This is a genomic window from Kitasatospora sp. NPDC051984 (genome assembly GCF_044593455.1).
In the GTDB taxonomy this organism is placed as follows: Bacteria; Actinomycetota; Actinomycetes; order Streptomycetales; family Streptomycetaceae; genus Kitasatospora.
Genome location: NZ_JBIUCB010000001.1, coordinates 663,428 through 721,098 on the forward strand (window position 1 = coordinate 663,428; position 57,671 = coordinate 721,098).

49 protein-coding genes and 1 tRNA gene (2 of these 50 running past the window's edge) are annotated in these 57,671 nt (G+C 71.4%); 35 read left to right on the plus strand and 15 right to left on the minus strand.

Features of this window, described 5'->3' with window-relative positions; translation table 11 throughout:
- The 3 genes from ACIHEI_RS03045 to ACIHEI_RS03055 all read right to left on the minus strand — a co-directional run.
- Positions 1–3,497, minus strand: partial view of a multifunctional oxoglutarate decarboxylase/oxoglutarate dehydrogenase thiamine pyrophosphate-binding subunit/dihydrolipoyllysine-residue succinyltransferase subunit gene (locus ACIHEI_RS03045; RefSeq protein WP_396605383.1) — the 5' portion only. Its footprint begins 259 nt before the window's first position; the window shows 3,497 of its 3,756 coding nt (coding positions 1–3,497); the start codon lies at positions 3,495–3,497; its stop codon lies off the left edge, out of view.
- 289 nt (positions 3,498–3,786) lie between these two features.
- On the minus strand, positions 3,787–4,926 hold the full coding sequence (locus tag ACIHEI_RS03050) for an ATP-binding protein (protein WP_387637380.1): 1,140 nt from the start codon (positions 4,924–4,926) through the stop codon (positions 3,787–3,789).
- A gap of 78 nt (positions 4,927–5,004) precedes the next feature.
- Positions 5,005–5,739: a response regulator transcription factor gene (locus tag ACIHEI_RS03055; RefSeq protein WP_014138042.1), complete on the minus strand. Its 735-nt coding sequence runs from the start codon at positions 5,737–5,739 to the stop codon at positions 5,005–5,007.
- A gap of 359 nt (positions 5,740–6,098) precedes the next feature.
- Between ACIHEI_RS03055 and ACIHEI_RS03060 the strand changes: the two genes are divergently transcribed.
- The 3 genes from ACIHEI_RS03060 to ACIHEI_RS03070 all read left to right on the plus strand — a co-directional run bounded on the left by ACIHEI_RS03060 (position 6,099) and on the right by ACIHEI_RS03070 (position 9,897).
- Positions 6,099–6,794, plus strand: coding sequence for a rhomboid-like protein (locus ACIHEI_RS03060; protein WP_396605384.1), 696 nt, complete (start codon positions 6,099–6,101; stop codon positions 6,792–6,794).
- 109 nt (positions 6,795–6,903) lie between these two features.
- Positions 6,904–9,297 carry an endopeptidase La gene (gene lon, locus ACIHEI_RS03065; protein WP_396605385.1) on the plus strand — a complete coding sequence of 798 codons (2,394 nt, stop codon included), beginning with the start codon at positions 6,904–6,906 and terminating at the stop codon, positions 9,295–9,297.
- A 78-nt stretch (positions 9,298–9,375) separates the two neighbouring features.
- Positions 9,376–9,897: a GtrA family protein gene (locus ACIHEI_RS03070; RefSeq protein ID WP_392950635.1), complete on the plus strand. Its 522-nt coding sequence runs from the start codon at positions 9,376–9,378 to the stop codon at positions 9,895–9,897.
- Between the two features lie 25 nt (positions 9,898–9,922).
- On the opposite strand, the gene ACIHEI_RS03075 is transcribed toward ACIHEI_RS03070, so the two are convergent.
- Positions 9,923–10,957: a DUF3533 domain-containing protein gene (locus tag ACIHEI_RS03075; protein ID WP_396605386.1), complete on the minus strand. Its 1,035-nt coding sequence runs from the start codon at positions 10,955–10,957 to the stop codon at positions 9,923–9,925.
- A gap of 107 nt (positions 10,958–11,064) precedes the next feature.
- Here ACIHEI_RS03075 and ACIHEI_RS03080 point away from each other — a divergent pair, with 107 nt between their 5' ends.
- Positions 11,065–11,529 carry a MarR family winged helix-turn-helix transcriptional regulator gene (locus ACIHEI_RS03080; protein ID WP_392950640.1) on the plus strand — a complete coding sequence of 155 codons (465 nt, stop codon included), beginning with the start codon at positions 11,065–11,067 and terminating at the stop codon, positions 11,527–11,529.
- A gap of 116 nt (positions 11,530–11,645) precedes the next feature.
- On the plus strand, positions 11,646–13,223 hold the full coding sequence (locus tag ACIHEI_RS03085) for an MDR family MFS transporter (protein ID WP_387865504.1): 1,578 nt from the start codon (positions 11,646–11,648) through the stop codon (positions 13,221–13,223).
- Positions 13,224–13,286: 63 nt separating this feature from the next.
- Here the strand turns inward: ACIHEI_RS03085 and ACIHEI_RS03090 are convergent, their stop codons facing one another.
- Together ACIHEI_RS03090 and ACIHEI_RS03095 are read right to left on the minus strand one after the other, a co-directional pair.
- Positions 13,287–13,514, minus strand: coding sequence for a hypothetical protein (locus ACIHEI_RS03090; RefSeq protein ID WP_387865501.1), 228 nt, complete (start codon positions 13,512–13,514; stop codon positions 13,287–13,289).
- 14 nt (positions 13,515–13,528) lie between these two features.
- Positions 13,529–14,689, minus strand: coding sequence for an anion permease (locus ACIHEI_RS03095; protein WP_392950646.1), 1,161 nt, complete (start codon positions 14,687–14,689; stop codon positions 13,529–13,531).
- 319 nt (positions 14,690–15,008) lie between these two features.
- Between ACIHEI_RS03095 and ACIHEI_RS03100 the strand changes: the two genes are divergently transcribed.
- The gene (locus ACIHEI_RS03100) at positions 15,009–16,427 is read left to right on the plus strand and encodes an NlpC/P60 family protein (protein ID WP_396605387.1); all 1,419 of its coding nucleotides are present in this window, start codon (positions 15,009–15,011) and stop codon (positions 16,425–16,427) included.
- Positions 16,428–16,475: 48 nt separating this feature from the next.
- Here the strand turns inward: ACIHEI_RS03100 and ACIHEI_RS03105 are convergent, their stop codons facing one another.
- From ACIHEI_RS03105 to ACIHEI_RS03130, 6 genes are all read right to left on the minus strand, one after another.
- Entirely contained in the window at positions 16,476–18,752 is a 2,277-nt protein-coding gene (locus tag ACIHEI_RS03105; RefSeq protein ID WP_396605388.1) for an FdhF/YdeP family oxidoreductase, read from the minus strand.
- Positions 18,753–18,834: 82 nt separating this feature from the next.
- Positions 18,835–19,683: an STM4011 family radical SAM protein gene (locus tag ACIHEI_RS03110; protein ID WP_396605389.1), complete on the minus strand. Its 849-nt coding sequence runs from the start codon at positions 19,681–19,683 to the stop codon at positions 18,835–18,837.
- A complete protein-coding gene (locus ACIHEI_RS03115) occupies positions 19,680–21,014 on the minus strand; it encodes an STM4012 family radical SAM protein (protein WP_396605390.1) in 1,335 nt (444 codons plus the stop codon). The genes ACIHEI_RS03110 and ACIHEI_RS03115 overlap by 4 nt, the downstream gene beginning before the upstream one ends.
- Positions 21,011–21,832, minus strand: a complete 822-nt coding sequence (locus ACIHEI_RS03120; protein ID WP_396605391.1) for an STM4013/SEN3800 family hydrolase — start codon at positions 21,830–21,832, stop codon at positions 21,011–21,013. The genes ACIHEI_RS03115 and ACIHEI_RS03120 overlap by 4 nt, the downstream gene beginning before the upstream one ends.
- Before the next feature lie 37 nt (positions 21,833–21,869).
- Positions 21,870–23,090: an STM4014 family protein gene (locus tag ACIHEI_RS03125; protein WP_396605392.1), complete on the minus strand. Its 1,221-nt coding sequence runs from the start codon at positions 23,088–23,090 to the stop codon at positions 21,870–21,872.
- Positions 23,091–23,104: 14 nt separating this feature from the next.
- Complete coding sequence (locus tag ACIHEI_RS03130; RefSeq protein ID WP_396605393.1) at positions 23,105–24,058, minus strand: STM4015 family protein; 954 nt, start codon at positions 24,056–24,058, stop codon at positions 23,105–23,107.
- A gap of 165 nt (positions 24,059–24,223) precedes the next feature.
- Between ACIHEI_RS03130 and ACIHEI_RS03135 the strand changes: the two genes are divergently transcribed.
- Positions 24,224–24,550 carry a hypothetical protein gene (locus ACIHEI_RS03135; RefSeq protein WP_396605394.1) on the plus strand — a complete coding sequence of 109 codons (327 nt, stop codon included), beginning with the start codon at positions 24,224–24,226 and terminating at the stop codon, positions 24,548–24,550.
- 29 nt (positions 24,551–24,579) lie between these two features.
- Positions 24,580–25,686: a DUF6745 domain-containing protein gene (locus ACIHEI_RS03140; protein WP_396605395.1), complete on the plus strand. Its 1,107-nt coding sequence runs from the start codon at positions 24,580–24,582 to the stop codon at positions 25,684–25,686.
- 135 nt (positions 25,687–25,821) lie between these two features.
- Here the strand turns inward: ACIHEI_RS03140 and ACIHEI_RS03145 are convergent, their stop codons facing one another.
- Positions 25,822–26,643, minus strand: a complete 822-nt coding sequence (locus ACIHEI_RS03145; protein WP_396605396.1) for a TetR/AcrR family transcriptional regulator — start codon at positions 26,641–26,643, stop codon at positions 25,822–25,824.
- 86 nt (positions 26,644–26,729) lie between these two features.
- Here ACIHEI_RS03145 and ACIHEI_RS03150 point away from each other — a divergent pair, with 86 nt between their 5' ends.
- From ACIHEI_RS03150 to ACIHEI_RS03170, 5 genes are all read left to right on the plus strand, one after another.
- Positions 26,730–27,380: a rhomboid-like protein gene (locus ACIHEI_RS03150; RefSeq protein ID WP_392950671.1), complete on the plus strand. Its 651-nt coding sequence runs from the start codon at positions 26,730–26,732 to the stop codon at positions 27,378–27,380.
- A gap of 56 nt (positions 27,381–27,436) precedes the next feature.
- Positions 27,437–29,149 carry a DUF885 domain-containing protein gene (locus ACIHEI_RS03155; protein ID WP_396605397.1) on the plus strand — a complete coding sequence of 571 codons (1,713 nt, stop codon included), beginning with the start codon at positions 27,437–27,439 and terminating at the stop codon, positions 29,147–29,149.
- 171 nt (positions 29,150–29,320) lie between these two features.
- Positions 29,321–30,817, plus strand: coding sequence for an MFS transporter (locus ACIHEI_RS03160; protein ID WP_396605398.1), 1,497 nt, complete (start codon positions 29,321–29,323; stop codon positions 30,815–30,817).
- A 220-nt stretch (positions 30,818–31,037) separates the two neighbouring features.
- Positions 31,038–32,012 (plus strand): trypsin-like serine peptidase, encoded by a 975-nt coding sequence (locus ACIHEI_RS03165; RefSeq protein ID WP_396605399.1) that lies wholly within the window; start codon positions 31,038–31,040, stop codon positions 32,010–32,012.
- A 67-nt stretch (positions 32,013–32,079) separates the two neighbouring features.
- Entirely contained in the window at positions 32,080–32,832 is a 753-nt protein-coding gene (locus ACIHEI_RS03170) for a hypothetical protein (RefSeq protein WP_396605400.1), read from the plus strand.
- A gap of 7 nt (positions 32,833–32,839) precedes the next feature.
- Here ACIHEI_RS03170 and ACIHEI_RS03175 read toward each other — a convergent pair whose 3' ends face one another.
- Entirely contained in the window at positions 32,840–33,178 is a 339-nt protein-coding gene (locus ACIHEI_RS03175) for a hypothetical protein (RefSeq protein ID WP_387637318.1), read from the minus strand.
- 117 nt (positions 33,179–33,295) lie between these two features.
- Positions 33,296–33,367 (minus strand) — tRNA-Arg (locus ACIHEI_RS03180).
- Positions 33,368–33,533: 166 nt separating this feature from the next.
- On the opposite strand from ACIHEI_RS03180, the gene ACIHEI_RS03185 reads away from it, so the two are divergent.
- The 22 genes from ACIHEI_RS03185 to ACIHEI_RS03290 form a co-directional block, all read left to right on the plus strand.
- A complete protein-coding gene (locus ACIHEI_RS03185; RefSeq protein WP_392950681.1) occupies positions 33,534–34,055 on the plus strand; it encodes a response regulator in 522 nt (173 codons plus the stop codon).
- Positions 34,056–34,172: 117 nt separating this feature from the next.
- Entirely contained in the window at positions 34,173–35,828 is a 1,656-nt protein-coding gene (gene argS, locus ACIHEI_RS03190; protein ID WP_392950684.1) for an arginine--tRNA ligase, read from the plus strand.
- A gap of 96 nt (positions 35,829–35,924) precedes the next feature.
- Complete coding sequence (lysA, locus tag ACIHEI_RS03195; protein ID WP_387865468.1) at positions 35,925–37,316, plus strand: diaminopimelate decarboxylase; 1,392 nt, start codon at positions 35,925–35,927, stop codon at positions 37,314–37,316.
- A gap of 132 nt (positions 37,317–37,448) precedes the next feature.
- Positions 37,449–38,741, plus strand: coding sequence for a homoserine dehydrogenase (locus tag ACIHEI_RS03200; protein WP_387637308.1), 1,293 nt, complete (start codon positions 37,449–37,451; stop codon positions 38,739–38,741).
- Positions 38,742–38,749: 8 nt separating this feature from the next.
- The gene (gene thrC / locus ACIHEI_RS03205; protein WP_396605401.1) at positions 38,750–39,841 is read left to right on the plus strand and encodes a threonine synthase; all 1,092 of its coding nucleotides are present in this window, start codon (positions 38,750–38,752) and stop codon (positions 39,839–39,841) included.
- Positions 39,842–40,115: 274 nt separating this feature from the next.
- The gene (gene thrB / locus ACIHEI_RS03210) at positions 40,116–41,033 is read left to right on the plus strand and encodes a homoserine kinase (RefSeq protein WP_387637304.1); all 918 of its coding nucleotides are present in this window, start codon (positions 40,116–40,118) and stop codon (positions 41,031–41,033) included.
- Positions 41,034–41,540: 507 nt separating this feature from the next.
- Entirely contained in the window at positions 41,541–43,655 is a 2,115-nt protein-coding gene (rho, locus tag ACIHEI_RS03215; protein ID WP_396605402.1) for a transcription termination factor Rho, read from the plus strand.
- 143 nt (positions 43,656–43,798) lie between these two features.
- Positions 43,799–44,911, plus strand: a complete 1,113-nt coding sequence (locus tag ACIHEI_RS03220) for an LCP family protein (RefSeq protein WP_396605403.1) — start codon at positions 43,799–43,801, stop codon at positions 44,909–44,911.
- A gap of 125 nt (positions 44,912–45,036) precedes the next feature.
- Positions 45,037–45,264 carry a 50S ribosomal protein L31 gene (gene rpmE / locus ACIHEI_RS03225; RefSeq protein ID WP_035866123.1) on the plus strand — a complete coding sequence of 76 codons (228 nt, stop codon included), beginning with the start codon at positions 45,037–45,039 and terminating at the stop codon, positions 45,262–45,264.
- A gap of 135 nt (positions 45,265–45,399) precedes the next feature.
- Positions 45,400–46,476, plus strand: a complete 1,077-nt coding sequence (gene prfA / locus ACIHEI_RS03230; RefSeq protein ID WP_387637297.1) for a peptide chain release factor 1 — start codon at positions 45,400–45,402, stop codon at positions 46,474–46,476.
- 18 nt (positions 46,477–46,494) lie between these two features.
- Entirely contained in the window at positions 46,495–47,361 is an 867-nt protein-coding gene (gene prmC, locus ACIHEI_RS03235) for a peptide chain release factor N(5)-glutamine methyltransferase (RefSeq protein WP_043916027.1), read from the plus strand.
- A gap of 76 nt (positions 47,362–47,437) precedes the next feature.
- Positions 47,438–48,085, plus strand: coding sequence for an L-threonylcarbamoyladenylate synthase (locus tag ACIHEI_RS03240; protein WP_387637294.1), 648 nt, complete (start codon positions 47,438–47,440; stop codon positions 48,083–48,085).
- Positions 48,086–48,117: 32 nt separating this feature from the next.
- On the plus strand, positions 48,118–48,753 hold the full coding sequence (locus tag ACIHEI_RS03245) for a protein-tyrosine-phosphatase (RefSeq protein WP_392950968.1): 636 nt from the start codon (positions 48,118–48,120) through the stop codon (positions 48,751–48,753).
- 204 nt (positions 48,754–48,957) lie between these two features.
- Positions 48,958–50,220 carry a serine hydroxymethyltransferase gene (glyA, locus tag ACIHEI_RS03250; RefSeq protein WP_387637292.1) on the plus strand — a complete coding sequence of 421 codons (1,263 nt, stop codon included), beginning with the start codon at positions 48,958–48,960 and terminating at the stop codon, positions 50,218–50,220.
- Positions 50,221–50,370: 150 nt separating this feature from the next.
- Positions 50,371–51,702: a glycosyltransferase family 4 protein gene (locus tag ACIHEI_RS03255; protein WP_396605404.1), complete on the plus strand. Its 1,332-nt coding sequence runs from the start codon at positions 50,371–50,373 to the stop codon at positions 51,700–51,702.
- 279 nt (positions 51,703–51,981) lie between these two features.
- Positions 51,982–52,404: a hypothetical protein gene (locus ACIHEI_RS03260; protein ID WP_387637286.1), complete on the plus strand. Its 423-nt coding sequence runs from the start codon at positions 51,982–51,984 to the stop codon at positions 52,402–52,404.
- Positions 52,405–52,683: 279 nt separating this feature from the next.
- The gene (gene atpB / locus ACIHEI_RS03265) at positions 52,684–53,496 is read left to right on the plus strand and encodes a F0F1 ATP synthase subunit A (protein ID WP_387637284.1); all 813 of its coding nucleotides are present in this window, start codon (positions 52,684–52,686) and stop codon (positions 53,494–53,496) included.
- An 81-nt stretch (positions 53,497–53,577) separates the two neighbouring features.
- The gene (gene atpE / locus ACIHEI_RS03270; protein ID WP_100588007.1) at positions 53,578–53,808 is read left to right on the plus strand and encodes an ATP synthase F0 subunit C; all 231 of its coding nucleotides are present in this window, start codon (positions 53,578–53,580) and stop codon (positions 53,806–53,808) included.
- A gap of 41 nt (positions 53,809–53,849) precedes the next feature.
- Positions 53,850–54,407 (plus strand): F0F1 ATP synthase subunit B, encoded by a 558-nt coding sequence (locus ACIHEI_RS03275; RefSeq protein WP_387637282.1) that lies wholly within the window; start codon positions 53,850–53,852, stop codon positions 54,405–54,407.
- The gene (locus ACIHEI_RS03280; protein ID WP_392950708.1) at positions 54,404–55,219 is read left to right on the plus strand and encodes a F0F1 ATP synthase subunit delta; all 816 of its coding nucleotides are present in this window, start codon (positions 54,404–54,406) and stop codon (positions 55,217–55,219) included. Before ACIHEI_RS03275 ends, ACIHEI_RS03280 begins: the two co-directional genes overlap by 4 nt.
- Before the next feature lie 154 nt (positions 55,220–55,373).
- The gene (gene atpA / locus ACIHEI_RS03285; protein WP_043916035.1) at positions 55,374–56,948 is read left to right on the plus strand and encodes a F0F1 ATP synthase subunit alpha; all 1,575 of its coding nucleotides are present in this window, start codon (positions 55,374–55,376) and stop codon (positions 56,946–56,948) included.
- Positions 56,949–56,980: 32 nt separating this feature from the next.
- On the plus strand, positions 56,981–57,671 hold the 5' portion of the coding sequence (locus tag ACIHEI_RS03290) for a F0F1 ATP synthase subunit gamma (RefSeq protein WP_387637276.1). The gene runs 224 nt beyond the window's last position; the window shows 691 of its 915 coding nt (coding positions 1–691); its start codon is at positions 56,981–56,983; the stop codon falls past the right edge of the window.

Below are 57,671 nucleotides of genomic sequence, written 5' to 3' on the forward strand. Positions count from 1 at the left end.
TCCGCGATCGGCAGCGGGTACAGGCGCTCGACGCGGACGATCGCGGTGTCGGTGACGCCACGCTCGGTCCGGGCCGCCTCCAGGTCGTAGTAGAACTTGCCGGAGGTGATGACCACCTTGCGGACCTGCGCCGGGTCCACCGTGCTGTCGCCGATCACCGGGCGGAACGAGCCGCTCATGAACTCGGACGACGAGGACGCCGCGGCCTTCAGACGCAGCATCGACTTCGGGGTGAAGACGACCAGCGGCTTGTGGTGCGGGTTGTGCGCCTGCCAGCGCAGCAGGTGGAAGTAGTTCGACGGCAGGGTCGGCATGGCGACCGTCATGTTGTCCTGCGCGCACAGCGCCAGGAAGCGCTCCGGGCGGGCGGACGAGTGGTCCGGGCCCTGGCCCTCCATGCCGTGCGGCAGCAGCAGGGTGACGCCGGAGTGCTGGCCCCACTTCTGCTCGGCGGACGCGATGTACTCGTCGACCATGGTCTGCGCGCCGTTGACGAAGTCGCCGAACTGCGCCTCCCACATGACCAGCGCGTTCGGGCGGGTCAGCGAGTAGCCGTACTCGAAGCCCATCGCCGCGTACTCGCTGAGCAGCGAGTCGTAGACGGTGAAGCGGGCCTGGTCCTCGGTCAGGTACATCAGCGGGGTGTAGTCCTCGCCGGTGTTCCGGTCGATCAGCACCGCGTGGCGTTGGCCGAAGGTGCCGCGGCGGGAGTCCTGGCCGGCCAGCCGGACCGGGTGGCCCTCCATCAGCAGCGAGCCGATGGCGAGCGCCTCGCCGGTCGCCCAGTCGATGGTGTTGTCCTCGATCGAGGCGGCGCGGCGCTGGAGCTGCGGCAGCAGACGCGGGTGCACGGTCAGCCAGTCCGGCAGGTTGACCTGCGAGGCGGCGATCCGCTTGATCATCTCGGCGGAGATGCCGGTCTGGATGGACACCGGGAAGTCCGCGACCGGGCGGCCGGTCTCGGCCGGCGCCGGGGCGGCGGTGGCCTCGCGGACCTCCGCGAACACCTTCTCCAACTGTCCCTGGAAGTCCTGGAGCGCCTGCTCCGCCTCTTCCATGGTGATGTCGCCGCGACCGATCAGCGCCTCGGTGTACAGCTTGCGCACCGAACGCTTCTTGTCGATCAGGTCGTACATCAGCGGCTGGGTGAACGACGGGTTGTCGGCCTCGTTGTGACCGCGGCGGCGGTAGCAGATGAGGTCGATCACGACGTCCTTGTGGAACTGCTGACGGAACTCGAAGGCCAGCCGCGCGACGCGGACCACGGCCTCCGGGTCGTCGCCGTTCACGTGGAAGATCGGCGCCTCGATCATCCGGGCGACGTCGGTGCAGTACATCGACGAGCGCGAGGAGGTCGGGGCGGCGGTGAAGCCGACCTGGTTGTTGACCACGATGTGCACGGTGCCGCCGGTGCGGTAGCCGCGCAGCTGCGACATGTTCAGGGTCTCCGCGACCACGCCCTGGCCCGCGAAGGCCGCGTCGCCGTGGATCTGGATCGGCAGCACCGGGAAGGTCGTGCCGCCGAAGTCCAGGATGTCCTGCTTGGCGCGGGCGATGCCCTCGACGACCGGGTCGACCGTCTCCAGGTGGGACGGGTTCGCGGCCAGCGACACCTTGATGGTCTCGCCGTCCAGGCCGGTGAAGGTGCCCTCGGAGCCCAGGTGGTACTTCACGTCGCCCGAGCCGTGCATCGACTTCGGGTCGAGGTTGCCCTCGAACTCGCCGAAGATCTTGCCGAACGGCTTGCCGACGATGTTCGCCAGCACGTTCAGGCGGCCGCGGTGCGCCATGCCGATGACGGCCTCGTCGAGGCGGTGCTCGGCGGCGGCGTCGATGGTGGCGTCCAGCAGCGGGATGAGCGACTCGCCGCCCTCCAGCGAGAAACGCTTCTGCCCGACGTACTTGGTCTGCAGGAAGGTCTCGAACGCCTCGGCCGAGTTCAGCCGGCGCAGGACGCGCAGCTGCTCCTCGCGCTCCGGCTTGGTGTACGGCTTCTCCAGGCGCTCCTGCAGCCACTTGCGCTGCGCCGGGTCCTGGATGTGCATGTACTCGATGCCGACGGTGCGGCAGTACGTGTTGCGCAGCAGGCCGAGGATGTCGCGGAGCTTCATCATCTTCTGGCCGCCGAAGCCGCCGACCGCGAACTCGCGCTCCAGGTCCCACAGGGTGAGGCCGTGCGTGGTGACGTCCAGGTCGGGGTGCTTGCGCTGCATGTACTCCAGCGGGTCGGTGTCGGCCATCAGGTGGCCGCGGACCCGGTAGGAGTGGATGAGCTCCATGACGCGCGCGGTCTTGTTGACCTCGTCGTCGTGCGTGGTCGCCACGTCGGTGGCCCAGCGCACCGGCTCGTACGGGATCCGCAGAGCCTCGAACACCTCGTCGTAGAAGTTGTTCGCGCCCAGCAGCAGCTGGTGGATCGAGCGGAGGAACTCGCCCGAGGCCGCGCCCTGGATGACCCGGTGGTCGTAGGTCGAGGTGAGCGTCATGATCTTGGAGACGCCCAGGCGGGCCAGGGTCTCCGGGGAGGAGCCCTGGAACTCGGCCGGGTACTCCATCGCGCCGACGCCGACGATGGTGCCCTGGTTCTGCATCAGGCGCGGCACGGAGTGCACGGTGCCGATGCCGCCCGGGTTGGTCAGCGAGACCGTGACGCCGGTGAAGTCGTCCATGGTCAGCTTGTTGGCGCGGGCCCGGCGGACGATGTCCTCGTAGGCCTGCCAGAAGCCGAAGAAGTCGAGCGTCTCGGCCTTCTTGATGGCCGCGACGACCAGCTGGCGGTCGCCGTTCGGCTTGACCAGGTCGATGGCGAGGCCCAGGTTCACGTGCTCGGGCTTCACCAGGTAGGACTTGCCGTCCTCCACCTTGTAGCTGTAGTTCATGCCCGGGTTGGCCTTCACGGCCTGGACCAGCGCGTAGCCGATCAGGTGGGTGAAGGAGACCTTGCCGCCGCGGGCGCGCTGCAGGTGGTTGTTGATGACGATGCGGTTGTCGATCAGCAGCTTGGCGGGCACCGCGCGCACCGAGGTGGCGGTCGGAACCTCCAGCGAAGCATCCATGTTCGACGCCACGGCCTTGGACGGGCCGCGCAGCTGCACCAGCTCCGGGCCCTCGGTGGCGGCCTTCGCGGCGGCGGCCGGGGCCGGAGCCGGGGTCGCGGCCTTCGGCGCGGGCGGCGCGGCGGGAGCGGCGGCCAGCGGCGCGGGGGCCACCGGCTGCGCGGGCGCCGGGGTGGCGGCCGGAGCGGCATCGGCGGGCGCGGCCGGAGCAGCGGCAACAGGAGCGGCAACGGGGGCCGGCTGGGCGCCGACCGGGGTTGCGGCCTGGGTCACGGGAGTCACCTCGGTACCGGGCTTGTAGTCGGCGAAAAAGTCCCACCAGGCACGGTCGACCGAAGCCGGGTCCTGGAGGTACTGCTGGTAGATCTCGTCGACGAGCCACTCATTGGGGCCGAAGCCAGTGGAGCTTGCCGAGCTGGGGGTTTCTTGGTGTGGCGACACGGGGCAACCGCCCTCTTCCGCTTCCTTTTGGGATGGTGGACAGCGGGGATTAAGGCTACGCCTCCGACCAGTGATCGCGCAGTCCCCGATGGTCAGGCGTCGCCCAGATCACATCGGTGGACCGGATTTTGGCTGGAACTGTGCGTTAGAGATGCCGGAAAGCAGGGAACCCGCGGCCGGGGCGATCACTGCCATACCGAGTGAAAATCGGACGAACAGGCGGGCCGGGACGGTCCGTTGACTGTCCCGGCCCGGCCTCGAACGCGGTTTGTACCGGTTCCGCCACAAACTAGACGGCGATCGCGCTTTCACCCGGCAGGGTGACCTCGATCCGGCAGCCCGCGGCGGCCTCCGCCACCCGGATCCGGCCGCCGTGCAGGTCCACCGCCCAGCGGGCGATGGCCAGCCCGAGGCCGGTCCCGCCGTCACTGCCCGGGCCGAGCGCCGTCGGCGAACCGCTGCGGCCGAACCGCTCGAATACCCGCTCCCGGTCGGCGACCGGAATGCCCGGACCCTGGTCCTCCACCTCCAGCAGCAGCCCGCCGCCCTCCGCCGCCCGGGCCCGCACCGTCACGGTGCCGCCGGCCGGCGAGTGCTTGCAGGCGTTGTCCACCAGATTGGCCACCACCTGGTGCAGCCGCTCCGCGTCCGCCACCGCCGACAGCTCGGCCGGCTGTACGTCGACCGCCAGCCGCACGTCCTCGCGCCGGGCGTACGCTCCGCCCGCCGTCGCGCCGTCCACCGTCACGCCCCGCAGCACGCCGTCCAGGAACTCCCGCACCTGGAACGGGCGGCAGTCCAGCGGGACGACGCCGTCGTCCAGCTTCGACAGGTCCAGCAGGTGGGTGACCAGCCGGCCCAGGCGTTCGGTCTGCTCCAGCGCGGTGCCCAGGTTCTTCGGGTCCGGCTTCACCACGCCGTCCACCACGTTCTCCAGCAGGCCGCGCAGCGCCGCGATCGGCGTGCGCAACTCGTGCGAGACATTGGCGATCAGCTCGCGGCGGTGCCGGTCGGCGGCCTCCAGGTCGCCGGCCATCCGGTTGAAGGTGTCGGCCAGCTCGCCGATCTCGTCCCGGGAGGACACGTCCACCCGGGCGGTGTAGTCGCCCTCGGCCATCGACCGGGCCGCCGCCGTCATGTCCCGCAGCGGCGCGGTCAGACCGTTCGCCAGGAACTGCATGAACAGCAGCGAGGCGATCAGCGAGAAGATCATGATGATCCGGATCTGGGTCTCCGACCGGATCGCCACCACCACCATGCCGGTGGCCAGCACCACCGAGACCACCACCAGCATCGCCAGCTTGCCCTTGACCGAGCGCACCGGATCGAACGGGCGGATGTCGGCCCACACCCGGCGCGCGGCGCGCACCGCCAGCGGGGGCTGCGGGGTCGGCTCGGCTTCCCCGTTGCGTTGCTGTGGAAAGGTCATGTGTCCCCAGAACTCGTCCCCCGTGCACGACCGGACCGCCGCGCGGGCCCCCCGGAGGCCCGGACCGGCGGCTCCGGGTCAGGACAGCGGAGCCTCCAGCGCGTAACCCACGCCGTGCACCGTACGGATCCAGCTCGCACCGATCTTCCGGCGCAGCGCCTTCACGTGACTGTCGACCGTGCGGGTGCCGGACGCGTCGGTCCAGTCCCACACCTCGGCCAGCAGCTGCTCGCGGGTCAGCACCGCACGCGGCTGCGCGGCCAGGCAGGCCAGCAGGTCGAACTCGGTCGGCGTCAGGTGCACGTCGCCCGAACCCAGCCGGACCCGGCGCTGCACGTGGTCGATCTCCAGCTCGCCGAAGCGCAGGCTGCCGAGAGCCGGCGTGCGGGCCGCCTGCTGGGCGCGCTCCACCCGGCGCAGCAGCACGTTCACCCGGGCCGCCAGCTCGCGCATCGAGAACGGCTTGGTCATGTAGTCGTCCGCGCCGACGCCCAGACCGACCAGCAGGTCCGTCTCGTCGTCCCGCGCGGTCAGCATCAGCACCGGCACCGGGCGCTGGGCCTGGATCCGGCGGCACACCTCGAGGCCGTCGAAGCCCGGCAGCATGATGTCGAGCACCACCAGGTCGGGCTGCCAGGTGTGGAACCCGTCCACTGCGCCCGGCCCGTCGTGGGCCACCGCCACCTTGAAGCCCTCGGCTCCCAGGCGCGCCGCGATCGACTCCGCGATGGTCGGCTCGTCCTCCACGACGAGCACCCGTCGCTGGGTACCCACCGGGCCACTGCTGATCGTCTCTTGCTGAATCTCTGTCACGGTCACGCCACCGCCCCCAGGGCTGCGGGCCGGCCGTCTGTGGGGACGGGCGGGCTCCGCGTCGTAGTCGTCTCAATCCGTCTTGGGCTGTTGCCCCGCCCGCCGGTGCTGCTCCTGGCAGCGTACGGACGCCGTCCCCGCCCGGGTGGGCTGACCGGATGATTCCGGCCGCGGACCGTCATGCTTGGCAGGTCCCCGATCGGACGGGCACGGGCCAGTACCTTACCCAAAGCGCTTGCGACCTGTAACGGTACGTGTGCGAGCGGCATATGCACGGACAGTGGTCTTCACAGGACTTACCCAGACACCTCTCACCTGCCACCCGTATCGTGGGGCGGACGAAGCGTTCGGGAGGCACGATGACCAGCGCGGAACTGCGACGACGGCTGATCCGGCCGGGCCTGCGGGCCGTCCCCACCCCCCGGACGAACCCGTTCGCGCTCGGTTACCTCGGCCTGCTGCTCGGCACCACGCTCTACGCCCGCTTCGGCGACCCCGACACCGTGCACCGGCTCCAGTCGGTGTCCTCCACCGACGCGCACAACCTGCTCGTCCACCCCGTGGTCTCCCTCATCGGCAGCGGCCTGTGGGTCGCCGGCTCGGTCTGGGCGCCCTACCTCTGGGCCTTCCTCTGCACCGTCGCACCCCTTGAACGACGGGCGGGGGGAGTCCGTGCCCTCGGCGTCTTCGGGGCCGGGCACATCGGCGCGACGCTGCTCTCGCAGGGGGTGGCCGTGGCGAGTGTGGCCCGCGGGGCGGCCGGGCCCGATGTGCTGGACGCGATGGACATCGGCGTCAGTTACGGGGTGCTGGCCTCGCTCGGCGGGCTGGCCGGACTGCTGCCGCGGCCCGGGCGGGCCGTTGCGCTGGGCGCGGGGCTGGCGTTGATCGGGCACCAGCTGCTCTCCGACCCCGATCTGGTGACTTCGGTCGGGCACCCGGCGGCGTTGCTGTTGGGTGTGGCGATGTGGCCGTGGCTGAGGCGCGGCAGGGGGCCGCGCGGGCCGGAGCGGGCGTGGGCGTGGAAGCGCTCGACGGCCGTCGCGGAGGGCTGAGACATCCACCCTGAGTCCCCTTCGCTCAGGGTGAACACCCGGAGGGGAACAACCGAGGCGTGCCAAACCTTAGTCAGGTCAGCTCAACTTCACTGACTGGGGAGAGATCATGGCATCGACGTCCATTCCGCTCACTCTGCCCGTGCTGCCCCTCGACGACGAGGTCGTGCTCCCTGGCATGGTGGTTCCGCTGGAGCTTTCGGATCCGGAGGTGAGGGCTGCCGTGGAGGCGGCCAGGGCGGGGAGCAACGGGGGGAAGCCGCAGGTGCTGCTGGTGCCGCGGCTCGACGGGTCGTACGCGGCGGTGGGTGCGCTGGCGACGGTCGAGCAGGTCGGGCGGCTGGCGGACGGTGACCCGGCGGCGCTGGTACGCGCGGTGCGCCGGGTGCGGATCGGCAAGGGGACGACCGGGCCGGGGGCGGCGCTTTGGGTGGAGACCACGCCGTTCCAGGAGTCGGACGCCGGGCTGCCGGTGGCAGGTCGGGCGGCCGAGCTGGCCAAGGAGTACAAGGCGCTGTCCACCAAGTGGCTGCGCAAGCGCGGGGCATGGCAGATCGTGGACCGGGTGGCCGCGATCGAGGACATCGGCGAGCTCGCGGACAACATCGGGTACGCGCCGTTCGCCACCGCCGAGCAGAAGCTGAAGGTGCTGCTGGAGGCCGACCGTCAGGCCCGGCTGGAGTACGCGCTGGGCCTGCTGCGCGAGCACCTCGCGGAGGAGGAGGTCAACGACACCATCCGCAAGGACGTCGAGGAGGGCGTCGCCAAGCAGCAGAAGGAGTTCCTGCTGCGCCGCCAGCTGGAGGCCGTCCGCAAGGAGCTGGCCGAGCTGAACGGTGAGGCGGGTACTGAAGAGGATGACTACCGGGCGCGGGTGGAGGCGGCCGAGCTGCCCGAGAAGGTCCGGGAGGCGGCGCTCAAGGAGGTCGACAAGCTGGAGCGTTCCAGTGATCAGTCGCCCGAGGGCTCGTGGATCCGCACCTGGCTGGACACCGTGCTGGAGCTGCCGTGGAACGAGCGCTCCGAGGATTCGTACGACATCACCGCCGCGCATGCCGTGCTGGACGCCGACCACACCGGTCTGGCGGACGTGAAGGACCGGATCGTCGAGTACCTGGCCGTCCGCAAGCGCCGGGCCGACCAGGGGCTCGGCCAGATCGGCGGCCGGCGCGGAGGTGCGGTGCTGGCGCTGGTTGGCCCGCCCGGTGTCGGCAAGACCTCGCTGGGCGAGTCGGTGGCCCGCGCGATGGGCCGGTCGTTCGTCCGGGTGGCGCTGGGTGGCGTCCGGGACGAGGCGGAGATCCGCGGCCACCGGCGGACGTACGTGGGCTCGATCCCCGGCCGGATCGTCCGGGCGATCAAGGAGGCCGGGACGATGAACCCGGTGGTGCTGCTGGACGAGATCGACAAGGTCGGCTCGGACTACCGGGGCGACCCGGCGGCGGCGCTGCTCGAGGTGCTGGACCCGGCACAGAACCACACCTTCCGGGACCACTACCTGGAGGTCGAGCTCGACCTGTCCGACGTGGTGTTCCTGGCCACCGCCAATGTGCTGGAGGCCATCCCGGAGCCGCTGCTGGACCGGATGGACCTGGTCCGGCTGGACGGCTACACCGAGGACGAGAAGGTCTCCATCGCCCGCGACCACCTGCTGCCCCGCCAGCTCGCCAAGGCGGGCCTCGCCGCGGAGCAGCTGACGGTGGACGAGGAGGCGCTGCGCCGGCTCGCCGCCGAGTACACCCGGGAGGCGGGCGTCCGGAACCTGGAGCGGTCGATCGCGCGGGTCCTGCGCAAGGTCGCCGCGCAGACCGAGCTGGGCGAGCGCGAGCTGCCGGCCGCGATCGGCCCGGACGACCTGCGGGCGCTGCTGGGCCGGCCGCACCACGTGCCGGAGTCGGCGCAGGAGCCGGCCGAGCGTCGCACCGCGGTGCCCGGAGTGGCGACCGGCCTGGCGGTCACCGGAGCCGGTGGTGACGTCCTCTACATCGAGGCGTCGCTGGCGGACGCGGAGACCGGCTCGACCGGGCTGACGCTGACCGGGCAGCTGGGCGACGTGATGAAGGAGTCGGCGCACATCGCGCTCTCCTACCTGCGTTCGCGCGGCGCCGAGCTGGAGCTGCCGGTGACGGGCCTGCGCGAGCGGGGCATCCACCTGCACGTGCCGGCCGGCGCGGTGCCGAAGGACGGCCCGAGCGCGGGCATCACGATGACCACGGCGCTGGCCTCGCTGCTGTCGGGGCGCAAGGTGCGCACCGACGTGGCGATGACCGGCGAGGTGTCGCTGACCGGCCGGGTGCTGCCGATCGGCGGGGTCAAGCAGAAGCTGCTGGCCGCGGACCGGGCCGGGGTCACCACGGTGATCATCCCGAAGCGCAACGAGGCGGACCTGGACGACGTCCCCGCCGAGGTGCTGGAGCGGCTCACGGTGCACGCCGTGTCCGACGTCCGGGAGGTGCTGCGGCTGGCGCTGGAGCCGGCGGAAGTGCTGGTCGCGGCGGCCTGATGACGGCCGAGGGGCCGGGGAGTGTCCACTCCCCGGCCCCTGGTGGTTGCCGATTGTGGCCCATGGCAGACTTCCGGCATGCCGTCCCCTACGCAGCGCGCGCTGACCGCAATGCCGGAGAACTTCCGTCCGTTCCTGGTCAAGCACCGCAAGTTGGTGAAGTTCCTCGTGGTCGGAGGAACCTGCTTCGTGCTCACCATGTTGATCAACTTCGCTCTGAAGATGACCGTCTTCGAGGCCAAGCCGCTCGTCGCCCTGACCGTCGCGACCGTGATCGCCACCGGCGTCTCGTACGTGCTGAACCGGCAGTGGTCCTTCCGGGCCGCCGGCAAGCATCGCGAGGCTGTCCTGTTCGTCGTGGTCAGCGCTCTCGCGGTCGGTGTCAACGACCTTCCGCTGGCGGCCTCGCGCTACCTGTTCGACCTGCGGGAACCGCACGTCACCCACATGACCCAGGAGGTCGCCGACTTCCTCAGCGGCATGATCCTGGGCACCCTGCTGGCGATGGTGTTCCGCTACTGGGCGATGAACCGGTACGTGTTCACCCGGTTGTCGGACCGGGTGAGCGAGGAGCAGGGGCGGGCGACCGAACGGGTCTGACCCCGCCCCTTTCCGTGACGGCCGCTCACGCCTCCGCGGAGGCGGGGCGGCCGACGAGCGGACGGCGGGCCGCCGCGAGGAAGGTCACCGCGACACCGAGGGCGGCCCAGACCGCCAGCACCGTCAGCGGCATCGCCAGCGCGGACGAGCCCAGGTAGGCGATGGAGCGGGTGGCCGAGGTGCCGGCGCCGTTCGGGATCCACTGGCCGATCGCCCGCCAGAACGTGGGCAGCAGCGGCGGCGGGTAGACGCCGCCCGCGCTGGGATTGCCCAGCACCACGAAGATCAGTACCGCCACGCCGATGCCGATGATGTCGAACAGGCACTGCAGCGCCATGGTGACCGCGCCGACCGCGAACACCACCAGTGCGCCGATGGCGGTCAGGGCCACGATCGAGCCCGGCAGCGCGTCCAGGATCGGGCCGGTGATCAGCGTGCCGCCGAGGCCCGCGACGACCGAGTACAGCGCCAGGGCGCCCAGGCGCACCGCGGCCCGGTTGACGTTGGCGGGGCGGGCACCGGCGCTGATGCCGAGGATCGAGGCGACCAGGTAGCCGCCGACGCACCAGCCGACCACCAGGTAGAAGCTGGACAGGCCCCTGCCGTCGCCGGGGGCCAGCGGAATGGTGTCCTGCACCTCGACGGTGCGGTGCTGGGCGGCCGCGACCTTGGTGACGATCAGCTCGGCGGCGCCGGAGGCGGCCGGGCCGCGGGCCTCCGCGACCAGCAGGGTGTCCTGGGTACCGGTCGGGTCGAACACCCAGGCCGCGTAGATCTTCTGGTCCTTGATCCGGGCCTTCGCGGTCTCCGCGTCGGGCAGGACGGACGCACGCACCGCGTCGTCCGGGACGGACTCCAGGGCGGCGGTCAGCTTCGGAGCGACCTCGGGCGGGGCGACCACTGCGATGGACAGCTGGTGCGGCTTCGGCTGGTGGAGCGCACCCACGTACGAGGTGATGAAGCCGAGCTGGAGCAGCAGGACGGCGACGACCATGAGGAACGCGCGTGGTGTCACCGCGTCCTTGAGATCGGCGACGAACCCCTTTGCAGGCTCTGCCATGGGCGGGCATCTCCCTATCAATCCGGTACCAGTACACAAATCGGATACTTAATATCATGAAACAGTTGCGCCCCGGAGAACGTGCAGGCTGCGCGATACTGAGCGCCATGAACGACCCCGTGGCAGAGCCGAACGCCGCCGAACTGGCATTTCTCGCGGTCGAGCGCGAGGTGGCGACGCTGTTCCGGCGCAGCAGGGCCCGGGCCGCCGAGGTCTCGCGGCAGGTGCACCCCGAGCTGGAGGCCGGGGCGTACGTCCTGCTCTCCTTCATCCGGGAGTCCGGGCAGGCGCGGGTGACCGACATCGGGCTGCACTTCGGCGTGGGCAAGGCCACGGTGAGCCGGCAGATCCGGGCGATCGAGGAGCTGGGGCTGCTGCGGCGGGAGACCGACCCGCTGGACCGGCGGGCCTCGCTGGTGTCGCTGACCGAGGAGGGCGAGCGGCGGTTCGCGGCCGCCCGGGAGGCGCGGATGGCGCGCTTCCGGGCCTCGCTGGAGGCGTGGGAGGTGGGTGAGCTGGAGCAGTTCGCGCGCCTGCTGGAGCGGTTCAACGAGCTGACCGAAGGGGTCTGACCCGTTCTGACCTGGGCCTTTGAAGGGGCCCTTTACTTTGACTTGAATAAAGTTGCCTTAGTCAACTATCGGCGTATAGTTGCTTGAGGCAACGAATTTTTAGTCGAAGGAAACGCATGTCGACGACCCCCCAGACACTCCCGCAGGCCCAGCTGTCCCACCGCCAAGTGCTCGAAGCCCTCTCGGGCCTGCTGCTCGGCCTGTTCGTGGCCGTGCTGTCCTCCACGGTCGTCTCCAACGCGCTCCCGCGGATCCTCCACGACCTGCACGGTGGCGAGTCCGCCTACACCTGGGTGGTCACCGCCGCCCTGCTCTCGATCACCGCCGCCACCCCGCTCTGGGGCAAGCTCTCCGACCTGGTCAGCAAGAAGCTGCTGGTCCAGATCGCCATGGTGATCTACGTGCTCTCCTCGGCACTGGCCGGTCTGTCGCAGAGCATCGGCATGCTGATCTTCTGCCGCGTGCTGCAGGGCATCGGTGCCGGCGGTGTGATCGCGCTCGGCCAGATCTGCCTGGCCGCGATGGTCCCGCCGCGCGAGCGCGGCCGGTACAGCGGCTACTTCGGCGCGGTGTTCGCACTCGCCACCCTCGGCGGCCCGCTGATCGGCGGCGTCATCGTGGACACCTCCTGGCTCGGCTGGCGCTGGTGCTTCTACGTCGGCGTCCCGTTCGCCCTGCTCGCCATCCTGGTGCTGCAGCGCACCCTGAAGCTCCCCGAGCAGACCGTCCGCAAGCCGAAGATCGACTACCTGGGCGCGGTGCTGATCACCGCCGCCGTCAGCCTGCTGATGATCTGGATCTCGCTGGCCGGCAAGAACTACGACTGGGTGTCCTGGCAGACCGCGGTGATGGTGCTCGGCGGCCTGGCACTGGCCGGACTGTTCGTCGCCGTCGAGAAGCGCGCCGCCGAGCCGCTGATCCCGCTCGACCTGTTCCGCCACCGCACCGTCGCGCTCGCCTCGGTGGCCTCCGCCTTCGTCGGCGTCGGCATGTACGGCACCACCACCTTCCTCGGCCAGTACTTCCAGCTCGCCAAGGAGAAGACCCCCACCCAGGCCGGTCTGCTCACCCTGCCGATGATCCTCGGCCTCGCGGTGTCCTCCACGGTGGCCGGAAAGCTCATCACCAAGTACGGCAAGTGGAAGGGCTACCTGGTCGGCGGCACCGTGATGCTCGCCGTCGGACTCGGCCTGATGGGCACCGCCCGGGCCGGCACCTCGTACGGGCTGCTCGCGCTCTACATGGCGGTGGCCGGCATCGGCCTCGGCCTGACCAGCCAGAACCTGGTCCTCGCGGTGCAGAACACCGTCCCGCGCCACGAACTCGGCGCGGCCAGCTCGGTGGTCACCTTCTTCCGCACCATGGGCGGCGCGATGGGCGTCTCCGCGCTCGGCGCGCTGCTGGGGCACAAGGTCGCCTCGTACATGGCGGAGAACTTCGTCAAGGCCGGCCTGCCCGCCCCCGCGGGCGGCGGCGACGGCATCCCGGACCTGCACGCGCTGCCCGCGCGGATCGTCCCGCTGGTCACCGACGCGTTCGGGCACGGCGTCGGCACCGTGTTCCTGGTCGCCGCCCCGTTCGCGGTGGTCGGCTTCCTGCTGGTGCTGTTCATCCGCGAGGTGCCGCTGCGCACCGCCGACGACGACCGGGCCGCCGCCCCGGCCGCCAAGGCCGCGGAGCTGGTCACCGACTGATCGCTGCCGACATGCGTGAAGGGCCCCGCCGGATGGCGGGGCCCTTCGTCGTATCTGCTCGCGTTACTTGGCGGCGATCAGCGAGATGCCGTACGCGACCACCGCGGCGCAGGCGGTGAAGCACACGACCGCGGCGGCCAGGGCCGGGACGCCCTTGCCGGTGCCGGCCTCGACGGCCGCCTCGCGGCGGGTCAGCGCCAGGTTGCCCAGCGCGAAGACGGTGACGACGGCGAGGGTGACGGCCAGGCTGACGCCTGCGGTCTCGGCCAGAGCGGCCCACTTGATGTGCATGATTCGTAGTCCTTTCAGGCCGCGATGGTGGTCTGGCCGGTCGGGCTGCCGGTGACCGGCAGGTCCACCGTCTCGCTGTCGTGCACGTTGCCGGCGTGCACCGGCTGGCGGCGGGAGATCAGCCACATCGAGCCGGCGCCGAGCACCAGCGCCACGCCGACCACGGCCACGCCCCAGTCGCCCTGGTCCGCGATCAGGGCGGCCAGGCCGGACACCGCGGCGGCGGCCGGCAGGGTCAGGCCCCAGGTGTAGACCATGCGGCGGACCATGCCCCAGCGCAGCTTGCCGGAGGGGCCGCCGAGGCCCGCGCCCATGATGCCGCCGGAGCAGACCTGGGTGGTGGACAGGCCGTAGCCCATGTGCGAGGAGGTCAGGATCACGGTCGCGGCGGCGGTCTCCGAGGCGAAGCCCTGCGGTGGCCGGATGTCGGCCAGGCCGGAGCCCATCGAACGGATGATCCGCCAGCCGCCCATGTAGGTGCCCAGCGCGATCGCCAGACCGGCGCTGACGATCACCCAGGTCGGCGGGCCGTCGCCCTTGTGCAGCTGGCCGGCCGAGATCAGGGTCAGCGTGATGATGCCCATGGTCTTCTGCGCGTCGTTGGTGCCGTGCGCCAGCGAGATCAGCGAGGAGGAGAAGATCTGGCCCCGCCGGAAGCCCTTCTCGGTGCTCTTCTTCGGGCTGCTGCCGGCGATCAGGTAGGCCAGCTTGGTGGCGCCCCAGGAAGCGACGCCCGCGATGATCGGGGAGGCCACCGCCGGGATCAGGATCTTGGAGACCACGACGCTGAAGTTGACGCCGCCGATGCCGGCGCCGACCACGGTCGCGCCGATCAGGCCGCCGTACAGGGCGTGCGAGGAGGACGAGGGCAGGCCCTTGAGCCAGGTCAGCAGGTTCCACAGGATCGCGCCGACCAGGGCGGCGAAGATGATCGAGGGTTGCAGTCCGGCCTTCTCGTTGACGATGCCACCCGAGATGGTGGTGGCCACCTTGACCGAGAGGAAGGCACCACCGAAGTTCAGCGCCGCGGCGATGGCCACGGCGACCTTGGGCTTGAGGGCGCCGGTGGCGATGGAGGTGGCCATCGCGTTGGCGGTGTCGTGGAAGCCGTTCGTGAAGTCGAAGGCGAGCGCCGTGATGATCACAACGGCCACCAGGAACGTGATGTGTTCCATACCCAAACAATCGTCGAAGGTGTCGGACTGACGTTGCTGTCCTCGGTGACCGTAGGAAGCGATGGTGAACGGGAGGTTAACTCGGCACGGAGTTGTGGTTCCTTGGGTGGCGCGGGAGTTGCCGGGGCGTCGGTTTTCCATGGAGATCGCGGAATCCGATGAGAGGGTTGTCACACTCCCGCGCGGATGAGAATTCACTTCACGCCCCCCTGGGTATCTGCCGGGAACTCCCTCCGCATGGCAGGATCGGTCCGATCGCCGACGGGAACCAGGGGAGGGCCGGCCGATGGGGGCAGGGCAGCGCGCGGAATCGACCGGGATGCGGCCGTGGGTACGCGCCGCACTGCGTTGCGGGGCGGTGCTCGCCGTCGCCGCACTGACCTTGCCGTTCGCCTCCGCCGCGTACGCCGCGCCGGACCCCGGAGCCTCGACCTCCGCCCCCGGGGCCGACCCGCTGGCCGAGGCCAAGCGGACCCTCGGCCCGCTGCTGGAGCAGCTGCACACCCTGTACCAGGAGGCCGAGGCCGCCACCGAGCAGTACAACGGCACGGTGGCCCGGCTTGCCGAGCAGCAGGCCAACGTCCAGGACCTGAACGCCCGGGTGACCCGGCAGCAGGAGGCCGTGGACACCGGCAACGACCTGGCCGCCCAGCTGGCCGGCGCGCAGTACCGCAACAGCCAGATATCCGGGTACGCCGAGATGCTGCTGGCCAAGGACCCGTACGAGGCGGTGGTGATCGCCGGACTGCTGGACTCCGCCGGGCGCTCGCAGAAGGAGTTCCTGGAGCGGCTGAAGTCCGACCGGGACACCCTCGCCGCCGCGCAGCTGGCCGCCCAGCAGGCGCTGACCGAGGCGCAGACGCTGGCCGGTCAGCAGGAGCAGCAGAAGAACACCGTGGCCAAGAAGCTGGCCGACGTGGAGACCCTGGTCGGCTCGCTCACCGGCGCCCAGCGCAGCGAGCTGGAGGCGCTGGAGAAGCAGCAGGCCGACCAGGCGCAGCTGACCTTCCTGGCGTCCGGCGCACTCGGCAAGGGCGAGCGCACGCCGTCCGCGATGGGCCGCAAGGCGGTGCAGTACGCGCTCCAGCAGCTCGGCAAGGACTACGTGTGGGGCGGTGCCGGGCCGGACGTGTTCGACTGCTCGGGCCTCACCTCGCAGGCCTGGCTGCACGCCGGGAAGGCCATCCCGCGCACCAGCCAGGAGCAGTGGGCGCAGCTCAAGCACGTGGCGCTGAACGAGATGCGCCCCGGTGACCTGGTGGTCTACTACGGCGGCGCCACCCACATCGGGATGTACATCGGCGGCGGCCTGGTCGTGCAGGCCCCGCGCACCGGCGACGTGGTGAAGGTGTCGAAGGTCGGCGCGATGCCGATCCTGGGCGCCGTCCGGCCCGACCCGGAGGACTCGGCGGACGACGCGGGCGGCGAGTGGAAGGTGCCGGACGTGAAGGCCGGCGAGTCGAAGATCGGGCCCGCCAAGCCGTCCACGCTGCCGCCGGCGCCGAGCACGCCCGCGCCGAGCACGCCTGCGCCGAGCACCCCGGGCCCGAACGTCCCGGGGCCGGACACGAAGCCCAGCAACCCCGGCACCATTCCGTCGCAGCCCGGTGGCAGCGGCTCGCCGAGCACCGGTTCGAGCAGCTCGCCCAGCGGATCGGCGAGCGGTTCGGCCTCCGGCTCGCCGTCCGGCGCCGCGTCGGCATCCGGGTCGGGTTCGGCCGCGCCGACGGGCAACTGACCGACCGGGCCGCCGTCGCAGGACGGCGACCCAGGCGGGGCGGACGGGTCAGGCGGTCGGCTCCAGGCGGACCACCACGGCCTTGGAGGTCGGGGTGTTGCTGATGTCCGCGGTGGAGTCCAGCGGCACCAGCACGTTGGTCTCCGGGTAGTAGGCGGCCGCGCCGCCCCGGGCCACCGGGTAGTGCACCACCCGGAAACGCGGGGCGCGGCGCTCCACGCCGTCCTTCCACTCGCCGACCAGGTCGACGAACTGCCCGTCGGTGAGGCCGAGTTCGGCGGCGTCGGCGGGGTTGACCAGGACCACCCGGCGGCCGCCCTTGATGCCCCGGTAGCGGTCGTCCAGGCCGTACACGGTGGTGTTGTACTGGTCGTGCGAGCGGAGCGTCTGGAGCAGCAGCCGGCCCGGCGGGACGTCGGGGGCGGTGAGCGGGTTGACGGTGAAGTTGGCCTTGCCGGTGGCGGTGGGGAAGCTGCGGCTGTCGCGCGGGGCGTGCGGCAGGGCGAAGCCGCCGGGGCGGCGGACCTTGGCGTTGAAGTCGTCGAAGCCGGGGATCACGCGGGCGATCCGGTCCCGGATCAGGTCGTAGTCGCGGGCGAACTCCTCCCACGGCGTGGGGTCCTGCGGGCCGAGCGCGGCGCGGGCCAGTCGGCTGACGATCGCCACCTCGGAGAGCAGCTCGGGCGCGGGCGGGCGCAGGCCGCCGCGCGAGGAGTGCACCATGCCCATCGAGTCCTCGACGCTGACGAACTGCGGGCCGAGCGCGCTGACGTCCCGGTCGGTGCGGCCCAGGGTGGGCAGGATCAGCGCGCGGGCGCCGGTGATCACGTGCGAGCGGTTCAGCTTGGTGGAGACGTGCACGGTCAGCCGGCAGCGGCGCATCGCGGCCTCGGTGGCGTCGGTGTCGGGGCTCGCGGAGACGAAGTTGCCGCCCATCGCGAAGAACACCTTGACCCGGCCGTCGCGCATCGCCCGGATGGTGTCGACGGTGTCGAAGCCGTGGGCGCGCGGCGGCTCGAACGCGAACTCCTGGCCCAGGGCGTCCAGGAACGCGGTGCTCGGGCGTTCGAAGATGCCCATCGTGCGGTCGCCCTGCACGTTGCTGTGCCCGCGCACCGGGCAGACGCCCGCGCCGGGGCGGCCGACGTTGCCGCGCAGCAGCAGGAAGTTGACCACCTCGCGGATGGTCGGCACCGAGTGCTTGTGCTGGGTCAGGCCCATCGCCCAGCAGACGATGATCTTCTGCGAGGAGAGCACCAGGCGGTGCAGTTCCTCGATCTGCTCCCACGGCAGGCCGGTGGCGGCCAGCGTGGCCGGGCGGTCGAGGTCGGCCGCCTCGGCGGTGAACTCCTGGTACCCGGCGCAGTGTTCGGCGACGAACGCCTCGTCGACGGCGCCGGGAGTGGTGAGCAGCAGGTGGTTCAGCGCCCGGAACAGCGCCAGGTCGCCGCCGAGGCGGATCTGCAGGAACAGGTCGGTGAGCTTGGTGCCGCCGCCGACCAGGCCGCGCGGGGTCTGCGGGTTCTTGAACCGCTCCAGGCCGGCCTCGGGCAGCGGGTTGACGCTGACGACCTTCGCGCCGGCCCGCTTGGCGCGCTCCAGCGCGGAGAGCATCCGGGGGTGGTTGGTGCCCGGGTTCTGGCCCGCGACGATGATCAGATCGGCCTGGTACAGGTCCTTGAGCGAGACGCTGCCCTTGCCGACGCCGAGTGTCTCGGTGAGCGCCGAACCCGAGGACTCGTGGCACATGTTGGAGCAGTCGGGCAGATTGTTGGTGCCCAGCCGGCGGGCGAACAACTGGTAGGCGAAGGCCGCCTCGTTGGACGTCCGGCCGGAGGTGTAGAACGCCGCCTCGTTCGCGGAACCCAGCGCGGTGAGCTCGGCGGCGATCAGCGCGAACGCCTCGTCCCAGCCGATCGGGGTGTAGTGGGTGGCGCCCTCGTCGAGCAGCATCGGGGTGGTGAGGCGGCCCTGCTGGCCGAGCCAGTAGCCGGAGCGCTCCGCGAGGTCGGCGACCGGGTGGGCGGCGAAGAACTCGGGGGTTATCCGCCGCTCGGTGGCCTCCTCGCTGACCGCCTTCGCGCCGTTCTCGCAGAACTCCGCCAGGTGCGGCTTGTCCGGCTCGGGCCACGCGCAGCCCGGGCAGTCGAAGCCGTCCTGCTGGTTGACCTTGCGCAGGGTGGAGAGCACCCGGCCCGGGGACATCTGGTCGGCGGCCATCCGCAGGGTGTGACCGATCGCGGGCAGACCGGCGGCGGCGTGCGCCGGAGGTCCGACGTGCGGCGCGTCCTGGGCGGGGTCGCGGTGCGGGGGCTGCTTGGCCATGGCGGACTCTCCGGAGGGCTCGGGGGTGCTTGGAGCGTATCCGGTACGACCGCGGGTGTCGTGGGGCGGAGGGCCGGGCCGGTCACCAGCCGTGCGGGATGCGCTCCAGCACCCCGCCCGCGAACACGTCGTACAGCGGCAGCGACTCCAGGTGCACATAGCCGATGTGGCAGTCGCACTCGCCCAACGGGCAGGCGCGCGGGCGCAGTTGGGCCCGGTAGGAGTCGTCGTACAGGTTGCCCAGCGGCGGTCGGACGAAGTGGCAGCGACGCACCGTGCCGTCCCCGTCCACCGAGACCACGCTCTCCCCGGTGCGGCACGGCAGGCCCGCGCTGCGGTGCGGGTGGCGGCTGTAGCCGAACAGCGGGTCCAGCTCCATCCACCCGGCCGCCTCCGCGTCGGTGTACGTGAGCCCGTCCGCCGCGTTCACCCACAGGTAGACGGACGCCGGCAGCGCCGCGCGCAGCCGGCGGGCCGCCGCCAGGTGCTCCGGCTGCCCGACCACGCCGACGCTGAACCGCACGCCCAGTGCCGTCAGTTCGGCGCACTTGGCGAGGAAACGCTGCTCCGTCACCTGGCCCGGGTGGTACGTCACCCAGAGCGCCAGCTTCGACAGGTCCGCCTCGGCCAGCCAGCCGGTGCGGCAGCTCGCGTTGGTCTGGATCGCCACCCGCTCCAGGTGCGGCAGCCGGCTCAGCTCCACCATCGCCCGCCGGTACCAGGACCGCACCAGGCCCTCGCCCCACGGCGTGAACAGGACGGAGAGACGGCCGTGTTCGTACCGGGACGCCCAGGCGGTGAACCGCTCCAGCGCGGCCCGGTCGGTGCGCAGCAGCTCCGGAGGGTCCCGCCGCTTGGCGAACGGGCAGTACGGGCAGTCGTAGTCGCAGGAGGACAGCGGGCCCCGGTACAGGACGGTCAGTGCGCTCATTTCGGCGAGTACCCCGCCATCCGCTCGCGCACCCCGGCGGAGAACAGCCGCGGGCCGATCGCGTCCGACCAGGCCAGGCCCTCCGCGGTGAGCAGCAGCCGGTCCGCGCCGGCCGCCAGCCAGTTGGTGGCGGCGAATTCGGTCAGTTCGGACGGGAAGTCCTGCTCGGGGCTGCTGCCGAAGCGCTCCCGGTAGGCCGCCAGGTCGACGCCCTCGCCCTGCAGCAGCGACTGCACCAGATGGCGGCGACGGGTCTCCTCGTCCGTCATCTCCCAGCCCAGTTCGGCGCGCGAGAAGTCCGGCGCCGCCACGTAGTCGTCGATGATCCGGCGGACCTCGCGGGCGTCCACCGCGTAGTCGAAGGAGTAGTGCAGCTTCGAGGTGTACGAACGCGCCCCGCAGCCCAGGCCCACCATGCCGTCGGTCTGGCAGGCGTACTCGCCGGCGCTCGCGCCGGCCGCGCCGGAACGGCGGAACATCCGCATCGACACCTGCTCGTAGCCGTTCGCCAGCAGGTGGTCGCGGCCGGCCCGGTAGAGCGTCAGGCGCTGAGCGTCCCACTCGGGGGACGGCGCGTTGTCGGTGTGCCGGTTGTCGGCGTGCCGGCCGAGGCCGGTCAGCGGGCGGACGTACAGCGGGTACAGGTACAGCTCCTCGGGCTGCCAACTCAGCGCCGCGTCAAGGGACTTGATCCAGCTGACGGCCGTCTGGCCGTCGATGCCGTAGATCAGGTCGATGTTCAGCACCGGGAAGCCCGCGTCCCGGACCCGGCCGAGCGCCGCCTCCACCGCCGCCCGCTTCTGCGGCCGGACCGCCGACCTCGCCTCCTCGTCCAGGAACGACTGCACGCCCAGGCTCAGCCGCGTCGTGCCGCGCTCGGCCAGGACCTGGAGGCGGTCCGCGGTGGCGGTGTCGGGGGAGGCCTCGACGGAGAGGGGGATGGACCGCAGATCCGCGCCCATCCGGTGCTCGGCGATGTCGCAGAGACGCTCCAGCTCGGCCGCCGTCAGATAGGTGGGCGTGCCGCCGCCGAACGCCGCGAGAGCGAATTCGGCGGTGCCGGAGAGGGCCTCCCGGGCCTGGCCGGCCTGGCGCTCCAGAGCGTCCAGGTAGGCCGTGGTCAGGCCCTCCGGGCTGCCGATCCGGGTGAACAGGTTGCAGAAGCCGCAGCGCACCTCGCAGAACGGGATGTGCAGATAGAGGGAGAGCGCGTCCTGCTTCTCGCCCCGCCACAGGTCCGCCAGCGACGGGCGGTCGGGCAGCGGGCGATAGGCGGTCTTGTGCGGGTACGCGTAGACGTACGACTGGTACGGGGACTCGGCGGGCGTCATCGGTGCTCCTGGGTGGTGGCCGGGAGGGTGAAGTGCGCGTACGGCACCGTCCAGACCACCTCGTGGCCGATCCGGTGACCGGTGTAACCGTCCTCGCCGTACGCGGTGCCGTGGTCCGAGCAGACGATCGCGAAACACGGACGGCGGGCGGACATCGCCGCGAACAACCGCCCCAGATGCGCGTCCACGTACTCCAGCGCGGCCGCGTGACTGGCCCGGGAGTCGCCGTCCTCACGGGTCGCGCCCGGGAGGTGGAACCAGTTCGGCTGGTGCAGCGCCGAGACGTTGATGAACAGGAACAGCGGCTGGTCGGACGGCTGCTCTGCCGCGACCCGCTCGGCCACCGCCACCTGCGACTCGAACGAGGTCGGGGACGGGACACCCAACTCCGGTGCCCAGTGGCTCTCCTGGAACAGGCCGGGGAGAACGGAACCCAGCGGGCCCTGCTTGTTGAAGAACCCGACGCCACCGATGCAGACCGTGCGGTAACCGGCCGCGGCGAGAGCCGTCGGCAGATCGGGCGCGTCGAACACCCAAGTGCGGGACTCGGTCGACTCGGAGCCGGCGAAACGCGCGGCGAACAGACGCGGGTGCGGGCCATTGGGGGACGCGGGCGTGGGGAGGAAACCGGCCAGGATCGCCTGGTGCGCGGCGTACGTGAAGCTGCCGGGGGAGTGGCGGCGCTCCCAGGCTCCGTTCGGGATCACCCGGGCGAGATTGGGGAGGCGGCCGGCGGCGAGAAGCTCTTCGGCGACGTCGTAGCGGAGGGTGTCGAGGGTGACGAGGAGGAGGTCGTGGGTGCCGACGATCTCGTTCATGTTCGGTATGCCGTGCTGCAAGGGAGTTCCTTCGGGGTTACGCCGCCGGGGCGTCAACTGGCTGCGGGGTGAGCGGATCCGGCCGGACAGGCCCTAGTCCTGGCGGGCTGGGAGGTGCCCCCACGCGCCCCTGGTTTCGCACCCGCTCGCGCTCCCCGCCGGGGGCTGGGAAAAGCGCCTCCCGGTACTTCGGCGAAGCCAGTTGCGCCGCGTAGGTGTCGAGTCCCGGGGCCGGGCCGTCCGGCAGGCCCGGGAGGTTGGGGAGTAGGTCGCCGAAGGCGTTGACCTCGCCGATCAGGGTGCGGCGCCAGCGGGCGTGGGGGAGCAGGTCGACGCCGACCATCGGGGCGTGCGGGAAGCAGCTCGCGGCGGCTTCCGCGGTGGCGAGCAGGGTGGGCCAGGTGTCGCCGGCGGCGGCGCGGACGGCGGCCAACTCGCCGCGGGCGCCGCCGAGGTGGAGGTTGGTCATGGGGTGGCGGCTGGTGCGGACCACCATGTGGGTGGCCCGGCCGCCGACCACCAGTACCCGCAGGTCCGCGGCGCGGCCGCCCTGGCCGGACTTGGGGACCCACTGTTCGACGTGCAGGCCCTCCGGGGCGAGCCGGTCGACGAGTGCGGCGACCTCGGCCGCGTCGCGGTAGCGGCGGACGGTGAGCGAGTTGTGCAGCCCGTCCGGGGCGACCTCCACCGAGGTGGTGGCCTGGACCTGCCCGCGCGGGCCGAACTCCAGTGCCACCACCCCGGAGGCGGAGGAGCCGTGCACCGGTTTGAGGAACACCCGGCGCATTCCGGCGGACGCCATCCGTTCCCGCAACTCCTCGAAGGAGGAGGGGAGTTCACCGGGCAGTGCGGGGGGAACCGGCACCCCCGCGGCGGCCAGCGCCGCGTGCGCGCGGCGCTTGTCGAACATCACGGCGATCTCCTCCGGATCGCCGAGCATCCGCACCCCGGGCCGGGCGGCCAGTTCGCGGAGTGCGGCGGTGACGCCCGCGTACCAGGCCGGTCCGCCCTCGACCCGGGTGGCCGCGTAGCTGTCACCCAGTGCGGCGCCGCGCAGCAGCCGGTCGGCCTCCGGGTCCTCGCCGGGCGAGTCGACCCGGACCACCGCGCCGGGCGGCAGTTCGTACCGTCCGCGCAGCACCGAGGACCAGGGCAGCACGGCGGGCTCCGGCAGGCCGGCGGCGCGGGCCGCGGCGGCGAACAGGGTGACCCTCCGGTGCCCCGGGCAGCCCAGGACGACCAGCTTCGGCGGCGTCAACGCAGGACCTCCGCCTACTCGGAGACGGCGACGTAGCGCCAGTTGTCGTTCGGGTCCTCGGCCTGGGAGAGGTCGATCTCGACGCCGGGCAGGGCGTCCCGCAGGCGCTTCCGCATGCCCTCGGTGAGGTAGTGGTGGTGCAGGTCGAGCTTCTTCAGGTGGGTGAGCGGCTGGCCCTCCAGCAGCGCCGCCGCGCCCTCGTCGGTGAGCGCGCCCAAGGACAGCGCCAGCCCGGTCAGCCGGGGCACCACCGGGGCCTGGGCGACCAGCGCGGCGATCCGGTCCTGCTGTTCGGCGTTCTGCAGGCCGAGGTACGTCAGCGACGGCAGGTTGGCGCCGGACAGGAACGGGCCGAGGTCCTCCATCGTCCAGTCGCCGCCGTAGTTGTCGACGCCGAGCCACAGTTCCAGCTTCTCCAGCGCCGGGAAGTCGCAGGCCGCGACCGAGCGGACCACCGAGCCCGGCAGGCCGCCGGCCTCGAAGCGGAGCGCCTTCAGCTTCTCGTGCCGCACCGGCTTCAGGGAGAGCGGGTCCTCGCCGTCGTAGTCGCCGTCGGTGCCGCGCACCACCAGCTCCTCCAACTGCGGGAAGGCGGCGAAGACCGGCGTGATCTCGCACATCTGGATCCAGGAGATCTCGCACTCCTCCGCGATGATGTCGCCGATGAACAGCGCCCGCAGCGCCGGGAATCGGTCGGCGGCGGCGAGCACCGTCGGCAGCACCCCGGACAGCGACTCCGGCTCCTCGGAGAACCAGGGGCCGAGCACCAGCGCGGTGACGTCCTCCAGCGCGACGGCCTTCAGGAACGCCGCCCAGACCTCACCGAACTCGCGCTCCTCCTCGTAGTCCAGCCCGATCCGCCAGGCGGTGGCCGCGGCCGCCGGCAGCTTCTTCCCCTCCGCCTCGGCGGTCCGGAAGTCGGTGACGGGGAGGCCGTGGAACTCCTCGATGTGCTGATTGATGGTCATGCGCGCCGCTCCTGGCTGCTCGTCGTGGGCCTGACCCTGTCTACCAGCCGCCCCCGACGTTCACCCGCACGGGGAGTTCTCTGGCGTGGTGTTGTCGGTGGCGCCGCCTAGTTTTCCGGTCGGGACGTCCGGCGCCCGGCCGGACCCGACCGCAGGAGGACTTTCGTGTACCGCCAGGGTGACGTACTGATCGTGCCGGTCGAACAGAGCGCGGTCCCGGCCGCGGTGGCCCACCTGCCCCGCCAGCCGCGGGACGGCCGCGGCCGGCTGGTGCTGGCCCTCGGCGAAGTCACCGGCCACGCCCACGCGGTGGTCGGCCCGGGCGAACTGCTGCGCGAGTCCGGCCCGTTCGGCCGGGCCTGGCTGCACCTGCCGGAGGGCGGCAAGGTCGTGCACGAGGAGCACGCGGCGATCCCGCTGCCCACCGGCTGGTTCCGGGTGGTCCGGCAGCGCGAGTACGCGCCCGGCTCGGTCCGGATCGTCGCGGACTGAGCACCCCTTAAGGATTGAGGACAGAACTGATGAGCACGCAGCTGACCGGCCGTCCCGCCGACGCCTCGGTGGCGCACTGGCGGGCCGTCGCCGCCGCCACCGGGCCGGCCGACCGGGCCACCGCCGAACACGCCGTCCGCGCCGCCTACCGGGCCGCCGGGCTGGCCGAGCCCACCGCGTTCCGCTGGTACCCCTCGCCGCTCGCCGCCGTCACCGAACTGCTCGACCACCGCGAGGAGTTCGGCGCCAACGTTCGCGAACAGGTGCGCACCGCCGCCTGGGAACGCGCCCGCACCGCCGCGTTCACCGCACACGGCCCCGGCGGCTGGGCCGAGATCTGGGGCGCGACCGGCGCCGAACTCGCCGCCACCACCACGCTCCCCGCCGAACGCGTCCGCGCCGCGCTGCTCGACCACTTCGCCCCCGAGCCCGAACCGCTCGACTGGGAGGAATCCCGCAAGCCCGAGAACAAGGAACGCCGCCGGGTGGCCGGCGAAGCCCGCGCCAAGGTCCGGCTCGCCCTGGTCGACGCCGTCGCCGGGCAGCACGACGCCGCCTGGTTCGCGGCGTTCGACACCGCGGGCACCGGCGACGAGGCGCTCGCCGCGCTGGCCGGCGTCGCCCGGCAGACCGGCTGGTGGTGGCCCTTCGAGAACACCGTGCTGCTCAGCGAACGCCCCACCGCCCTGCACCGCGACGAGGCCGGCCGCCTCGACCGCGCCGACGGCCCCGCCCTCGCCTACGCCGACGGCTTCGCGCTGTACGCGTGGCGTGGCATGCCCGTCCCCGCGGACTTCCTGGAGCAGCTGACCGGCCTCACCGCGGAGCGGATCCGCGCGGAGGAGAACGCCGAACTGCGCCGCGTCATGCTGGAGCACTTCGGCTACGAGAGGTACCTGGCGGAGAGCGGCGCGAAGCCGCTGCACCGGGACGAGACGGGCGTGCTCTGGCGGATCCAACTCCCCGACGACGAACCGGTGGTGATGGTCGAGGTGGTCAACTCCACCCCCGAACCGGACGGCACCTACCGCACCTACTACCTGCGCGTCCCACCGTCTGTCCGCACCGCGAGGGCGGGAGTGGCCTGGACGTTCGGGGTCGAGGAGGCGGAGTACCGCCCCCAGCGGGAAACCTGACCGCGGGCGGGTGCGAAACCAGGGCGCGAGCGGGTGCGAAACCAGGGGCGCTGGGGGTACCCCCAGGCGAAGCCGAGGGGGCGGCACTGCGCGACAAGCGCAAGTCACGTCCGCAAGGTCGCTCTCACGTGCAAGTCATTGTCCTGCGTCGCGATCTTGCGGACGTGTCGCGTTCCCCTTCGCGCAGTTCCGCCCCCTCGCTTCGCTGGGGGTACCCCCAGCGCCCCTGGTTGTTCGCCGCAGGTGTTCCATGAGCACCCCCGCCGGGCTGTCCTCCGTCTCCAAGTGGAGCCAGTTGCGCAGGACTTTGGCCGTCTGTTCGTCGCGGACGGCCGTTGCGGCGGCCATCACGACGAACTGGTCGACCAGCCAGTCGCAGAGGGAGTCGAGGGGGATCTGGTGGCCCTCGTCGAGCCAGCTGATCGCGGAGGCTTCGACCACCGAGATCCAGGAGCGGACCAGCAGGGTGAGTCGCGGGCCGGCCTCGCGGACGCCCAGGTGGCGCAGGGTGCGGCGGATCGCCGCCCTGCGGACGTCGTCGACGATGGCGGAGGTGCGGGCGGTCTCGACCACGGAGCCGCCGCGGAGGAGTGCGGCGTAGCCGGCGGCGTGCTCGTCGACGAACGCGAAGTAGCGGTGGAGGACGGCGCCGAGTTGCTGGGTGGGGGTGCCGGGGGTCGCGGAGACCGTGAAGCGCTGGGTGAGTTCGGTGGCGGCGCTGCGCAGGGCGGCTTCGTAGAGCTGCTGCTTGCCGCCGGCGAAGTAGCGGTAGACGAGGGGGCGGGACGCGCCGGCGGCCTCGGCGACGTCGTCGAGTGAGACGTCCTCGGGCGGGCGGGCGGCGAAGAGTTCGAGGGCGACGGCGATGAGTTGTTCGCGCCGTTGCTGGACGGGCAGTCGGCGGTAGGTGGCGCGCCGGGGGCGCTGGGCCTCGGTGCGGGAGGGGGTCGCTGCCATGGGTGCCAGCGTAATCGTCGGGCGGGTCGTTGCCGCCGACCGCAGACTGTGGGCAGGTGTCGGTGGAGTGCGACGAGGAGCGGCCGGTGCGGTGGGTTCGGGCGGTCGGTCGGTGGATCGGCAGGTCTCCGGGGACGTACGTGTGGCTGCTGCTGCTCGCGGTCACGAGTTTTGTGGTGGGTCAGAAGGATCCGGCCGCGCTGCACTATTTCCTGCAGAAACGGTCCACCAATATCGATCAGCTGACTTCGCACCCGGTGCATGTCCTGGTGGCCAGCCTGATCTGGACGGAGCAGGCGAACTTCTGGTTCTACTTCGTGATGTTCCACATCTTCCACGTCCCGGCCGAGCGCTGGCTGGGCACCCGGCGCTGGCTGACGGTGGCGCTGACCGCGCACGTCCTGGCGACGTACATCAGCCAGGGGGTGGTGGCGTGGGGCGTCCACCACCAGGTGCTGCCGATGAACATGGCGAACACCGTGGACGTCGGGGTGTCGTACGCGCTGGCGGGGGTGCAGGGCGTCCTGACGTGGGGGCTGGCGGGCTGGTGGCGGTGGGTGTACGGCTGCGGGCTGGTGGTGTTCTACCTGGTGCCGCTGCTGATCTCGCACACCTTCACCGACCTGGGGCACTTCTGCGCGGTGCTGATCGGGCTGGCGTTCCGTCCGATCACCCGGGGCCGGCCGGTGTGGGATCCGTGGCAGGCGGTGCGGCGCCGGTGGCCGGTACGCAGTTGACGCGATCACTTCCAGTTGGGGCTTGAATTCGTCCGCCGCTGCGACAGGATGGCCGAATGGCTCATGAACTGAACGATCGTCACGTCGGCGGCCCCACTCCGCGCCGCATCGCCGACTCCTACGTCCACGCCCTCGCCGAGCTGGACCCGCTGACCGCGGTCTACCTCGGCCTCAACCCGGAGGACGACCGGCTCACCGACCTGTCCCCGGCGGGCACCGCCGCCCTCGACGAGCTGGCCCGCCGCACCCTTGCCGAGCTGGACGCGCTGGAGGCGTCCGGCCCGATCGAGGACGAGGCGGAGCGCCGCTGCGCCCGGCTGCTGCGCGAGCGGCTGATCGCGGAACTCGCGGTGCACGACGCGGGCGAGGAGTTCCGGTCGGTCCGCAACCTGGGCTCGCCGGTGCACAACACCCGGGAGATCTTCACCCTGCTGCCCACCGACACCGACGAGGACTGGCTGCGGCTGGGCCGCCGGCTGGCCCGTTTCCCGGAGGCGCTCGCCCAGTACCGGCAGACCCTGGAGGAGGGCGTGCGGCGCGGCCTGCTGTCGGCGCCGCGCCAGGTGACCACCGTGGTCGGCCAGTTCGAGGAGTGGATCGAGTCGGAGCGGCCCGGCGGCTGGTTCGGCGACCTGGTCGCCCCCGCGCCGGAGCACCTGCGTGAGCAGCTGACCGCCACCGCGGTCGCGGCCACGGCGGCCCTCGCCGAGCTGCGCGACTGGATGCGCGACGTGTACGGCCCCGCCGCCCAGGGCACCCCCGACGCGATGGGCCGCGAGCGCTACACCCGCTGGGTGCGGTTCTGGACGGGCGCCGACCTGGACCTGGACGAGGCGTACCGCTGGGCGTGGGAGCAGTTCCACGACCTGGACGCGCAGATGCGGGTCGAGGCGGAGAAGGTGCTGCCGGGGTCGACCCCGATGCAGGCGATGAAGTGGCTGGAGACCGACGGCCCGGCGATCCGCGGCGAGCAGGAGGTGCAGGAGTACCTGCAGGGCCTGATGGACCGGGCGATCAACGACCTGCAGGGCGTGCACTTCGACCTGGCCGAGCCGCTGCTGAAGGTGGAGTCGCGGATCGCGCCGCCCGGCAGCGCCGCCGCCCCGTACTACACCCAGCCGTCGCTGGACTTCTCCCGCCCCGGCCGGACCTGGCTGCCGACCCTGGGCCGCGAGGCGTTCCCGGAGTGGGACCTGGTCTCCACCTGGTACCACGAGGGCGTCCCGGGCCACCACCTGCAGCTCGCGCAGTGGACGTACATGGCGGACCGGCTGTCCACCTACCAGGTCACCCTGGGTGGCGTCAGCGCCAACATGGAGGGCTGGGCGCTGTACGCCGAGCGCCTGATGGACGAGCTGGGCTACCTCACCGACCCGGGCCACCGCCTGGGCTACCTGAACGCGCAGATGATGCGCGCGCTGCGGGTGATCGTGGACATCGGCATGCACGCCGAGCTGGAGTTCCCGGCCGACTCGCCGTTCGCCGCGGGCGAGCCGATGCTGCCGGAGCGCGCCCGCGAGTTCTTCGGCGCGTACTGCGGCCTGTCCGCCGACTTCCTGGACAGCGAGCTGGTCCGCTACCTGGGCCTGCCCGGCCAGGCGATCGGCTACAAGCTCGGCGAGCGGGCCTGGCTGAGCGGCCGGGCGGCGGCCCGGGCGGCGGCCGAGGCGCGCGGCGAGGAGTTCGACCTGAAGGCGTGGCACATGGCGGCGCTGTCGCAGGGCTCGCTGGGCCTGGACGACCTGGTGAGGGAGCTGGGGGCGCTGTAACCGAGGGAGTGTCCCGGGTGGCCGATGCGGCCGGGCACCCGGGTCCCGCGTCCCAAATCGTGACAAAAGAACACAGACCGCCTTGCCGATGACCGGATCGGGCGTTTGGCTGGAGAGAGCGCCGTGCGCGCGACCAGGCCCATTCCCGATTCGGCGGAAGGCGGTCCTCCGGTGACCTCCCAGCACGCCCCCGACACCCAGACGGTTGACCCGCGCCGCTGGTGGGCCCTGGCGGTCATCGCCATCGCCCAGCTGATGATCGTCCTGGACGCGACGATCGTGAACATCGCCCTCCCGTCCGCCCAGCACGACCTGGGCATCTCCAACGCCAACCGCCAGTGGGTGATCACCGCCTACACGCTGGCCTTCGGCGGTCTGCTGCTGCTCGGCGGCCGGATCGGCGACCTCTACGGACGCAAGCGCACCTTCATCATCGGCCTGCTCGGCTTCGCGGCCGCGTCCTGCCTCGGCGGCTTCGCCACCAGCGGCGGCATGCTGTTCGCCGCCCGCGCCCTGCAGGGCAGCTTCGGCGCGCTGCTCGCCCCGTCCGCACTGTCGCTGCTGTCGATCACCTTCCGCGACGCACGTGAACGGGCCACCGCGTTCGGCGTCTTCGGCGCGCTGGCCGGCGGCGGCGCCGCGATCGGCCTGATCACCGGTGGCCTGCTCACCGAATACCTCAGCTGGCGCTGGTGCCTGTACGTCAACGGCCCGATCGCCGCGGCCACCGCGCTCGGCGCCTACTACCTGCTGCGCCGCGACCACATCGACCGCTCCCACCGGATCCGGCTCGACCTGCCGGGCGCGGTGCTCGGCTGCGGCGGACTGCTGCTGATCGTCTACGGCACCTCCGAGGCCGTCGACCGCGGCTGGGGCGACTGGCTGGTGCTCACCGCGCTGTGCACCGGTGTCGCGCTGCTCGCCGTGTTCGCCCTGGTCGAGCGGCGCACCCCGCACGCACTGCTGCCGATGCACCTGGTCCGCGACCGCAACCGGGCCGGCAGCGCGCTCTCGGTCGGCCTCGCGGTGATCGCCATGTACGGGCTGTTCCTGTTCCTGACGTACTACATGCAGGTGGTCAAGGGGTACTCGCCGATCCGGGCCGGCGTCTCGTTCCTGCCGATGACCGGCGCGATCATCCTCAGCTCGGCCGGCATCGGCTCCCGGCTGATGACCCGCATCCCCACCCGCGCCCTGATCGTCCCCGGACTGCTGATCGGCGCGGGCGGCATGGCCTGGCTCACCCAGCTCCGGGTGGACAGCTCCTACGCCGGACTGGTGCTGCCCGCCGAACTGCTGCTCGGCATCGGCCTCGGCCTGGTCTTCATGCCGGCCATCAACCTGTCCACCCTCGGCGTCGCCCCGCAGGAGACCGGCGCCGCCTCCGCCATCATCAACAGCGCCCAGCAGGTGGGCGGTTCGATCGGCACCGCGCTGCTGAACACCATCGCGGCCAGCGCCACCGCCACCTACCTCGCCACCCGCAACCCGACCGACCCGCTGGTCCAGGCCCAGGGCGCGGTGCACGGCTACACGGTCGCCACCGTTGTTGCGATGGGCATCCTGCTGGCCGCCGCGGTGGTCGCGTTCCTGATGATCACCCACCGGCCCGCGCCCGGCGAGGCCAGAGGCCGGGCCACCCAGCCCGAGGCCAGAGCGGTGGCCTGAACGGTGGCCTGACCCGCCCGCCGGGTGTCGCCGACCCCGCACCCGGCCCCGGCCGTGAGACCCTGCTGTCCGCCACCGGAAATCTCACGAGTCTCCCAGCCAGGAATCACGGCATTTCCAGCTCGGCGACGCATATTCGAGACAGCTCGGGTCACCGGTGTCCGCGTCGACAACGACGCGGACACCGCTACGATCCTCCGGTCGGCAGGAACGGGGCACCATGGGACGGCACGCCAAGCAGCGCAAGCGCCGTTCGCTGCGCCCGGTCGTCCTCAGCTCGGTCCTCGCCGTCGGCGTGGTCGGCGTGATAGCCGTCGCCGGGCTGTTCTCCGTCCACGTGCGCGACCCGCGGCAGCGGACCAGCGCCGACAGCGTCGCGATGGCCGCCTCGGCCCCGGCGCCCGTCCCCGTCACGGGCGCCACGGTCGACGCGAGCCCGAGCCCGACTGCCGGTGAGGAGACCGGTGCGAGCGAGCAGCCCGGCGCCGCCGCAGGGGCCGCGGACCCCAGCGCCGGTCTCAGCCGGCAGATCCCGCCGTTCGCGCCGCCGGACGTGAAGCTCGGCGTCACCGCCGACGCCGCCGTCAACACCGAGTCGATCCGGGTCGGCGCGCTGTTCACCGGTGACATCGGGCCCGGCAACCACTTCTGCACGGCCAGCGTCATCGACAGCCCCGGGCGCAACCTGATCCTCACCGCCGCGCACTGCCTGTCCGGCGTCAGCAGCATCACCTTCGTCCCCGGCTACCACGACGGCCAGGCCCCGTTCGGGAGTTGGCAGGTCAGCAAGGTGTTCACCGCGGACGGCTGGCAGAACGGCAACGACCCCGACGAGGACTTCGCCGTCCTCGCCGTCGCCCCCAGCAACGGGCAGCGGATCGAGGACGTGGTCGGCGGCAACCCGCTCGGCATCAACGCCGCCTGGACGGTGCAGACCCGCCTGTACGGCTACCCGGACGGCGCCGAGAAGCCGATACTGTGCACCAACGTCACCAGCCGCGAGGACACCTTCCAGCGGCGCATCGACGGCCCGTCCTTCCCCGGCGGCACCAGCGGCGGCCCGTTCATCGACGCGGCCACCGGGCAGGTGATCGGCGTCATCGGCGGCTACCAGCAGGGCGGCGACACCGACGGCACCTCCTACAGCGCCTACTTCGACCACACCGTCGCCGACCTGGTCACCCGCGCGAGCTGACCAACCCTGGAATCCCTCCGGGCCGTCACCCACAATGGGGCGACGACGCAGACGAGGGGGAGGCGCGGTGTTCCGCCGCTGGTGGTTCCTGAAAGCCGCGGGGCCCGCCCCGACATCCGAACACCACCCGAGCCGCCGGGAGATCCGCGAGCACAACGCCCTGGTGCTGGGGGAGTGGGAAGCCCTCCGGGACCGGCTGCGCGACCTCGCCGCCGAGCGGGTCACCACCGCCGGCGCGGTCTTCCGGGCCGCCGAACTCCAGCTCCCCACCGAGGAGTCCGCCGCCCGCCGGGCCTACCAGTGGGCGTTGGAGGCGTACGAGGCGGCCGGCCGGCTGCTCGACGCCGCCGAGCACCGCGACACCGACCTGCCCGACCTGGCCGCCGCCGTGGTGCTGGCCGAGCAGGCCGTCGAACGCCTGGCCGCCGCCCACCTGTTGCACGCCGGACAGCGCCCGGGCCCGCTCGTCGTCCGCTGCTACTACAACCCGCTGCACGGCCCCGCCGAGAGCGCGGCGGAAGCGCCGAAGAACCGCAAGACCCGGCAACGGGCCCACACCACCGTCCGGGAGGCCGCCGCGGACCGGCGCCCCGCCTGCCGCTCCTGCCGCACCGCGATCCTGGCCGGCCAGACCCCCGACGTGCTGCCCGCGCTGCTCCCCGCCAAGGCCGCCCCCGGTCGCAAGGGCCCGGTGCTGGTTCCGTACTTCGCCGTTCCCCGCCAGTGGTCCCCCTGGTCCACCACCGCCTGCGGAGCCTACGACCCGGCCACCCCGGCCCTGGTGCTGCGCGGCGATTACCGCAAGCGGAAGCCGAGTTGACGCCGTCTCAGCGCTTCTTGCGCTCGGCCACCCGGCGTTCGACCTCGGCCAGGAAGTGCGGCGGGACTTCGCCGGTGGCCCGCAGGTGCGCGCGTTCGGCGGCGGTGAGTGACTCGGCCGCGATGTCCACGGCGAAGGCGTATTCGTGCAGCTTCGCCGAGGCCGCGTCGCGCCGCATGTCCCCGGCCATCCCGGCTGCCTGCCGTCCGGCCGATCCGCCCCGGAAGGCGAAGATCGCGGTGAACCAGCCGAACGCCCCGGGCCGGCGGGCCTTCTTGTTCAGCTGGTCGCGGACCGCCAGCCAGGCCAGTCGGTCGTCCGACAGGTTCGGAACGGTGTTGGTCATGGTGGTTCCCCCCTCGTTCAGGTGTCGGGGGAGCGTACTGGTCGGGGGAGTGCGAAGGACAACGAAAAAGGCCCAAGTCCCTTGGACTTGAGCCTCGTTCACGCACTTGCCGCGAAGTGCCCCCGGTAGGATTCGAACCTACGCACCCGCCTCCGGAGGGCGGTGCTCTATCCCCTGAGCTACGGGGGCCTGGGTGATCTGTGATCGCCCGGCCTTGCGGGGAAAACACTACCAGGGAAACTCCGTGGTCCGTGCACGGGTTTCCGGCAGCGGGGCCGGACGGGCCGTCAGGGGGCGATCGGCAAGTCGGGCAAAGGCCGGACGGGCGGGGTGGGGCGCGGCTACCCTCGGTGAGGTGGCGGCGGCGTCGGGGCGGGTCCTCGTGGTGGACGACAGCGAGGCGATCCGTCGGCTGATCACGGTCAACCTGGAGCTGGAGGGCTTCGAGGTGGTGACCGCCGCCGACGGTGCCGAATGCCTGGAGGTGGTCCGCCGGGTCGCGCCGGACGTGGTGACGCTGGACGTGGTGATGCCCCGGCTGGACGGCCTGCGCACGGCGGCCCGGCTGCGCGCCGCCTGGGAGACCGCGCACCTGCCGATCGCGATCGTGAGCGCCTGCACCCCGGCGGATCTGGAACGGGGCGCGTCGGTGGGGGTGGACGGCTATCTGGCGAAGCCGTTCGACCCGGCGGACCTGATCGAACTGGTGCGCCGCCTGCGGGCGATGGACCGCCGGCCCGCGGCGGGGCGCCGTTTCGCGTACGACTTCGGCAGCACCGCGCCCTCGATACCCGTCCCGCCCGTTCAAACCGTACGAGATTTCGCCCTGAGCGAACAGTCGCAGGAACTTGTTCCGCCGGACGAGTCACGCCCGTGAGATGTGCCGGTCTGCGGCGCTGTTCGACGAGACGAAGCACACCGGGCGGCACGACGCGCGTCCCACTCGGCAAACCGAGTGGCGGGCGACCACCCCCTCTCGCCTAGGCTTGGGCCCGTGACACCCGCAGAACTCTCCCAGGCAGTCCAGGCCGCCGTCAGCGCCGCCATCCAGGCCGGCGAGCTGACCGTCGACGTGCCCGCGCACGTGACGGTCGAGCGGCCCAAGAACAGGGACCACGGCGATTACGCCACCAACGTGGCCCTCCAGCTCGCGAAGCCGGCCGGCAAGCCGCCGCGAGCCGTCGCGGAGATCCTGTCCGCCCGCCTGCGAGAGATCGCCGGCGTCGCGAAGGTCGACATCGCCGGTCCCGGCTTCCTGAACATCACGCTGGACGCGGCCACTCAGGGCGAGCTGGCGCGCACCATCGTCGAGGCGGGCGAGGCGTACGGCCGCAACGACGCGCTCAAGGGCCTGAACATCAACCTGGAGTTCGTCTCGGCGAACCCGACCGGCCCGATCCACATCGGCGGCGTCCGCTGGGCCGCCGTCGGCGACTCGCTGGCCCGCGTCCTCAAGGCGTCCGGCGCCGAGGTGGCCACCGAGTACTACCTCAACGACGCCGGCGTGCAGATCACCAAGTTCGCCAAGTCGCTGAAGGCCGCCGCGAACGGACAGCCCGTTCCGGAGGACGGCTACGTCGGCGAGTACATCGCCGACATCGCCAAGGCCGTCACCGACGGCGTGCCCGGCATCCTGGAGCTGCCCGAGGACGAGCAGCTGCTGGCCTTCCGCACCGAGGGCCTGAAGCTGATGGTCGCCGAGATCCAGCGGTCGATGGCCGAGTTCGGCGTGCACTTCGACACCTGGTTCTCCGAGAAGACGCTGCACGACTCCGGCGCCGTTCAGCAGGCCATGGAGCGGCTGCGCGAGCAGGGCCACGTCTTCGACCGGGACGGCGCGATCTGGCTGCGCACCACCGACTTCGGCGACGACAAGGACCGCGTCCTGATCAAGGCCGACGGCGAGACCACCTACTTCGCCGCCGACGCCGCCTACTACCTGAGCAAGCGGGACCGCGGCGCGGAGGTCTCGGTCTACATGCTCGGCGCCGACCACCACGGCTACGTCAACCGCCTGAAGGCCATCGCGGCCTGCGCCGGCGACGACATGGACCGCAACATCGAGGTGATGATCGGCCAGTTCGTGAAGATGCTGCGCGACGGCAAGGAGGTCCGACTCTCCAAGCGCGCGGGCAACATCATCACGATCGACGACGTGGTCGACTGGATCGGCGTGGACGCCGCCCGCTTCATGCTGGTGCGGCAGTCCACCGACTCCACCATCACCATCGACATCGACCTGGTCACCCGCCAGAGCAACGACAACCCGGTCTTCTACGTGCAGTACGCGCACGCCCGGATGTGCTCCGTGCAGCGCAACGCGGTGGACAAGGGCGTCATCCGCAGCGCGGACTTCAAACCGGAGCTGCTGGACACCGAGTGGGAGAACGACCTGCTCGGCCGGCTCGGCGAGTTCCCGCGGGTGGTGGCCCGGTCCGGTGAGGAGCGCGCCCCGCACCACGTGGCCACCTACCTGACCGAACTGGCCCGCTCCTACCACCGGTTCTACGACAACTGCCAGATCCTGCCGAAGGGCGACGAGCAGGTCACCGACCTCACGCACGCCCGCCTCTGGCTCGCCGACGCCACGCGAACGACGCTCGCCAACGGCCTCGGTCTGCTCGGCGTATCCGCACCCGAGCGGATGTAAAGCACCACAACCCCCAAGCGCAGCACAGCGGGGGCGGCGGACCGGTCGACGGAGACCGGTCGCCGCCCCTCGCCATAGGTCGAGGAAGTTCCGCACATGTCTCGCTCCGCACACCCCGCAGGTCCCCGGCACGGCGACGTGCTGCCCGAGGGTCACTACCAGGCCCCGCCCGCCGACCTGAACGCCCTCGACCCGAAGATCTGGTCGCGCACCGTCACCCGTGACGCGGACGGCGTCGCCACCGTCGGCGGCGTCGATGTCCGCACCCTGGCCGCCGAGTTCGGCACCCCCGCGTACGTGCTGGACGAGGCCGACTTCCGGGCCCGCGCCCGGGCCTGGCGGGACGCGTTCGGCGACGACGCGGACGTGTACTACGCGGGCAAGGCGTTCCTGTCCAAGGCCGTGGTGCGCTGGCTGCACGAGGAGGGCCTCAACGTCGACGTGTGCTCCTCGGGCGAGCTGCAGGTCGCGCTGGCGGCCGGCATGCCGGGGGAGCGGATCGCGCTGCACGGCAACAACAAGTCGGTGCGGGAGCTGGAGCAGGCCGTGCGGGCCGGTGTCGGGCACATCGTGGTCGACTCGTTCCAGGAGATCGACCGCCTGGCGGAGATCGCCGCGGCGCGGGGCGTCCGCCAGCCGGTGCTGATCCGGATCACCGTCGGCGTCGAGGCGCACACCCACGAGTTCATCGCCACCGCGCACGAGGACCAGAAGTTCGGCCTATCGCTCTCCGGCGGCCTGGCCGCCGAGGCGGTCCGCCGGGTGCTGGCCAAGCCCTCGCTGGAGCTGCGCGGCATCCACTCGCACATCGGCTCGCAGATCTTCGACTTCGCCGGTTTCGAGGTCGCCGCCCGCCGGGTGGTCGGCCTGCTCGCCGAGGTCCGCGACGAGCACGGCGTCGAACTGCCGGAGATCGACCTCGGCGGCGGCCTCGGCATCGCGTACACCCCCGACGACGATCCGCGCGAGCCCGCTGAGATCGCCGTCTCGCTCGGTGAGATCGTCCGACGCGAGTGCACGGCAGCACAGTTGACGGCCCCTCGGATCTCGGTGGAGCCCGGCCGGGCGATCGTCGGCCCGACCGCTTTCACGCTGTACGAGGTCGGCACCGTCAAGCACCTGGAGGGCCTGCGCACCTACGTCAGCGTGGACGGCGGCATGTCCGACAACATCCGCACCGCGCTGTACGACGCCGAGTACTCGGTGGCGCTGGTCTCCCGCACCAGCGAGGCCGAACCGATGCTGGTCAGGGTGGTCGGCAAGCACTGCGAGTCCGGCGACATCGTGGTCCGGGACGCCTTCCTGCCCGCCGACCTGGCGCCCGGCGACCTGATCGCGGTGCCCGCCACCGGCGCCTACTGCCGGTCGATGGCGAGCAACTACAACCACGCCCTCAAGCCCCCCGTGCTGGCCGTCGCGGACGGTGCGGCCCGAGTGATCGTCCGCCGCGAAACGGAGGAGGATCTCCTGCGGCTCGATATCGGCTGACGAAATTTTCGTCTCAGAACGTGGACCAGCCGTAGATCCGTGCGGAAAGTCCCGGAGACTGGTGGGGACAGGAAAGCCCCCGGGGAAACCGAATCGCCCCGGCGGGGACCGAAGAATGCAGAGCGGAGTCGGATGATGCGTACGCGCCCGCTGAAGGTGGCGTTGCTGGGCTGTGGTGTGGTGGGCTCCGAGGTGGCGCGCATCATGACGACGACAGCCGACGACCTCGCCGCGCGCATCGGCGCCCCGGTGGAGCTCGCCGGCATCGCGGTACGGCGGGCCGGGCGCCCCCGTCCCGGGGTGCCCGAGCACCTGCTCACCACCGACGCCGAGGCCCTGGTCGGCCGCGACGACATCGACGTGGTGATCGAGGTCGTGGGCGGCATCGAGCCGTCCAAATCGCTGATCCTGAAAGCCTTCCAGGGCGGCGCCTCGGTGGTCTCCGCCAACAAGGCACTGCTCGCCAAGGACGGCGCCGAACTGCACGCCGCGGCCGCCGAGGCCGGCGTCGACCTCTACTACGAGGCCGCCGTGGCCGGCGCCATCCCGCTGCTGCGCCCGCTGCGCGAGTCGCTGGCCGGCGACAAGGTGAACCGGGTGCTGGGCATCGTCAACGGCACCACCAACTTCATCCTCGACAAGATGGACTCCACCGGCGCCGGGTACTCCGAGGCGCTGGAGGAGGCCACCGCGCTGGGCTACGCCGAGGCCGACCCGACCGCCGACGTGGAGGGCTTCGACGCCGCCGCGAAGGCCGCCATCCTGGCCGGCATCGCCTTCCACACCAAGGTGACCGCCGCGGACGTCTACCGCGAGGGCATCACCGAGGTCTCCGCCGCCGACATCGCCTCCGCCAAGGAGATGGGCTGCGTGGTCAAGCTGCTGGCGATCTGCGAGCGCTCCGCCGACGGCAGCTCGGTCACCGCCCGGGTGCACCCGGCGATGATCCCGCTCAGCCACCCGCTGGCCTCCGTCCGCGAGGCGTACAACGCGGTGTTCGTCGAGGCCGAGGCGGCCGGCCGGCTGATGTTCTACGGCCCCGGCGCGGGCGGCTCGCCGACCGCCTCCGCGGTCCTCGGCGACCTGGTCGCGGTCTGCCGCAACAAGGTCAACGGCACCACCGGCCCCGGCGACTCGGTCTACACCCAGCTGCCCGCCAAGCCGATGGACCAGGTGGTCACCCGCTACCACGTCAGCCTCGACGTGGACGACCGGGCCGGCGTGCTCGCCCAGGTCGCCTCGGTCTTCGCCGAGCACGGCGTCTCCATCGACACCGTGCGCCAGCAGGGCCGCGACGGCGACGCCGCACTCGTCGTGGTCACCCACCGCGCCACCGACGCCGCCCTGTCGGCGACGGTCGACAAGCTCCGCGCACTGGACAGCGTGCGCGACGTGGCCAGCATCATGCGGGTCGAAGGGGAGTAGGAAGAACCATGAACGCCGAAAACGCTGCCCGAGGCACCCACACCCACCAGTGGCGCGGCCTCATCGAGGAGTACCGCGACCGCCTCCCGGTCACCGACTCCACCCCCGTGGTCACCCTGCTCGAGGGCGGCACGCCCCTCGTCCCCGCCCAGGTGCTCTCCGAGCGCACCGGCTGCGAGGTCTACCTCAAGGTCGAAGGCGCCAACCCGACCGGCTCCTTCAAGGACCGCGGGATGACCATGGCCATCTCCAAGGCCAAGGAGGACGGCGCCCAGGCCGTCATCTGCGCCTCCACCGGCAACACCTCCGCCTCCGCCGCCGCCTACGCGGTCCGGGCCGGCATGGTGTCCGCCGTGCTCGTCCCGCAGGGCAAGATCGCCCTCGGCAAGATGGGCCAGGCGCTGGTGCACGGCGCGAAGATCCTCCAGGTGGACGGCAACTTCGACGACTGCCTGACCCTCGCCCGCGAACTCTCCGAGAAGTACCCGGTCGCCCTGGTCAACTCGGTCAACCCGGTGCGCATCGAGGGCCAGAAGACCGCCGCCTTCGAGATCGTCGACATGCTCGGCGACGCCCCCGACATCCACGTTCTCCCGGTCGGCAACGCCGGCAACATCACCGCCTACTGGCGGGGTTACCGCGAATACGCGGCCGACGGCCTTTCCACCAAGACCCCGCGGATGTGGGGCTTCCAGGCGGCCGGCTCCGCACCCATCGTGGACGGCGCCCCGGTGCTCAAGCCGCAGACCATCGCCACCGCGATCCGGATCGGCAACCCCGCCTCCTGGGACTTCGCGCTGGCCGCCCGGGACGAGTCCGGCGGCCTGATCGACAAGGTGACGGACCGCCAGATCCTGTCCGCCTACCGCCTGTTGGCCGCGCAGGAGGGCGTCTTCGTGGAGCCCGCCTCGGCCGCCTCGGTGGCCGGTCTGCTCGCCAAGGCCGAGGCCGGACTGGTCGACCCCGGCCAGCGGATCGTCTGCACCGTCACCGGCAACGGCCTCAAGGACCCGGACTGGGCGGTGGCCGGCGCGCCGCAGCCGCAGATCGTCCCGATCGACCCCGAGACGGCCGCCCGCAGTCTCGGCCTGCTCGACTGATCCTGCGTCAACGCCCTTGAGCGGCGGGCCTGATCGGGCCCGCCGCTCAACCGCATCTGCGCTGCTTTCAGGTCATCCGACCGGCGCTTTTCCGCTTCTTGTGGCAACACGGAAGATCCGGGCCGGGCAGGGTGTACCGCTCTGGAACCTCTCTTCGATACGCTGGACCCCGGCGGGCCGCGCCATGCTGCGCGCTCCCTTCGACCAACCCGCCGTCGTACCACCGCAGGCCCCGTCGTCCGGGCCGCCCCCACTTTTCAGGAGTGTCCACCGCATGGCCGGTCCCGCGTTCCGCGCCGCCGCCGTCCGGGTCCGCGTTCCCGCGACCAGCGCCAACCTCGGCCCCGGCTTCGACGCTTTCGGCCTCGCCCTCGGGCTCTACGACGACGTGGTGGTCCGGGTCGCCGACTCCGGCCTGAGCGTGGACATCGCCGGCGAGGGCGCCGACACCCTGCCCCGCGACGAGCGCCACCTGCTGGTCCGCTCGCTGCGCGCCGCCTTCGACCGGCTCGGCGGACAGCCCCGCGGCCTCGAAGTGGTCTGCGCCAACCGCATACCGCACGGCCGCGGCCTGGGCTCCTCGTCCGCGGCGATCTGCGCCGGCATCGTCGCCGCCCGCGCGGTCACCATCGGCGGCGCCTCCGCCCTCGACGACGACGCGCTGCTCGCCCTCGCCTCCGAGCTCGAGGGCCACCCCGACAACGTCGCGGCCTGCCTGCGCGGCAACTTCACCGTCGCCTGGACCGAGGACGGCACCGCCCGCACCATCACGCTCGACCCCTCCGACCGAGTGGTTCCGGTCGTGTTCGTGCCCTCGACCGAGGTGCTCACCGAAACGGCGCGCGGTCTCCTCCCCAAGACCGTTCCGCTCTCCGACGCCGCCGTCAACGCCGGCCGCGCCGCACTGCTGGTCGAGGCGCTCACCCGCCGCCCCGAACTGCTGCTCACCGCCACCGAGGACCGCCTGCACCAGGACTACCGGGCCTCCGCCATGCCCGACAGCGCCGCCCTGGTCGCCACGCTGCGCGCCGAGGGCGTGCCGGCCGTCATCTCGGGTGCCGGACCGACGGTGCTCGCGCTCGCCGACGAGGCCGGCGCGGAGAAGCTGCTCAACTTCGCGGGGCCGCAGTTCGCGGCGCACCGGCTGGAGCTCGACCGCACCGGCGCGACGGTTCTTCCGCTCGACATGTGAGACGGACACGATTGACAAACAAAGGGCTGGGGAATGTGTCAGGGGGTCGGTAGTGTTAACCTCATTGCTGCACCAGATGCCCTCCGGGGCCCGGTGCGACGCATCCCGATCCCGTTCCCCCGTCCGCACGGGGGCCGGAAGCTCGGGATCACGATTCTCCGGGAGCCCGCCACACTGCGTACGCAGCCTGCCTGCGCAACTGCGGCCCATCCCGAAGCCGTGACGGCACCAGACTCCCACCCGCAGCCTCTGCACTGAGGCCTGGCCGGGCGGGGCCCGAACTGCCGCCGCGCGACGGGGGCCCGGGCATCAACAAGGCGCAGCGAGGTCGGTACCGGCCGTCCGCGCCACCTTCGCACCACAGTGCACCGCACTTCGCAGCTCCCCGGAAGGACCAGCCTTCCGCGGGAATCCAGCCCCTGACCAGCGCACAGAGACGTTGGACAGGACAGCACAACCGGTCGCCGTGCCAGACAGGCCGACGTCCGCTCCAGGGAAGGACCCTTAGTGAGCGACACCACCGATCTGATGGGCGCGCGCCCGGACGCCGAGGCGTCGGACGCAGCCGCCGCCCCCGCGGCTCCGGCGCGACGCCGTCGTACCGCTGCCGCCGGCCTGGACGGCCTGGTCCTGGCCGAGCTCCAGAAGCTCGCCTCGACCCTCGGGATCAGCGGTACCGGACGGATGCGCAAGAGCCAGCTGATCGAGGCCATCAAGGAGAAGAGTGGCGGAGACCCGCTGCTCGCGGGCGGCTCCGCCCCCGCCGCTCCGGCCGCCAAGAAGGCCGCCAAGTCGGCTGCTCCCGCCGCCGAGGCCGCTCCGGCCGCCGCGGAGGAGAAGGAGAAGCCGGCCCGCCGCGCCCGCACCGCTGCCGCCACCGAGCCGCAGCCGCAGGCGCAGATCGAGATCCCGGTGCAGGCCGCCGCCGACACCGCGGCCGCCACCACCCGGACCGAGCGTCCGCGCCGCCGCGCCACCGCCGCCGCCGGTGCGCCGACCGCCGAGGCCGCGGCCACCACCACCACCGAGCAGGCCCAGCCGGCCGCCGAGGCCAAGGCCGAGGGCCAGCGCCAGGCCGCCGAGGGCGAGGGCCGTTCCGAGCGCCGCGAGCGCCGGGACCGCCGCGACCGCCGCGAGGGCGGCGAGCGTGCCGAGCGCACCGAGACCGCCGCGGCCGACAGCGACGGCGAACTGCGCGAGTCCCGCCGGGACCGCCGCAACCGCCGTGAGCGCGACCGCGCCGACCGGCAGCAGGGCGGCGGCCAGCAGCAGGACGGCGGCCAGTCCCGCCAGCAGGGCCAGCAGCAGGGCCAGGGTCAGAGCCAGGGCCAGCAGCAGGGCGGCGGCGCCCAGCAGCAGGGCGGCTACGACGACGACGAGTTCGGCGACGGCCGCCGCGGCCGTCGTGGCCGCTACCGCGACCGCCGGGGCCGTCGCCGCGACGGCTTCGAGGGCACGACCGGCCCCGAGGTCCCGCTGAGCGACGACGACGTCCTGATCCCGGTCGCGGGCATCCTGGACATCCTCGACAACTACGCGTTCGTCCGGACCTCCGGCTACCTGCCCGGTCAGAACGACGTCTACGTCTCGCTGGCCCAGGTCCGCAAGCACGGCCTGCGCAAGGGTGACGCCATCACCGGCGCCGTCCGGCAGCCGAAGGACGGCGAGCGCCGCGAGAAGTTCAACGCCATGGTGCGCCTGGACTCTGTCAACGGCATGGACCCGGACAGCGGCCGCGGCCGCCCCGAGTTCGGCAAGCTGACCCCGCTGTACCCGCAGGAGCGGCTGCGCCTGGAGACCGACCCGGGCGTGCTGACCACCCGGATCATCGACCTGGTGTCGCCGATCGGCAAGGGCCAGCGTGGTCTGATCGTGGCCCCGCCGAAGACCGGTAAGACCATGATCATGCAGGCGATCGCCAACGCGATCACCCACAACAACCCCGAGTGCCACCTGATGGTCGTCCTGGTCGACGAGCGTCCGGAAGAGGTCACCGACATGCAGCGGTCGGTGAAGGGCGAGGTCATCTCCTCGACCTTCGACCGCCCGGCCGAGGACCACACCACCGTCGCCGAGCTCGCCATCGAGCGTGCCAAGCGCCTGGTGGAGCTGGGCCACGACGTGGTGATCCTGCTGGACTCCATCACCCGTCTGGGCCGCGCCTACAACCTGGCCGCGCCCGCCTCCGGCCGCATCCTGTCCGGTGGTGTCGACTCGACCGCGCTGTACCCGCCGAAGAAGTTCTTCGGTGCCGCGCGCAACATCGAGAACGGCGGCTCGCTGACCATCCTGGCCACCGCGCTGGTCGAGACCGGCTCGCGGATGGACGAGGTGATCTTCGAGGAGTTCAAGGGCACCGGCAACATGGAGCTCAAGCTCGACCGGAAGCTCTCGGACAAGCGCATCTTCCCGTCCGTCGACGTGGACGCCTCCGGCACCCGCAAGGAGGAGATCCTGCTCGGCCACGAGGAGCTCTCCATCGTCTGGAAGCTCCGCCGGGTGCTGCACGCTCTGGACTCGCAGCAGGCGATCGAGCTGCTGCTGGACAAGATGAAGCAGACCAAGACGAACGCCGAGTTCCTGATGCAGATCGCCAAGAACACCCCGGGTTCCGGCGACTGATCCGGTTACGCCCTGCTGAGACCCCGTACCGCCGCGCGCGGTGCGGGGTCTCAGGCTTTTCTCAGGCGGGGTTCGCAACCCGCTCGCCCTACCGGTGCGTCACTTATGCTCGAAAGGTCGCACTCCAGGTGAAATGAGGCGATATGGCCGAACACCGGAAGACCCGCTTCACGGGTCGACGCGGACTGCGGATCGCGCTGTTCGCGCTGGTCGCCGTGCTGTTGCTGGTCGCAGGACTGGGTGGGCTCGCCTACTGGAAGCTGAACCGGAACCTGCACGGCGTCGACATCTCCGGGCAACTGGGCAGTGCCCGGCCGCCCGCCTCCACCGACGGCTCGTTCAACCTGCTGGTGCTCGGCTCCGACTCGCGGGCCGGCGCCAACGGCGACCTGGCCGGTGGTGACACCGGGAACACCGCCCGCTCCGACACCGCCATGGTGGTGCACGTCAACCAGACGCACACGGCCGCTTCGGTGGTCTCCATACCGCGCGACACCCTGGTCGCCCGGCCCGCCTGCACCGGTCCGGACGGCAAGCCCGTCCCGGCGGTCCGCAGCGCGATGTACAACTCGGCGTTCGAGGTCGGCGGACCGGTCTGCGCGGTGAAGACCACCGAGCAGCTCACCGGGATGCGGATGGACCACTTCGTCGAGCTGGACTTCGCCGGCTTCGCCTCGGTGATCGACGCGATCGGCGGGGTGGACGTCACCACCACCGTGCCGATAAGCGACCAGGACAGCGGGCTCCAGCTGCCGGCCGGCACCCACCACCTGGGCGGGCAGCAGGCGCTGGCGTTCGTCCGCACCCGGCACGGCGTCGGCGACGGCAGCGACCTGGGGCGGATCGAGCTCCAGAAGGAGATGGTGAAGGCCATGCTCGGCCGGATCGACGCGCAGGGCCTGGCCACCGATCCGATGGCGGTGTGGAGCCTCGGCGACAAGCTCACCAAGTCGCTCACCACCGACTCCGACCTGGCCTCGGTGAGCTCGCTGGTGGGCCTGGCGCAGACCCTGAAGCGGATCGGCCCGGACCAGCTGACCATGGTCACGCTGCCCGTGACGTACGCCCCCAGCGACCCGAACCGGGTGGCCCCGAAGAACCCGGACGCCCAGCAGCTCTGGGCGGCGCTGCGGGTCGACCAGCCGGTGCCGACCCCGGTGGTCTCCGAGCAGCCCAGCAACCCGGCGGAGGCCTCCCCGTCCGCCCGGGCGTCGATCAGCCCTGGCGCGGCGGGCCTGTACCGGGGCGCGGAATAGCGCAACCTCCCTCCCGGTTTGGGAAGAAGCGGGCAGTGCTGGCACACTGGTCCGTCGGTCCCGGTTCACGTGCGGATGTCCATGTTCGCCGACCCGGTGCCCTCCCGATCAGCTAGGAGAATCCGTTGAAGTCCAACGTTCACCCGGAGTACGTGGTCACCAAGGTGACCTGCACCTGCGGCAACGAGTTCACCACTCGCTCGACCGAGACCAGCGGTGAGATCCGCGCCGAGGTCTGCTCGAACTGCCACCCGTTCTACACCGGCAAGCAGAAGATTCTGGACACCGGTGGCCGCGTGGCCCGCTTCGAGGCGCGCTTCGGCAAGAAGCTTTCCGGCAACAAGTCGGCCTAGCGCTTCCACGGCGCCGGTCTCGGGCGCCCTCGTGTACTGCACGGGGGCGTTCGGGCCGGCGCCGTTCGCGTCTCTCCTGCCCAGCACCCAGGTTGGGCACCCCCTGTTCGGCACTCACGGAAGTAGGACCACCCGATGTTCGAGGCAGTCGAAGAGCTCCTCGTCGAGCACGCCGACCTCGAGAAGAGGCTGGCCGATCCGTCCGTGCACGCCGACCAGGCGAACGCGCGCAAGCTGGCCAAGCGGTACGCCGAGCTGACCCCGATCACCCGGACCTACCTGGCCTGGAAGCAGGCCGGCGAGGACATCGTCGCCGCGCGTGAACTCGCCGCCGAGGACCCGGACTTCATCGCCGAGGCGAAGGCGTCCGAGGCGCAGCAGGCGGAGCTCACCGAGGAGCTGCGGCTGCTGCTGGTGCCGCGCGACCCCAACGACGACAAGGACGTCATCCTGGAGGTCAAGGCGGGTGAGGGCGGCGAGGAGTCCGCGCTGTTCGCCGGTGACCTGCTGCGGATGTACCTGCGGTACGCGGAGCGGGTCGGCTGGAAGACCGAGATCATCGACGCCAACGAGTCCGACCTCGGCGGCTACAAGGACGTCTCGGTGGCCGTGAAGACCAAGGGGAACGCCGAGCCCGGCCACGGCGTCTGGGCGCAGCTGAAGTACGAGGGCGGCGTGCACCGGGTGCAGCGGGTGCCCGCGACCGAGTCGCAGGGCCGCATCCACACCTCCGCCGCGGGCGTGCTGGTCACCCCGGAGGCCGAGGAGGTCGAGGTGGAGATCCACGCCAACGACCTGCGGATCGACGTCTACCGCTCCTCCGGCCCGGGCGGGCAGTCGGTCAACACCACCGACTCCGCGGTCCGGATCACCCACCTGCCGACCGGTATCGTCGCGTCCTGCCAGAACGAGAAGAGCCAGCTGCAGAACAAGGAGCAGGCGATGCGCATCCTGCGTTCGCGGCTGCTGGCCGCCGCGCAGGAGGAGGCCGAGCGGGAGGCGTCCGACGCCCGCCGCAGCCAGGTCCGCACGGTCGACCGCTCCGAACGGATCCGGACGTACAACTTCCCGGAGAACCGCATCTCCGACCACCGCACCGGGTTCAAGTCGTACAACCTGGACCAGGTGCTGGACGGCGACCTGAACGCGGTGATCCAGTCCTGTGTGGACGCCGACGCCGCGGCCAAGCTGGCCGCCGCGCAGGAGAACTGAGCCTAAGGGGCCCGAGGGATGAACCTGCTGCTCGCCGAGGTGGCCCAGGCCACCCAGCGCCTGGCCGCGGCCGGCGTACCCTCGCCGCGTTTCGACGCCGAGGAGCTGGCCGCGCACATCCACGGCGTGAAGCGCAGCCAGCTGCACACCGTGCCGGACGGGGACTTCGACGCCCGCTACTGGGAGGCGATCTCCCGCCGCGAGCAGCGCGAGCCGCTGCAGCACATCACCGGGCGGGCGTTCTTCCGCTACCTCGAACTGGAGGTCGGCCCCGGGGTGTTCGTGCCCCGGCCGGAGACCGAGACAGTGGTCGAGTGGGCGATAGAGGCGGTCCGCGCGATGGACGTCGCCGAGCCGCTGGTGGTCGACCTGTGCACCGGCTCCGGGGCGATCGCGCTGGCGCTCGCCCAGGAGCTGCCGCGTTCCACGGTGCACGCGTTCGAGCTCGACGAGGGCGCGATCGCCTACACCCGCCGCAACATCGAGGCCAGCCCCGACCGGGCCCGGGTCCACCTGCACCAGGGCGACGCCACCAAGGCGTTCGCCGACGACCGGGCCTGGGACGGCCGGTTCGACCTGGTGATCAGCAACCCGCCGTACATCCCGCTCACCGAGTGGGAGTACGTCGCCCCCGAGGCCCGCGACCACGACCCGCAGATGTCGCTGTTCTCCGGCGAGGACGGCCTGGACACCATCCGCGGCATCGAGCGGGTCGCCGCCCGGCTGCTGCGGCCCGGCGGTGCGGTGGTGATCGAACACGCGGACACCCAGGGCGGCCAGGTCCCGTGGATCTTCCGCGAGGAGGGCGGCTGGACGGACGCCGCCGACCACCGGGACCTGAACAACCGGCCGCGCTTCACAACGGCCCGAAGGGCTTCGTTGTGAACATCGGGCACGGCACTACTGCCCGTCGCGCTTCGTTGTAGACCACCACTGAATTCACCGGAAGGGGATTGCTCCGATGAGCCGCCGATACGACTGCTCCGACGCCCAGGATCGCGCCAGCGGGCTGCGTGAGGCCGCCACGGCGATCCGCCGCGGGGAGCTGGTGGTGGTGCCGACCGACACGCTGTACGGGATCGCGGCGGACGCGTTCTCGCCGGAGGCGGTCGGCGCGCTGCTGGCGGCCAAGGGGCGCGGGCGGAACATGCCCTCGCCGGTGCTGGTCGGCTCGCCGACCACGCTGCACGGGCTGGTCACCGACTTCTCCGAGCAGGCCTGGGAGCTGGTGGACGCGTTCTGGCCGGGCGGCCTGACCCTGGTGGCCCGGCACCAGCCGTCGCTGCGCTGGGACCTGGGCGAGACCCGGGGCACCGTCGCCGTCCGGATGCCGCTGCACCCGGTCGCGCTGGAGCTGCTGAACGCCACCGGCCCGCTCGCGGTGTCCTCCGCCAACAAGACCGGCGGCCCGTCCCCGTCCACCTGCGACGCGGCCGAGGCGCAACTCGGTGACGCGGTGTCGATCTACCTCGACGGCGGGACGGCCGACTACGCCACGGCCTCCACCATCGTCGACGTCACCGGCAAGGTGCCGGTGGTGCTGCGGGCGGGCGCGATCAGCGTCGAGCAGCTGAGGGAGGTCGCTCCGGACGTCGAGGCCGGCAGTTGACCGCCGCCCCGTTGTACGGAGCGGGGAGTGCCCTGGCGCCGTTCCCGGCGTCCGGGCCGCTCCCGCTGGACACCTTCAAGATCCTGTTCGTCTGCACCGGCAACATCTGCCGCTCCCCGATCGCCGAGCGCCTGGCGCGGTTGGAGCTGGACTCCCGGCTGGGCGCCCGGGTGGGCGGCCGGATCGTCGTGGAGAGCGCCGGGACCTGGGGCCACGAGGGTGCCCCGATGGAGGCGCACGCGGCCACCGTGCTGGGTGAGTACGGCGCGGACAGCGCCGGCTTCGCCGGGCGGGAGCTGCTCGACGAACACGTGATCGACGCCGACCTGGTGCTGACCGCGACCCTGGACCACCGCGCGCAGGTGATCTCGATGGGACACGCGGCGGGTCTGCGCACCTTCACGCTGAAGGAGTTCACCCGGTTGGTGCAAAGGGTCGATCCGCGGACCCTGCCCGACCCCAGGGACGGCGCGCGGCTGACCGAACGCGCCCGCGCGCTGGTCCGCTCGGCCGCCGCCCTGCGCGGCTGGCTGCTGGCCGCCGCACCGGAATCGGATGAGCTGAGGGACCCGTACGGGGCGCCGATCGGCATGTTCCGCAACTGCGGCGAGGAGATATTCGACGCGCTGGACCCGGTGGTGACCGCACTGACCGGCGTGGACCGGTGAGTTGAGCGCCCTCCACTAAAGTTTCGGTGGAGAAGTTGTGAAGCCTGCGTGCGCAGGCGATGCAGGTGACCGGGGCGCGGCCGAAAGGCCCAGTCCCGCGCGTGGGGGCGGGCCCGGTGACAGGGGCCGACCTAGGCTGGAGAGATCTCCGCCCGCACCGGCCCCCTCGCCTTCGGCTGGGGGACCCCCCACCCGGGAGCCAGCATGACGGTCGCCGATGCCCGACAGACCCACTGGCAGGCCGCCGAGGCCCTGCGCGCGGCGGACCCGCTGACCGCCGACCTGCTCGCCGCCGAGGACGAACGCCGGGCCGATTCCGTGCAGTTGCTGGCCGGCGAGAACCTGGCCACCCCTGCCGTGCTGGCGGCGCTGACCGGCCCGCTGATCGACAAGTACGCCGAGGGCTACCCCGGCCGCCGCCACCACACCGGCTGCGCGCCCGCCGACACCGTCGAGCTGCTGGCGGTCGACCGGGCCCGCGAACTGTTCGCCGCCCCGCACGCCAACGTCCAGCCCCGGTCGGCGACTTCGGCCGTGCTGGCGGCCTACGCGGCGCTGCTGCGGCCGGGCGACGCGGTGCTGGCGATGTCGCTGGAGCACGGCGGCCACCTGAGCGCCGGTTCGCGGGCCAACTTCTCCGGCCGCTGGTTCCAGTTCCACGGCTACGGGGTGCGCGAGGAGGACGGCCTGATCGACCTCGACCAGGTCCGCCGGCTGGCCCACGAGCACCGTCCCAAGGCGATCGTCGCGGGCGGCATCTCCTACCCCCGGCACCTGGACTGGGCGGCCTTCCGGGAGATCGCCGACGAGGTGGACGCCTACCTGATCGCCACCGCCGGGCAGAGCGCCGGCCTGGTCGCGGCCGGCCTCGCGCCGTCCCCGGTGCCGTACGCGGACGTCACCGCCGTGGCCACCCACAAGCTGCTGCGCGGTCCGCGCGGCGGCCTGCTGCTGTGCACCGACGAACTGGCGGACCGGATCGACCGCGCGGTGTTCCCGTTCTGCCAGGGCGGGGCGGCGATGAACGAGGTGGCCGCCAAGGCGGTGGCGCTGGCCCAGGCCGCCACCCCCGCGTTCGCCGAGTACGCCCGCCGGGCCGTGGCCGGAGCGCGGGCGCTGGCTGCCGCGCTGGCCGCCGCCGGGGCCGCGCCGCTCACCGGCGGCACCGACACCCACCTGGTGACCGCGGAGGTCGGCGGCCTCGGCCTGACCGGCGTGGAGGCCGAACGCCGTTGCGCCGCAGCGGGGTTGATGCTCGGGAGGTGCGCCGTCCCGTACGACCCGGCGCCGCCCACCGAGACCTCCGGGATCCGGCTCGGCACCGGCACCTGCGCGGCCCAGGGGATGGGGGAGAGCGAGCTCGGCGAGGTCGGTGAGCTGCTCGGACAGGTGCTGCGCGGGGCCGAGCCGGCGTCGGTGCGGGGCCGGGTCCGGGAGCTGGCGCGGGCCTTCGCCGGGCGCCGCTGAGCATCCGGTGGCCGCGGAGGCGAACCGCGATGCGGGGGCTGGGCGTCGGAGTCAATAAGGTGTGCACCGTGGCGACGCACCTCGAACCCCGAACCTGCGCGGGAGTACCCTGCGTACTCGTCCGTCGGACCGTGACCCTGGAGGCCAGTGGTGCGTGAGTATCTGCTGGTCCTGTTCGTCTCGGCGGCAGTGACCTACCTGCTGGTGGCCCCGGTGCGGAAGTTCGCGATCGCCGCCGGCGCCATGCCCGCGGTCCGGGCGCGTGACGTGCACCGCGAACCGACCCCGCGGCTCGGCGGCATCGCGATGTTCGGCGGCCTGCTGGCCGGCCTGCTGGCGGCGTCCCAACTCACCAACCTGGGGCGGCTGTTCGTACAGAGCGCGGACGTCAAGGCGCTGCTGTCCGGAGCCGGGATCATGTTCGTGCTGGGCGTCCTGGACGACAAGTGGGGCGTGGACGCGCTGGTGAAGCTCGGCGGTCAGATGATCGCGGCCGGCGTGATGGTGTGGCAGGGCGTCACGGTGATCTCCATCCCGGTGCCCGGCTACGGCACGGTCACCTTCACCCCCACCCAGGGCATGCTGATCTCCGTCACGCTGGTGGTCGTGATGGTGAACGCGGTGAACTTCATCGACGGCCTGGACGGCCTGGCGGCGGGCATGGTGTGCATCGCCGCGATCGCGTTCTTCCTGTACTCGTACCGGCTCTGGCTGGGCTACGGGATCAACGACGCCGCTCCCGCCGCGCTGTTCACCGCCGTGCTGATCGGCATGTGCCTGGGCTTCCTGCCGCACAACCTGCACCCGGCGCGGATCTTCATGGGCGACTCCGGCTCGATGATGCTGGGCCTGATGCTGGCCGTCGCCGCGATCTCCATCACCGGCCGCGTCGACCCCGACCTGATCTCGGCCCGGACCGGTTCGCAGACCAGCGCCGTGCACGCCCTGGTGCCGATCTACATCCCGCTGATCCTGCCGCTGACGGTGATCGCGCTGCCGCTGGCGGACCTGCTGCTGGCCGTGGTGCGCCGCACCTGGGCGGGCAAGTCGCCGTTCGCGGCGGACAAGCAGCACCTGCACCACCGGCTGCTGGAGGTCGGGCACTCGCACAGCCGGGCCGTGCTGATCATGTACTTCTGGGCCGCGCTGATCGCCTTCGGCACCGTCGCGGTCTCGATCACCAACACCGGCCGCACGGTCGTCCTGACCATGGCGGGCCTGTGCCTGGTGGGCCTCGCGGTGCTGCTGATGCCGCGCTTCAAGCCGCGCGCCCCGAAGGCCGTTCAGCCGTTCGTGCCGCCCCGCTACCGCAGCAGCGAGCGGGCCGCCGGGCCGGATTCCGTGAAGGGTGCTAAGGACGCCGGCGAGGACGCCTCCGAGGTGCCCGCGATGGCCGAGCTGTCGGCCGAGGACAAGGCCCTGCTGGGGCGGATCGGAACGGGGGCGACGGCGTCCGGCCGGCGGGACGAGCGGCAGTCCTGACGCGGTGTCAACTCCCGTTGGGCCGTTCGGATACACCCGTTCGGCGGCACTCGTGGGCCGATGGTGTGACAGGTGCCACACGTTCATGGTAAAGCTCTCATCAAATAGTTTGTGATACCGTTCACGAGTACCGAGAACACGCCGAAAGACCTGACATGGAGGACTTCCGTCCCTGGTCGGTCTCCCTCGACGGGCTCCGCACTCAGTGGTGGTCCGCGGCGTGGTTCTCGTCCTTGTACCTCTGCCCCTTGCCACCGACATGCCGCCGGAGCTGCCGACATGCCGTCCCACGACGCCCGGATCCTCCGTGGCGCCGCAATCCCCACTGCGGCCGCCGGAGTGATCGCCATGGCGATCTCCTTCGCCGTTGCCCAGGGGAAGGGCCTGCTCGGCGCCCTGCTGGCAACGGTGGTGGTGATCGGTTTCTTCGGATTCGGCCAGGTCGCACTCGACCGGCTGACCCGGAACAATCCGCAGATGATGATGGCGGCAGCGCTGCTGGTCTACACCACGCAGATCCTGCTGATCGGCATTCTGCTGGCAGTCGCCAAGCACCTCTCGTTCTTCGACCACAAGGTCTTCGGTTTCACCCTGCTCGGGCTCGCGATCATCTGGACGGCGTTCCAGGTGCGCGGCTGGCTCAGGGCGAAGACCTTCTACGTGGAACCCGACGGCAAGTCGAAATCCGGGCGTCAACCGTGAGTGGGGCACACCGTCCCCCTCGCGAGGGGGGCGGTGTTTATGCCCTCCTGACGGGCTGCTATCGTCCGTCCCAACGGCGGAGTGCGGGATGCGGCCAGGTCCCTCCGGGAATCGGACGGATCGCCCCCCAACTCCACGAAGCTTTCGAAGATCCCGTGGCGTGGATATGCGCCGCGCAGGGTCCGCGAGAAATCCAACTAGTTCCAGTGCCGCACCGTGGCCGCAGGCCACGCCGACACACCGAGGTTGCCGTAACCATGCGTCAGAACGAAGGAGTCTGTGGTGGGTGCTGACGTCCAGCTCGCCTCCGAGGCCGGTTGCCACCTGAACTCCGGCTGCGGCTTCCCGGCCCCCGGCCTGAACGAGTTCGACTTCAAGCCGATCTTCTCGATCGGTAGCGTCGACTTCACCAAGCCGATGCTGCTGTCGATCATCTGCGCACTCCTGGTGGTCGGCTTCTTCTGGGCCGCGTTCGCCAAGCCGAAGCTGCTCCCGGGCAAGCTCCAGCTGGTCGGCGAGATCGGGTACGACTTCGTCAAGCGGAGCATCGTGCTCGAGACGATCGGCAAAAAGGGCGAGAAGTACGTCCCGATGCTGGTCTCGATGTTCTTCTTCGTGTGGATCATGAACATCATGTCCATCATCCCGTTCGCCCAGTTCCCGGTGATGTCGCGCATCGCGTTCCCGGTCGGGCTCGCGGCGATCGTGTGGATCACCTACATGACGCTGACCTTCAAGAAGCACGGCTTCGTCGGCGGTATGAAGAACCTCTGCTGGCCGTCGGGCATCCCCGGCTGGGTCATGTTCATCCTGGTGCCGATCGAGTTCTTCTCGAACATCTTCGTGCGCCCCTTCACCCTCGCGGTCCGAGCCTTCGCGAACATGTTCGCCGGTCACCTGCTGATCGTCGTCTTCTCGGTGGCCTCGTGGTACCTGCTGAGCCCCAGCATCGGCGCCCTGTACGGCTCGGTGTCCTTCGTGGTGGCCGTCGGTCTGACCGGTTTCGAGCTGCTGGTGCAGTTCCTGCAGGCGTACATCTTCGTGATGCTCGCCAGCAGCTACATCGCCGGTGCCCTGGAAGAGGCGCACTGAGCCCCGCGGCCCCGGCCGCGCCCCTGAACTCCCGGTGGCCAACACCCACCGGTATCCCATCCCCGCAAAGGATTAGCTGAGATGTCCGCTCTCGCCGCTGGTGTGTCCGGTTCCGTTGCTTCCATCGGCTACGGCCTCGCTGCGATCGGCCCCGGCATCGGTGTCGGTCTGATCTTCGGTAACGGCGTGCAGGCGATGGCCCGTCAGCCCGAGGCTGCCGGCCTGATCCGCTCCAACATGTTCATCGGCTTCGCCCTGACCGAGGCCCTCGCCCTGATCGGCATCGTCATGCCGTTCGTCTACGGCCAGTGAGCCAGGCGCACCGGTAGTCAATTCCGACGAAAGGTTCTGATATGACCCCCGAGGTTCTCCTCGCGGCTGAAGAGAAGATGAACCCTCTTCTCCCCGCGTGGCCCGAGGTCATCATCGGCCTGCTCTGCTTCTTCATCGTCTTCGGTCTTCTCGGCAAGAAGCTCCTCCCCAGCATCGAGAAGGTGCTGGAGGAGCGCCGCGACTCCATCGAAGGCGGCATGAAGCGCGCGGAGACCGCTCAGGCCGAGGCCCAGGCCCTGCTGGAGCAGTACCGTGCCGAGCTGGCCGAGGCGCGTCACGAGGCCGCTCGGATCACCGAGCACGCCCGTGAGCAGGGCGCTGTCCTGATCGCCGAGATGCGCGAGGAGGGCCAGCGTCAGCGCGAGGCCATCGTCGCCGCCGGCCACGCGCAGATCGACGCCGACAAGAAGCAGGCGACCGCCGCCCTGCGCCAGGACGTGGGCTCGCTGGCCTCCCAGCTGGCCTCCCGCATCGTCGGTGAGTCCCTGGAGGACCACGCCCGCCAGAGCGGTGTCATCGACCGCTTCCTGGACGAGCTGGAGTCCAAGGCCGCCGCTGCCCAGGGTGCGTCCAAGTGATCGGCGCGAGCCGTGAGGCCCTCGCCGCCGGTCGCGGGAACCTCGAGAGCCTGACCGACAACACTTCGGTGGACGCGGCCAAGCTCGCCGAGGAACTCGCCGCCGTCACCGTGCTGCTGGACCGTGAGGTCTCGCTGCGCCGCGTGCTGACCGACCCGTCGCGGTCCGGTGAGGACAAGGCCCAGCTGGTCGCCTCGCTGCTGGCCGGTCAGGTCTCCGGCGAGACCGTCGACCTGGTCTCCGGCCTGGTCCGCTCGCGCTGGTCCGGTTCGCGTGACCTGGCCGACGCGGCCGAGCAGTTGACCGCGTACGCCGAGGTCATCGCCGCCGACAAGGCGGGCGCGCTGGACGATGTCGAGGACGAGCTGTTCCGGTTCGGCCGGGTGGTGGCGGGCTCGCACGAGCTGCGCGCCGCGCTGACCGAGCCGAAGGCCGACAAGGCCGCCAAGACGGCGCTGATCCGCAAGCTGCTCGGCGGCAAGGCCAACGCGGGCACCGTCCGCCTGGTCACCAGCCTGGTCACCGCCCCCCGGGGCCGTAGCCTGGAAGGCGGCCTGGAGTCCTACTCCAAGCTCGCCGCCTCCCGGCGTGGCCGCGTGGTGGCCCTGGTCACCAGCGCTGTGCCGCTGTCGGACCGCCAGAAGGAGCGGCTCGCCGCTGCGCTGGCCGGCCTGCACGGCCGTCCGGTGCACCTGAACATCGACGTGGACCCCGAGGTCCAGGGCGGTGTCCGGGTGCAGATCGGCGACGAGATCATCGACGGCACCGTCGCGAGCCGCCTCGAAGGCGCTCGCCAGGGCCTCGAAGGCTGAGCACCAGCACTATCCGACCCTCGGTCGGGCGTCGGTCCACACCAGGTGGGCCGGCAAAACGTACGGCCGGTTCACCCGACCCGGCCGAGAGTCGAGCACTTGCGGCCCTCAATGGCGGGCCGAGGATCGCAAACTAGGAGAGCAGGGAAGCCTGATGGCGGAGCTTACGATCCGTCCGGAGGAGATCCGGGACGCGCTGGCCGACTTTGTCCAGTCGTACCAGCCGGACGCCGCTTCTGTGGAAGAGGTCGGCAAGGTCACTGACGCGGCGGACGGCATCGCGCATGTCGAGGGCCTGCCCTCGGTCATGGCGAACGAGCTGCTGAAGTTCGAGGACGGCACGCTCGGCCTCGCGCTGAACCTCGACACCCGCGAGATCGGTGTCGTCATCCTCGGTGAGTTCGGCGGCATCGAAGAGGGCCAGACCGTGCGCCGCACCGGCGAGGTCCTCTCGGTTCCGGTCGGCGACGGCTACCTCGGCCGCGTCGTGGACCCGCTGGGCAACCCGATCGACGGCCTGGGCGACATCGCCTCCACCGGCCGCCGTGCCCTGGAGCTGCAGGCCCCCGGCGTCATGGCCCGCAAGTCGGTCAAGCAGCCGCTGCAGACCGGCATCAAGGCCATCGACGCGATGACCCCGATCGGCCGCGGCCAGCGCCAGCTGATCATTGGTGACCGTCAGACCGGCAAGACCGCGGTCGCCGTCGACACCATCATCAACCAGCGCGACAACTGGCGCTCGGGCGACCCGGAGAAGCAGGTCCGCTGCATCTACGTCGCCGTTGGCCAGAAGGGCTCCACCATCGCGTCCGTCCGCGGCGCCCTGGAGGAGGCCGGCGCGCTGGAGTACACCACGATCGTGGCTGCTCCCGCCTCCGACCCGGCCGGCTTCAAGTACCTCGCCCCGTACACCGGTTCGGCCATCGGCCAGGAGTGGATGTACGACGGCAAGCACGTCCTCATCGTCTTCGACGACCTGTCGAAGCAGGCCGAGGCCTACCGCTCCGTCTCCCTGCTGCTGCGCCGCCCGCCGGGCCGCGAGGCCTACCCGGGTGACGTCTTCTACCTGCACTCCCGCCTGCTGGAGCGCTGCGCCAAGCTGAACGACGCCCTCGGCGGCGGCTCGATGACCGGTCTGCCGATCATCGAGACCAAGGCCAACGACGTCTCGGCGTACATCCCGACCAACGTCATCTCCATCACCGACGGCCAGTGCTTCCTGGAGTCCGACCTGTTCAACGCCGGCATCCGCCCGGCCGTGAACGTCGGTATCTCGGTCTCCCGCGTCGGTGGCTCCGCCCAGATCAAGGCCATGAAGTCGGTCGCCGGCCGCCTGCGCCTGGACCTGGCCCAGTACCGCGAGCTGGAGGCGTTCGCCGCCTTCGGTTCCGACCTGGACGCGGCCTCCAAGGCCCAGCTGGAGCGCGGTGCGCGCATGGTCGAGCTGCTGAAGCAGGGCCAGTACCAGCCGTTCGCGGTCGAGGACCAGGTTGTCTCGATCTGGGCCGGCACCACCGGCAAGCTGGACGACGTCCCGGTCGCCGAGATCCGTCGCTTCGAGCGCGAGTTCCTCGACCACCTGCGCCTGGAGCACAAGGGCATCCTGACCGGCATCGCCGAGACCCAGAAGCTCGAGGACGGCACCATCGACGCGCTGACCGCGGCGATCACCTCGTTCAAGCAGGGTTACACCACGGCGGACGGCAAGCTGCTCTCCGAGCAGGCCTGAGTCCGGTAGCGAGGGAAAGGACGTAACGACCCATGGGAGCACAGCTTCGGGTCTACAAGCGCCGCATCCGCTCCGTCACCGCGACGAAGAAGATCACCAAGGCGATGGAGATGATCTCCGCGTCGCGCATCGTCAAGGCGCAGCGCGCGGTGGCCGCCTCCACCCCGTACGCCGATGAGCTCACCCGTGCGGTGACCGCGGTGGCCACCCGGTCCAACGCGAAGCACCCGCTGACCACCGAGAACCCGAACGCCACCCGCGCCGCCGTGCTTGTGATCACGGCGGACCGCGGTCTGGCGGGCGGCTACTCGACCAACGCCATCAAGCAGTCGCTGGCGCTTGCCGCCCGCCTCCGCGAAGAAGGCAAGGAAGTGGTCACGTACATCGTCGGCCGCAAGGGCGTCGGGTACTACGGGTTCCGCAACCTCGCGGTCGCGAACTCGTGGACGGGCTTCTCGGACAAGCCGACCTACGGGGACGCGAAGACCGTCGCGGCGGACCTCATCGAGGCCTTCACCGCGGAGACCGGTGGCGTGGACGAGCTGCACCTGGTGTCGACCGAGTTCGTGTCGATGCTGACGCAGACGGCCGTGGACCGGCGCCTGCTGCCGCTGAAGCTCGACGAGGTCGAGCTCAGCGACAAGTCGCCGGCGAAGAACCAGATCTTCCCGCTGTACGACTTCGAACCGTCGGCCGAAGGCGTCCTCGACGCCCTGCTGCCGC

Bases quoted from the DNA above. Each gene is read 5' to 3' on its own strand.
- glyA (WP_387637292.1), top strand. From the start codon at position 48,958: ATGACGGTCGCCGATGCCCGACAGACCCACTGGCAGGCCGCCGAGGCC.
- atpA (WP_043916035.1), top strand. From the start codon at position 55,374: ATGGCGGAGCTTACGATCCGTCCGGAGGAGATCCGGGACGCGCTGGCC.
- ACIHEI_RS03275 (WP_387637282.1), top strand. From the start codon at position 53,850: ATGACCCCCGAGGTTCTCCTCGCGGCTGAAGAGAAGATGAACCCTCTT.
- ACIHEI_RS03100 (WP_396605387.1), top strand. From the start codon at position 15,009: ATGCGGCCGTGGGTACGCGCCGCACTGCGTTGCGGGGCGGTGCTCGCC.
- thrB (WP_387637304.1), top strand. From the start codon at position 40,116: ATGGCCGGTCCCGCGTTCCGCGCCGCCGCCGTCCGGGTCCGCGTTCCC.
- ACIHEI_RS03200 (WP_387637308.1), top strand. From the start codon at position 37,449: ATGATGCGTACGCGCCCGCTGAAGGTGGCGTTGCTGGGCTGTGGTGTG.
- ACIHEI_RS03070 (WP_392950635.1), top strand. From the start codon at position 9,376: ATGCCGTCCCCTACGCAGCGCGCGCTGACCGCAATGCCGGAGAACTTC.
- ACIHEI_RS03175 (WP_387637318.1), bottom strand. From the start codon at position 33,178: ATGACCAACACCGTTCCGAACCTGTCGGACGACCGACTGGCCTGGCTG.
- prmC (WP_043916027.1), top strand. From the start codon at position 46,495: ATGAACCTGCTGCTCGCCGAGGTGGCCCAGGCCACCCAGCGCCTGGCC.
- ACIHEI_RS03050 (WP_387637380.1), bottom strand. From the start codon at position 4,926: ATGACCTTTCCACAGCAACGCAACGGGGAAGCCGAGCCGACCCCGCAG.
- ACIHEI_RS03060 (WP_396605384.1), top strand. From the start codon at position 6,099: ATGACCAGCGCGGAACTGCGACGACGGCTGATCCGGCCGGGCCTGCGG.
- ACIHEI_RS03115 (WP_396605390.1), bottom strand. From the start codon at position 21,014: ATGACGCCCGCCGAGTCCCCGTACCAGTCGTACGTCTACGCGTACCCG.
- ACIHEI_RS03080 (WP_392950640.1), top strand. From the start codon at position 11,065: ATGAACGACCCCGTGGCAGAGCCGAACGCCGCCGAACTGGCATTTCTC.
- ACIHEI_RS03090 (WP_387865501.1), bottom strand. From the start codon at position 13,514: ATGCACATCAAGTGGGCCGCTCTGGCCGAGACCGCAGGCGTCAGCCTG.
- atpE (WP_100588007.1), top strand. From the start codon at position 53,578: ATGTCCGCTCTCGCCGCTGGTGTGTCCGGTTCCGTTGCTTCCATCGGC.
- ACIHEI_RS03075 (WP_396605386.1), bottom strand. From the start codon at position 10,957: ATGGCAGAGCCTGCAAAGGGGTTCGTCGCCGATCTCAAGGACGCGGTG.
- ACIHEI_RS03220 (WP_396605403.1), top strand. From the start codon at position 43,799: ATGGCCGAACACCGGAAGACCCGCTTCACGGGTCGACGCGGACTGCGG.
- lysA (WP_387865468.1), top strand. From the start codon at position 35,925: ATGTCTCGCTCCGCACACCCCGCAGGTCCCCGGCACGGCGACGTGCTG.
- ACIHEI_RS03120 (WP_396605391.1), bottom strand. From the start codon at position 21,832: ATGAACGAGATCGTCGGCACCCACGACCTCCTCCTCGTCACCCTCGAC.
- ACIHEI_RS03155 (WP_396605397.1), top strand. From the start codon at position 27,437: ATGGCTCATGAACTGAACGATCGTCACGTCGGCGGCCCCACTCCGCGC.
- ACIHEI_RS03085 (WP_387865504.1), top strand. From the start codon at position 11,646: ATGTCGACGACCCCCCAGACACTCCCGCAGGCCCAGCTGTCCCACCGC.
- ACIHEI_RS03110 (WP_396605389.1), bottom strand. From the start codon at position 19,683: ATGAGCGCACTGACCGTCCTGTACCGGGGCCCGCTGTCCTCCTGCGAC.
- ACIHEI_RS03140 (WP_396605395.1), top strand. From the start codon at position 24,580: ATGAGCACGCAGCTGACCGGCCGTCCCGCCGACGCCTCGGTGGCGCAC.
- ACIHEI_RS03240 (WP_387637294.1), top strand. From the start codon at position 47,438: ATGAGCCGCCGATACGACTGCTCCGACGCCCAGGATCGCGCCAGCGGG.
- thrC (WP_396605401.1), top strand. From the start codon at position 38,750: ATGAACGCCGAAAACGCTGCCCGAGGCACCCACACCCACCAGTGGCGC.
- ACIHEI_RS03130 (WP_396605393.1), bottom strand. From the start codon at position 24,058: ATGACCATCAATCAGCACATCGAGGAGTTCCACGGCCTCCCCGTCACC.
- ACIHEI_RS03260 (WP_387637286.1), top strand. From the start codon at position 51,982: ATGCCGTCCCACGACGCCCGGATCCTCCGTGGCGCCGCAATCCCCACT.
- prfA (WP_387637297.1), top strand. From the start codon at position 45,400: ATGTTCGAGGCAGTCGAAGAGCTCCTCGTCGAGCACGCCGACCTCGAG.
- lon (WP_396605385.1), top strand. From the start codon at position 6,904: ATGGCATCGACGTCCATTCCGCTCACTCTGCCCGTGCTGCCCCTCGAC.
- ACIHEI_RS03105 (WP_396605388.1), bottom strand. From the start codon at position 18,752: ATGGCCAAGCAGCCCCCGCACCGCGACCCCGCCCAGGACGCGCCGCAC.
- ACIHEI_RS03165 (WP_396605399.1), top strand. From the start codon at position 31,038: ATGGGACGGCACGCCAAGCAGCGCAAGCGCCGTTCGCTGCGCCCGGTC.
- ACIHEI_RS03095 (WP_392950646.1), bottom strand. From the start codon at position 14,689: ATGGAACACATCACGTTCCTGGTGGCCGTTGTGATCATCACGGCGCTC.
- ACIHEI_RS03145 (WP_396605396.1), bottom strand. From the start codon at position 26,643: ATGGCAGCGACCCCCTCCCGCACCGAGGCCCAGCGCCCCCGGCGCGCC.